This is a genomic window from Flavobacterium sp. (assembly GCF_035299005.1).
Classification (GTDB): Bacteria; Bacteroidota; Bacteroidia; order Flavobacteriales; family Flavobacteriaceae; genus Flavobacterium.
Genome location: NZ_DATGXL010000006.1, coordinates 115,343 through 173,013, shown reverse-complemented (window position 1 = coordinate 173,013; position 57,671 = coordinate 115,343). Strand labels below are relative to the sequence as shown.

Annotated in this window: 63 protein-coding genes, 1 tRNA gene and 1 CRISPR repeat array (2 of these 65 running past the window's edge); of the genes, 31 read left to right on the top strand and 33 right to left on the bottom strand. The window is 29.6% G+C overall.

The annotated features are described in order from the left end of the window. On the bottom strand, positions 1 to 65 hold the 5' end (the start) of the coding sequence (locus tag VK164_RS04025) for a Dps family protein (protein WP_324208121.1). 415 nt of this gene lie to the left of the window's left edge; 65 of the gene's 480 nt are visible here — the first part of the coding sequence; its start codon is at positions 63 to 65; its stop codon lies beyond the left edge, outside the window. A 97-nt stretch (positions 66 to 162) separates the two neighbouring features. Here VK164_RS04025 and VK164_RS04020 point away from each other — a divergent pair, with 97 nt between their 5' ends. Next, positions 163 to 1,104, top strand: coding sequence for a LysR substrate-binding domain-containing protein (locus tag VK164_RS04020; RefSeq protein ID WP_324208120.1), 942 nt, complete (start codon positions 163 to 165; stop codon positions 1,102 to 1,104). Between the two features lie 34 nt (positions 1,105 to 1,138). Here VK164_RS04020 and VK164_RS04015 read toward each other — a convergent pair whose 3' ends face one another. The 4 genes from VK164_RS04015 to VK164_RS04000 all read right to left on the bottom strand — a co-directional run bounded on the left by VK164_RS04015 (position 1,139) and on the right by VK164_RS04000 (position 3,150). Beyond that, positions 1,139 to 1,333 (bottom strand): hypothetical protein, encoded by a 195-nt coding sequence (locus VK164_RS04015; protein WP_166236192.1) that lies wholly within the window; start codon positions 1,331 to 1,333, stop codon positions 1,139 to 1,141. A gap of 132 nt (positions 1,334 to 1,465) precedes the next feature. Beyond that, positions 1,466 to 2,131, bottom strand: a complete 666-nt coding sequence (gene mnmD / locus VK164_RS04010; RefSeq protein ID WP_324208119.1) for a tRNA (5-methylaminomethyl-2-thiouridine)(34)-methyltransferase MnmD — start codon at positions 2,129 to 2,131, stop codon at positions 1,466 to 1,468. Between the two features lie 63 nt (positions 2,132 to 2,194). Beyond that, positions 2,195 to 2,659, bottom strand: coding sequence for a hypothetical protein (locus VK164_RS04005; protein ID WP_324208118.1), 465 nt, complete (start codon positions 2,657 to 2,659; stop codon positions 2,195 to 2,197). Continuing rightward, a complete protein-coding gene (locus tag VK164_RS04000) occupies positions 2,659 to 3,150 on the bottom strand; it encodes a DUF4920 domain-containing protein (protein WP_324208117.1) in 492 nt (163 codons plus the stop codon). The genes VK164_RS04005 and VK164_RS04000 overlap by 1 nt, the downstream gene beginning before the upstream one ends. A gap of 255 nt (positions 3,151 to 3,405) precedes the next feature. Between VK164_RS04000 and VK164_RS03995 the strand changes: the two genes are divergently transcribed. After that, entirely contained in the window at positions 3,406 to 4,473 is a 1,068-nt protein-coding gene (locus VK164_RS03995; protein WP_324208116.1) for a branched-chain amino acid aminotransferase, read from the top strand. Positions 4,474 to 4,528: 55 nt separating this feature from the next. Here VK164_RS03995 and VK164_RS03990 read toward each other — a convergent pair whose 3' ends face one another. After that, on the bottom strand, positions 4,529 to 4,912 hold the full coding sequence (locus VK164_RS03990) for a nucleoside triphosphate pyrophosphohydrolase family protein (RefSeq protein WP_324208115.1): 384 nt from the start codon (positions 4,910 to 4,912) through the stop codon (positions 4,529 to 4,531). Positions 4,913 to 4,986: 74 nt separating this feature from the next. Between VK164_RS03990 and VK164_RS03985 the strand changes: the two genes are divergently transcribed. The 3 genes from VK164_RS03985 to VK164_RS03975 are packed head-to-tail and all read left to right on the top strand — an operon-like array spanning position 4,987 to position 6,711. Further along, a complete protein-coding gene (locus VK164_RS03985; RefSeq protein ID WP_324208114.1) occupies positions 4,987 to 5,175 on the top strand; it encodes a hypothetical protein in 189 nt (62 codons plus the stop codon). A gap of 34 nt (positions 5,176 to 5,209) precedes the next feature. Further along, positions 5,210 to 6,235: a GyrI-like domain-containing protein gene (locus VK164_RS03980; RefSeq protein ID WP_324208113.1), complete on the top strand. Its 1,026-nt coding sequence runs from the start codon at positions 5,210 to 5,212 to the stop codon at positions 6,233 to 6,235. A gap of 23 nt (positions 6,236 to 6,258) precedes the next feature. Further along, positions 6,259 to 6,711, top strand: coding sequence for a hypothetical protein (locus tag VK164_RS03975; RefSeq protein WP_324208112.1), 453 nt, complete (start codon positions 6,259 to 6,261; stop codon positions 6,709 to 6,711). A gap of 34 nt (positions 6,712 to 6,745) precedes the next feature. Here the strand turns inward: VK164_RS03975 and VK164_RS03970 are convergent, their stop codons facing one another. The 3 genes from VK164_RS03970 to VK164_RS03960 are packed head-to-tail and all read right to left on the bottom strand — an operon-like array spanning position 6,746 to position 8,734. Beyond that, complete coding sequence (locus VK164_RS03970) at positions 6,746 to 7,471, bottom strand: tRNA threonylcarbamoyladenosine dehydratase (RefSeq protein ID WP_324208111.1); 726 nt, start codon at positions 7,469 to 7,471, stop codon at positions 6,746 to 6,748. Positions 7,472 to 7,503: 32 nt separating this feature from the next. Continuing rightward, positions 7,504 to 8,151, bottom strand: coding sequence for a TatD family hydrolase (locus tag VK164_RS03965; RefSeq protein ID WP_324208110.1), 648 nt, complete (start codon positions 8,149 to 8,151; stop codon positions 7,504 to 7,506). Then, entirely contained in the window at positions 8,144 to 8,734 is a 591-nt protein-coding gene (locus VK164_RS03960; protein ID WP_324208109.1) for a DUF1684 domain-containing protein, read from the bottom strand. Before VK164_RS03960 ends, VK164_RS03965 begins: the two co-directional genes overlap by 8 nt. 84 nt (positions 8,735 to 8,818) lie before the next feature. On the opposite strand from VK164_RS03960, the gene VK164_RS03955 reads away from it, so the two are divergent. From VK164_RS03955 to VK164_RS03940, 4 genes are all read left to right on the top strand, one after another. Further along, positions 8,819 to 10,045, top strand: a complete 1,227-nt coding sequence (locus VK164_RS03955; protein ID WP_324208108.1) for an MFS transporter — start codon at positions 8,819 to 8,821, stop codon at positions 10,043 to 10,045. Between the two features lie 84 nt (positions 10,046 to 10,129). Next, entirely contained in the window at positions 10,130 to 10,489 is a 360-nt protein-coding gene (locus VK164_RS03950; protein WP_324208107.1) for a BlaI/MecI/CopY family transcriptional regulator, read from the top strand. Position 10,490: 1 nt separating this feature from the next. Further along, positions 10,491 to 12,242 (top strand): M56 family metallopeptidase, encoded by a 1,752-nt coding sequence (locus VK164_RS03945; RefSeq protein ID WP_324208106.1) that lies wholly within the window; start codon positions 10,491 to 10,493, stop codon positions 12,240 to 12,242. Positions 12,243 to 12,302: 60 nt separating this feature from the next. Then, positions 12,303 to 12,443 (top strand): SsrA-binding protein, encoded by a 141-nt coding sequence (locus VK164_RS03940; RefSeq protein WP_324208105.1) that lies wholly within the window; start codon positions 12,303 to 12,305, stop codon positions 12,441 to 12,443. On the opposite strand, the gene VK164_RS03935 is transcribed toward VK164_RS03940, so the two are convergent. Beyond that, on the bottom strand, positions 12,440 to 12,955 hold the full coding sequence (locus VK164_RS03935) for an adenine phosphoribosyltransferase (protein WP_324208104.1): 516 nt from the start codon (positions 12,953 to 12,955) through the stop codon (positions 12,440 to 12,442). The genes VK164_RS03940 and VK164_RS03935 overlap by 4 nt on opposite strands. Before the next feature lie 72 nt (positions 12,956 to 13,027). Between VK164_RS03935 and VK164_RS03930 the strand changes: the two genes are divergently transcribed. The 5 genes from VK164_RS03930 (at position 13,028) to VK164_RS03915 (ending at position 15,120) form a co-directional block, all read left to right on the top strand. Continuing rightward, positions 13,028 to 13,101 (top strand) — tRNA-Arg (locus tag VK164_RS03930). Positions 13,102 to 13,242: 141 nt separating this feature from the next. Next, positions 13,243 to 14,202 carry a hypothetical protein gene (locus tag VK164_RS03925; protein ID WP_324208103.1) on the top strand — a complete coding sequence of 320 codons (960 nt, stop codon included), beginning with the start codon at positions 13,243 to 13,245 and terminating at the stop codon, positions 14,200 to 14,202. Between the two features lie 93 nt (positions 14,203 to 14,295). After that, entirely contained in the window at positions 14,296 to 14,487 is a 192-nt protein-coding gene (locus VK164_RS12905; protein WP_414655538.1) for an excisionase family DNA-binding protein, read from the top strand. Positions 14,488 to 14,548: 61 nt separating this feature from the next. Beyond that, positions 14,549 to 14,917: a hypothetical protein gene (locus VK164_RS03920; RefSeq protein ID WP_324208102.1), complete on the top strand. Its 369-nt coding sequence runs from the start codon at positions 14,549 to 14,551 to the stop codon at positions 14,915 to 14,917. Continuing rightward, entirely contained in the window at positions 14,914 to 15,120 is a 207-nt protein-coding gene (locus VK164_RS03915) for a hypothetical protein (RefSeq protein WP_324208101.1), read from the top strand. The genes VK164_RS03920 and VK164_RS03915 overlap by 4 nt, the downstream gene beginning before the upstream one ends. A 7-nt stretch (positions 15,121 to 15,127) precedes the next feature. Here VK164_RS03915 and VK164_RS03910 read toward each other — a convergent pair whose 3' ends face one another. From VK164_RS03910 to VK164_RS03900, 3 genes are all read right to left on the bottom strand, one after another. After that, positions 15,128 to 15,340 (bottom strand): hypothetical protein, encoded by a 213-nt coding sequence (locus tag VK164_RS03910; protein WP_324208100.1) that lies wholly within the window; start codon positions 15,338 to 15,340, stop codon positions 15,128 to 15,130. Positions 15,341 to 15,369: 29 nt separating this feature from the next. Next, positions 15,370 to 15,783 (bottom strand): hypothetical protein, encoded by a 414-nt coding sequence (locus tag VK164_RS03905; protein WP_324208099.1) that lies wholly within the window; start codon positions 15,781 to 15,783, stop codon positions 15,370 to 15,372. Positions 15,784 to 15,855: 72 nt separating this feature from the next. Further along, positions 15,856 to 16,659, bottom strand: a complete 804-nt coding sequence (locus tag VK164_RS03900) for an endonuclease/exonuclease/phosphatase family protein (protein WP_324208098.1) — start codon at positions 16,657 to 16,659, stop codon at positions 15,856 to 15,858. A gap of 94 nt (positions 16,660 to 16,753) precedes the next feature. On the opposite strand from VK164_RS03900, the gene cas1 reads away from it, so the two are divergent. Both cas1 and cas2 read left to right on the top strand, forming a co-directional pair. Beyond that, positions 16,754 to 17,638 carry a type II CRISPR-associated endonuclease Cas1 gene (gene cas1 / locus VK164_RS03895; RefSeq protein ID WP_324208097.1) on the top strand — a complete coding sequence of 295 codons (885 nt, stop codon included), beginning with the start codon at positions 16,754 to 16,756 and terminating at the stop codon, positions 17,636 to 17,638. Continuing rightward, positions 17,629 to 17,958 (top strand): CRISPR-associated endonuclease Cas2, encoded by a 330-nt coding sequence (cas2, locus tag VK164_RS03890; RefSeq protein ID WP_324208096.1) that lies wholly within the window; start codon positions 17,629 to 17,631, stop codon positions 17,956 to 17,958. The genes cas1 and cas2 overlap by 10 nt, the downstream gene beginning before the upstream one ends. Positions 17,959 to 18,063: 105 nt before the next feature. After that, a CRISPR array of direct repeats spans positions 18,064 to 19,415; the repeat unit is 36 nt; unit sequence AATATCGTGTTTTCAAATCTTTAATCAAACCACAAC. 76 nt (positions 19,416 to 19,491) lie between these two features. On the opposite strand, the gene cas9 is transcribed toward cas2, so the two are convergent. The 14 genes from cas9 to VK164_RS03820 all read right to left on the bottom strand — a co-directional run bounded on the left by cas9 (position 19,492) and on the right by VK164_RS03820 (position 34,058). Then, positions 19,492 to 22,884, bottom strand: coding sequence for a type II CRISPR RNA-guided endonuclease Cas9 (gene cas9, locus VK164_RS03885; protein ID WP_324208095.1), 3,393 nt, complete (start codon positions 22,882 to 22,884; stop codon positions 19,492 to 19,494). Positions 22,885 to 23,683: 799 nt separating this feature from the next. Next, the gene (locus VK164_RS03880; RefSeq protein WP_324208094.1) at positions 23,684 to 23,824 is read right to left on the bottom strand and encodes a hypothetical protein; all 141 of its coding nucleotides are present in this window, start codon (positions 23,822 to 23,824) and stop codon (positions 23,684 to 23,686) included. Positions 23,825 to 23,845: 21 nt separating this feature from the next. Then, positions 23,846 to 24,334, bottom strand: coding sequence for a hypothetical protein (locus VK164_RS03875; protein WP_324208093.1), 489 nt, complete (start codon positions 24,332 to 24,334; stop codon positions 23,846 to 23,848). A 1-nt stretch (position 24,335) separates the two neighbouring features. Beyond that, positions 24,336 to 26,144 (bottom strand): hypothetical protein, encoded by a 1,809-nt coding sequence (locus VK164_RS03870; protein WP_324208092.1) that lies wholly within the window; start codon positions 26,142 to 26,144, stop codon positions 24,336 to 24,338. After that, on the bottom strand, positions 26,141 to 27,508 hold the full coding sequence (locus tag VK164_RS03865; protein WP_324208091.1) for a DUF4407 domain-containing protein: 1,368 nt from the start codon (positions 27,506 to 27,508) through the stop codon (positions 26,141 to 26,143). The genes VK164_RS03870 and VK164_RS03865 overlap by 4 nt, the downstream gene beginning before the upstream one ends. Further along, positions 27,501 to 28,730 (bottom strand): DUF4407 domain-containing protein, encoded by a 1,230-nt coding sequence (locus tag VK164_RS03860; RefSeq protein ID WP_324208090.1) that lies wholly within the window; start codon positions 28,728 to 28,730, stop codon positions 27,501 to 27,503. The genes VK164_RS03865 and VK164_RS03860 overlap by 8 nt, the downstream gene beginning before the upstream one ends. Further along, the gene (locus VK164_RS03855) at positions 28,727 to 29,251 is read right to left on the bottom strand and encodes a hypothetical protein (protein WP_324208089.1); all 525 of its coding nucleotides are present in this window, start codon (positions 29,249 to 29,251) and stop codon (positions 28,727 to 28,729) included. Before VK164_RS03855 ends, VK164_RS03860 begins: the two co-directional genes overlap by 4 nt. Before the next feature lie 15 nt (positions 29,252 to 29,266). Next, entirely contained in the window at positions 29,267 to 29,461 is a 195-nt protein-coding gene (locus tag VK164_RS03850) for a DUF3606 domain-containing protein (protein WP_324208088.1), read from the bottom strand. 23 nt (positions 29,462 to 29,484) lie between these two features. Then, a complete protein-coding gene (locus VK164_RS03845) occupies positions 29,485 to 30,537 on the bottom strand; it encodes a type I restriction endonuclease (RefSeq protein ID WP_324208087.1) in 1,053 nt (350 codons plus the stop codon). 3 nt (positions 30,538 to 30,540) lie between these two features. Continuing rightward, the gene (locus VK164_RS03840) at positions 30,541 to 30,951 is read right to left on the bottom strand and encodes an FxLYD domain-containing protein (protein ID WP_324208086.1); all 411 of its coding nucleotides are present in this window, start codon (positions 30,949 to 30,951) and stop codon (positions 30,541 to 30,543) included. Between the two features lie 5 nt (positions 30,952 to 30,956). Beyond that, positions 30,957 to 31,394 carry a hypothetical protein gene (locus tag VK164_RS03835; protein ID WP_324208085.1) on the bottom strand — a complete coding sequence of 146 codons (438 nt, stop codon included), beginning with the start codon at positions 31,392 to 31,394 and terminating at the stop codon, positions 30,957 to 30,959. 95 nt (positions 31,395 to 31,489) lie between these two features. Next, a complete protein-coding gene (locus VK164_RS03830; RefSeq protein ID WP_324208084.1) occupies positions 31,490 to 32,155 on the bottom strand; it encodes a response regulator in 666 nt (221 codons plus the stop codon). Positions 32,156 to 32,161: 6 nt separating this feature from the next. Next, on the bottom strand, positions 32,162 to 33,805 hold the full coding sequence (locus VK164_RS03825; protein ID WP_324208083.1) for a tetratricopeptide repeat-containing sensor histidine kinase: 1,644 nt from the start codon (positions 33,803 to 33,805) through the stop codon (positions 32,162 to 32,164). A gap of 52 nt (positions 33,806 to 33,857) precedes the next feature. Beyond that, on the bottom strand, positions 33,858 to 34,058 hold the full coding sequence (locus VK164_RS03820) for a hypothetical protein (protein ID WP_324208082.1): 201 nt from the start codon (positions 34,056 to 34,058) through the stop codon (positions 33,858 to 33,860). A gap of 329 nt (positions 34,059 to 34,387) precedes the next feature. Here VK164_RS03820 and VK164_RS03815 point away from each other — a divergent pair, with 329 nt between their 5' ends. From VK164_RS03815 to VK164_RS03785, 7 genes are all read left to right on the top strand, one after another. Further along, complete coding sequence (locus tag VK164_RS03815; protein WP_324208081.1) at positions 34,388 to 35,251, top strand: hypothetical protein; 864 nt, start codon at positions 34,388 to 34,390, stop codon at positions 35,249 to 35,251. 73 nt (positions 35,252 to 35,324) lie between these two features. Next, a complete protein-coding gene (locus tag VK164_RS03810) occupies positions 35,325 to 35,981 on the top strand; it encodes a response regulator transcription factor (protein WP_324208080.1) in 657 nt (218 codons plus the stop codon). 295 nt (positions 35,982 to 36,276) lie between these two features. Next, positions 36,277 to 37,935, top strand: coding sequence for a T9SS type A sorting domain-containing protein (locus VK164_RS03805; protein ID WP_324208079.1), 1,659 nt, complete (start codon positions 36,277 to 36,279; stop codon positions 37,933 to 37,935). 30 nt (positions 37,936 to 37,965) lie between these two features. Beyond that, positions 37,966 to 41,265 (top strand): hypothetical protein, encoded by a 3,300-nt coding sequence (locus VK164_RS03800; RefSeq protein ID WP_324208078.1) that lies wholly within the window; start codon positions 37,966 to 37,968, stop codon positions 41,263 to 41,265. A 6-nt stretch (positions 41,266 to 41,271) separates the two neighbouring features. Further along, positions 41,272 to 44,910 (top strand): DUF6443 domain-containing protein, encoded by a 3,639-nt coding sequence (locus tag VK164_RS03795; RefSeq protein WP_324208077.1) that lies wholly within the window; start codon positions 41,272 to 41,274, stop codon positions 44,908 to 44,910. 2 nt (positions 44,911 to 44,912) lie between these two features. Further along, entirely contained in the window at positions 44,913 to 45,251 is a 339-nt protein-coding gene (locus VK164_RS03790; protein ID WP_089081161.1) for a hypothetical protein, read from the top strand. A 147-nt stretch (positions 45,252 to 45,398) separates the two neighbouring features. Beyond that, the gene (locus VK164_RS03785; RefSeq protein WP_324208076.1) at positions 45,399 to 46,097 is read left to right on the top strand and encodes an IS1 family transposase; all 699 of its coding nucleotides are present in this window, start codon (positions 45,399 to 45,401) and stop codon (positions 46,095 to 46,097) included. A gap of 2 nt (positions 46,098 to 46,099) precedes the next feature. Here the strand turns inward: VK164_RS03785 and VK164_RS03780 are convergent, their stop codons facing one another. Next, positions 46,100 to 46,642 carry a hypothetical protein gene (locus tag VK164_RS03780; protein WP_324208075.1) on the bottom strand — a complete coding sequence of 181 codons (543 nt, stop codon included), beginning with the start codon at positions 46,640 to 46,642 and terminating at the stop codon, positions 46,100 to 46,102. 207 nt (positions 46,643 to 46,849) lie between these two features. Continuing rightward, a complete protein-coding gene (locus tag VK164_RS03775) occupies positions 46,850 to 48,139 on the bottom strand; it encodes a tyrosine-type recombinase/integrase (RefSeq protein ID WP_324208074.1) in 1,290 nt (429 codons plus the stop codon). A 290-nt stretch (positions 48,140 to 48,429) separates the two neighbouring features. On the opposite strand from VK164_RS03775, the gene VK164_RS03770 reads away from it, so the two are divergent. The 3 genes from VK164_RS03770 to VK164_RS03760 are packed head-to-tail and all read left to right on the top strand — an operon-like array spanning position 48,430 to position 50,895. Further along, entirely contained in the window at positions 48,430 to 49,044 is a 615-nt protein-coding gene (locus VK164_RS03770) for a YkgJ family cysteine cluster protein (protein ID WP_324208073.1), read from the top strand. A gap of 26 nt (positions 49,045 to 49,070) precedes the next feature. Next, positions 49,071 to 50,291, top strand: a complete 1,221-nt coding sequence (locus VK164_RS03765) for a glycosyltransferase (RefSeq protein ID WP_324208072.1) — start codon at positions 49,071 to 49,073, stop codon at positions 50,289 to 50,291. Positions 50,292 to 50,340: 49 nt separating this feature from the next. Further along, complete coding sequence (locus VK164_RS03760; RefSeq protein WP_324208071.1) at positions 50,341 to 50,895, top strand: thioredoxin family protein; 555 nt, start codon at positions 50,341 to 50,343, stop codon at positions 50,893 to 50,895. 3 nt (positions 50,896 to 50,898) lie between these two features. Here the strand turns inward: VK164_RS03760 and VK164_RS03755 are convergent, their stop codons facing one another. The 3 genes from VK164_RS03755 to VK164_RS03745 form a co-directional block, all read right to left on the bottom strand. Then, complete coding sequence (locus tag VK164_RS03755) at positions 50,899 to 51,405, bottom strand: hypothetical protein (RefSeq protein ID WP_324208070.1); 507 nt, start codon at positions 51,403 to 51,405, stop codon at positions 50,899 to 50,901. 70 nt (positions 51,406 to 51,475) lie between these two features. Then, positions 51,476 to 51,760 (bottom strand): cytochrome c, encoded by a 285-nt coding sequence (locus tag VK164_RS03750; protein ID WP_324208069.1) that lies wholly within the window; start codon positions 51,758 to 51,760, stop codon positions 51,476 to 51,478. A gap of 83 nt (positions 51,761 to 51,843) precedes the next feature. Further along, complete coding sequence (locus tag VK164_RS03745; RefSeq protein ID WP_324208068.1) at positions 51,844 to 52,776, bottom strand: peptidylprolyl isomerase; 933 nt, start codon at positions 52,774 to 52,776, stop codon at positions 51,844 to 51,846. 85 nt (positions 52,777 to 52,861) lie between these two features. Between VK164_RS03745 and VK164_RS03740 the strand changes: the two genes are divergently transcribed. From VK164_RS03740 to rplS, 4 genes are all read left to right on the top strand, one after another. Continuing rightward, on the top strand, positions 52,862 to 53,308 hold the full coding sequence (locus tag VK164_RS03740; RefSeq protein ID WP_324208067.1) for a DUF1569 domain-containing protein: 447 nt from the start codon (positions 52,862 to 52,864) through the stop codon (positions 53,306 to 53,308). A gap of 9 nt (positions 53,309 to 53,317) precedes the next feature. Next, complete coding sequence (locus VK164_RS03735; protein WP_324208066.1) at positions 53,318 to 54,118, top strand: class I SAM-dependent methyltransferase; 801 nt, start codon at positions 53,318 to 53,320, stop codon at positions 54,116 to 54,118. A gap of 17 nt (positions 54,119 to 54,135) precedes the next feature. Further along, positions 54,136 to 54,813 carry a tRNA (guanosine(37)-N1)-methyltransferase TrmD gene (gene trmD, locus VK164_RS03730; RefSeq protein ID WP_324208065.1) on the top strand — a complete coding sequence of 226 codons (678 nt, stop codon included), beginning with the start codon at positions 54,136 to 54,138 and terminating at the stop codon, positions 54,811 to 54,813. Positions 54,814 to 54,951: 138 nt separating this feature from the next. After that, a complete protein-coding gene (rplS, locus tag VK164_RS03725; RefSeq protein ID WP_324208064.1) occupies positions 54,952 to 55,308 on the top strand; it encodes a 50S ribosomal protein L19 in 357 nt (118 codons plus the stop codon). 103 nt (positions 55,309 to 55,411) lie between these two features. Here the strand turns inward: rplS and glyA are convergent, their stop codons facing one another. Next, positions 55,412 to 56,686, bottom strand: a complete 1,275-nt coding sequence (gene glyA, locus VK164_RS03720) for a serine hydroxymethyltransferase (RefSeq protein WP_324208063.1) — start codon at positions 56,684 to 56,686, stop codon at positions 55,412 to 55,414. 112 nt (positions 56,687 to 56,798) lie between these two features. Here glyA and fahA point away from each other — a divergent pair, with 112 nt between their 5' ends. Then, positions 56,799 to 57,671, top strand: partial view of a fumarylacetoacetase gene (fahA, locus tag VK164_RS03715; protein ID WP_324208062.1) — the 5' portion only. It continues 414 nt past the right edge of the window; only the first 873 of its 1,287 coding nucleotides appear in the window; it begins with the start codon at positions 56,799 to 56,801; the stop codon falls past the right edge of the window.

Below are 57,671 nucleotides of genomic sequence, written 5' to 3'. Positions count from 1 at the left end.
TTATTTAATTCATTTACTAATTCTTCTGACTCTTTTATTGGTAAACCTATACTATTTATTTTCATTTTATTTTATTTTCTATTTCAAATCTACAAAATATAGAAACCAAAACATATAAATTTAATTGATAGTTTTTATATTTGCATCAAAATAATCAATACTATGACAATTACCCAATTATATTATGTTTTGGCTGTTGCAGAATATAAAAATTTTACGCTGGCTGCAGAAAAGTGCTTTGTAACCCAACCTACTTTAAGCATGCAAATTCAAAAATTAGAAGATGAATTGGATATTTTAATTTTTGACAGAAGCAAGAAACCAATTTTATTAACTGAAGTAGGTGTAAAAATTGTAAATCAAGCAAAAAACATAGTCAATGAAGCAGGTAGAATCAAAGACATTGTTGATCAACAAAAGGGATATATTGGTGGAGAATTTAACGTTGGAATTATTCCTACTGTGATGCCAACGCTATTGCCTATGTTTTTAAATAATTTTATTAAAAAATATCCAAAAGTTAATTTAATTATTGAAGAGCAAACTACAGAAGAAATTATAAAAAAACTAAAAAATGGTCATTTAGATTGTGCTATTGCAGCAACACCTTTGGAAGAAGAAAATCTAAAAGAAATTGTATTATATTACGAACCATTTGTAGCATATATTCCTGAAAATCATAGTAGTTTTAATAAAAAAGAAATAACTGTAGAAGATATTGATTTTGACACCATTTTATTACTACAAGACGGGCATTGCTTTAGAAATGGAATTTTAAATTTGTGCAAAAACAATAAATATATTGCAGACAATCATTTTCAACTAGAAAGTGGCAGTTTTGAAACTTTAATTAAATTGGCTGATGAAGGTTTAGGTACCACATTATTGCCTTATTTACATACATTAGATTTGAATGATAAAAACAAAGCTAAGTTGAAACCTTTTAAAGATCCAAAACCAGCAAGAGAAGTTAGTTTAATTTACCCTAAAAATGAATTAAAAATTCATATCATCAATGCTTTGCGAGATGTAATCTCTGGAGTAGTCAGAGGAGCTATTGCTTTTAGCGATGTAGAAATCATTAGTCCTAAAACAAAAAAATAACAAAAAAAGTCCCGCATTTAACGGGACTTTTATTTTAGTTGATATAGATTAAACATTGTCTTAATTCTGGCTTTTCTTCAGTGAATTGTAAAAGCCACTCTCTTAGCTGCTCAATTTCATAAGGAAGCAAATTTCTAACTGCTTTTTCTAATTCCTTACAAAATAATTTTGCATCAAAACTTACTCTTTCCAAAATAGATTTGGTATAAGAAAACATTGCTCGGGGCATATTAATTCTAGTTTATTGGTTAGACTAGTGATAAGAACTTAATGTAAAGATAAATAAAAATTATTTACGAAAACGATATAGTTTGTAAAAAAAATGCTAATTTTTTGCTAATTTTTTATTTAACAAGAAAAATTATGACTTTTTAATAGCTCGAAGCATTTCACGTTTTCCTGGAGCTCCAGGTAGTTTTTCGATTAAAAATCCTGCTGCTAACATTGCATTTTTTATTGGAGTTCTGCATGCATAAGTTACTAAAATGCCATTGGTTAAAAGAGCTTCATACATTTTTTTAAAAATAACTTCACTCCATAATTCGGGTTGTAGTGGAAATCCGAAGGCATCAAAATAAATTAAATCGTACTTGCTTTTATCGTCAATATCTTGAAAAAATTGTTTTCTTTTTGTTAAATTAAAATTGGGAGCTAATTGATTTTCTATTTCCCAACCACAGTTGTGAAGGGTTTCAAAAACTGTTTTAAAATTCTCCACCTGCAATTCAGAAACATAATTCATTTGACAAACTTCTTCTGCTGAAATCGGATAGGCTTCTACTCCAACATAATTGACTTTCTTTTTATTTAAAGTTTCTATAAAAGTAATAAAGGCATTTAATCCAGTTCCGAATCCAATTTCTAAAATTGCTATTTCAGCCTGATTTTGAAACAAATTCAAACCGTTCTTGATAAAAACATGTTTTGCTTCTTGAATAGCACCGTGTGTAGAATGATAATTTTCATCCCATTCAGGAATTCGGATTGTTGTAGAACCGTCGTTAGTGATTATAATTTCTCTTTTCATTGAATTTTGTAACACAAAAAAAGGTTCAAGAAAATCTCAAACCTCAATTAATGTAAATATATGTTACTTAATATATAACTTTTTAATTTTCGGTATCGGCCCACCACATTTTACTTCGTGGCATTTGATACAAGCATCGATTCCGTTATTGAAATGCTCTTTGGCGTTTTTTGGATCTTCATAAATCAATTCTTGAGCTTTGATAAATTTTGCTGCTTGTTCGTTAAAAAAAGCATCTTTATCAGTTTCATCTGTCATTACAGCTTTATGAATTTTAATAAAATGCTGTGGAAATTTTCCTATCGTATCACCTTTAACAATTCTTTCTTTTAAACGTTGATTATCAACATACATTTGTTCCATAAGAGCAGCCATTTCAGACATCTCATACATTTCAAAACCATCTTTATTTGTTTTTGAATTAGTAGTACATGCTTCTTTATCTGTTCTCTTTTCCGATTTGTTACCTTCTTTCTTATCACAAGAAAAAAGTAATAATCCGAAAACTATAATCAGTATTTTTTTCATTATTTAGCGATTAAAACACCATCAGCCATAAATGAATACGTTACTTTTGGTTCAGTAATACTATCGATAGCGGCTTGAGATTTTCCAGCGTCTTTAGCATAATGTTTCAAAACATCAACACTTTCAATACTTACAAAAGCTTTCCCATTTACAATAACCTCTTTTTCTTGTGCATTTTTAGGTACAAAAAAACCATAATCTTTAAATTTTACGAAAGCTTCTTTATCATCTGCTAAATCTAAAGTCATCCAACAACCTTTTTTCTGACAAACTTCATTAATTTCTGATTTAAATTTTACCTCAAGAGTATCACCTTCTTTCAAAGTGGCAAATTTTTTCATCATTTCATCATTAGATAAAGCTCCATCAGCCGAAATTGAATCTCCAAATTTTGCATATTCAACTTTTGCTACTTGAGGGGCAACTTCTTTTTTTTGTTCACAACTAGCAAATAATGTAGCTATTGCAACAAGAGTAAGTATTTTTTTCATTTTTTATAAGGATTTATTCCACAAAATTAACTATATTTTTTTACTTTTACATCGCATAAATTAAAAGAATTAATAGTTCTTTATAAAATTATTACTTATTTTTTAATAACACATCTTCTCGTTTATTGTTGATAATTATTTTTAATTATATAAAAATAAAACTTCTTTTTTTTATTAGATTTGCAAAGAATTCAAAAAAAATAGTATTTTTTTTGCTAATTATCTAAATTCATAACTTGTAACAGTTTAACCACAATGGAATTAAAAACTTTAAGCGAAATTGATATTATTTCGGCTTCAACTTCAAAAATTAATCAAGTAGATTTTGAAAACCTAACATTTGGAAACGTTTTTACCGACCACATGTTAGTTTGTGATTTTGAAAATGGAGCGTGGCAAAAACCTGTTATTAAACCCTATGAGCCTTTTATGATTGATCCTTCTGCAAAAGTTTTTCATTATGGACAAGCTATTTTTGAAGGCATGAAAGCATATAAAGATACACAAGATGACGTTTGGTTGTTTAGACCTGATGAAAATTTTCATCGTTTTAATAAAAGTGCTTCAAGAATGGCGATGCCAGAAGTCCCAGAAGATGTATTTATGGGTGGTTTGCACAAACTTTTAGAAATTGAAAAAGATTGGGTAAAAAAAGGCAAAGGTAATACTTTATATATCAGACCTTTCATGATTGCAACTGGTCATGGAGTTATTGCTGCGCCATCTTCTGAATATCGTTTTATGATTATTTTATCACCAGCTCGTGCATATTATTCTGGAGAAGTTAAAGTAATTATTGCCGAACATTATAGTAGAGCCGCAAATGGTGGAATTGGTGCTGCAAAAGCTGCAGGAAATTATTCAGCACAATTTTACCCAACTAAATTAGCTAACGAAAAAGGATTCCAACAAATTATTTGGACTGACGATGCAACGCATACCAAGCTAGAAGAAGCTGGAACAATGAATGTTTTCTTTCGAATTAATGACACATTATATACGGCTCCAACAAGTGAACGTATTTTAGATGGTGTAACGCGCAAAAGTGTAATAGAATTAGCTAAGAGAGAAAATATAAATGTTGAAGTTCGTTCAGTTTTAGTAGATGAATTAATTAATGCTGCAAAAGACGGTTCTCTGAAAGAAATTTTTGGCGCTGGTACTGCTGCTGTAATAAACCCAATTGTAGGTTTTTCATATAAAGATACTTATTACGAATTACCAAAAAATGAAAACTCAATGGCATTAGAAATCAAAGAAAAACTAACCAATATACAATACAAATTAGCGGAAGATACTTTTGGCTGGACAGTTAAGATATAGTGTTCAGTGTTCAAAATAAAAAAAGGCGATTTTCGAGTGGAAATCGCCTTTTTTCTTATTTCAAAATTTCTTCAAAGTTGGGTTTAAAATAATTTGGTCCCTTCATTACTTTGCCATCTTCACGATAAATAGGTTTTCCATCTTCTCCTAATTTACTCATATTGGAACGCTGAATTTCATCAAAAACATCTTCAATTTTATGTTGTAAACCGTGTTCTAGAATAGTTCCGCATAAAATATACAACATATCACCTAGCGCATCGGCAATTTCTACAATATCATTATTTTCTACAGCTTCGAGATACTCTTCATTTTCTTCCTTCATTAAATTAAAACGAAGTTCATTTTTAAGCTTGCCTAAATCGGCTTTCATTTCAGTACTTACGCCTAATCCATAGGTCTCGTGAAATAATTTTACAGCGTTTAATTGTTTTTGCATAATTATCAAATTAATTTTACGAAAAATAAAAAATTTGAAACTAATTAATCATTATTTTTGTGAAAATTTTTAATATGTTTTCAACAGGTCAAATTTATTTTGCAATATTTTTTGTGATTGCTTTTGTTACTACTATGATTATCGTTTATCGTAAAGATTTAAAAGCACTGAAGCCTTTTTATAAAGGAACCTATTGGATTTTTATTGGTTTTTTAATTTTTATAGGTTTACTCTTTTTAATCAAATTTTTAATGAAAGATTAATTTTCTTACATTTGAATTTCAAAACCTTGCCTCAATGAGAATTCTTAAATACATATTTCTTTTATTGTTGCTTTTTAGCGTAGCTTTTATTGTTTTTGTCGCAACACAACCAAGCGATTATAAAATTATTCGTTCAAAAGAAATTAAAATCTCAAAAGATATTGTATTTAATTTTGTTTCAGATAGTTCAGCTTTGGCTGATTGGAGTCCATGGGAAAAAACAGAAGCTATATTTAAAAATCATAAAGCAACGTCAAATGATTCATTAGTACAAAATATTGTAATTAATAACGAAGAAAACAAATCGCTACTTCAATTTCAAAAAACGAAAAAAGGAACATTAGTAACTTGGAATCTTAATGGAAAATTAGATTTTAAGTTAAAAATGCTTAGTGTTTTACAAGGTGGAATTGATAATGTAATAGGTGACGATTTAGAAATTGGATTAAATAATATTGATAATTATCTTGTAAAAGAATTAACAAATTATGGCATCATAGTTTCTGGCTTAGTCACTAAACATACTACAAATTATATACAACAAGTAGATACGTGTGCAACAACAGCTTTTCAAAAAGTTTCTAAGAAAATGTTGCAAAACATGATGAATTTTGTAGAGAAAAATGAAATCGTAATTACAGGTTTACCATTCATTGTTTATGAAAATCGAAAAACTACCGATGGCAAGACTATTTTTGCAATGTGTGTTCCTGTAGAAGAAGAAATTTTAACCACTGAAGGAAGTGAAATATCTGGTGGCCATTTTGATGAATTTTTAGCAGTCAAAACCGTTTTAAGAGGAGATTATTCTCATAGTAAGGAAGCATGGAATAAAGCTTTTGCCTATGTAAAAGGTAAAAAGCTAATTGAAGACCCTGATGGAAAATACATTGAGATATATAAAGTTAGCTTACCTAAAGAACGTAAACCTTCTAAATGGATAACTGAAATTTATGTCCCTGTCAAGAAAAAAATCTACCGCCCAAAAGTTCATAAACCAGAGACTTCTGAAGAAGTTAGCACACCAAGTGAAGGTGCTACAACAAATCCTGTTCAATAATTAATTTTAAATTTTATATAACAATGCGTAAATTATTTCTATCAATTATTTTTTCTATTATTGGTTCTTCATTTTTAAATGCTCAAGAAGTAGAAATTAAAGATGATCAAGTACTATTAGATGGGGTAGCAATTTTAAAATATGAAAAGATCAACGTAAGTCAGCATTCTTTTTATTCCTTAGACACAGATGAAGAAATATTGCTTTTCAAATGGCATGATAACGAAACCAATCAATACACACAAGATGATTATATTATTTTGAATTTTTTAACTTTAAAAACAAAGGTTGAAACAACAAATGTTGAACTGATTATTTCAGGCTTAGGCATGAACTCTAAAAAGAATATGCAGAAACTTGTTAAGTGGTTATTAAAAGAAAAAGTAATTGACAATAAAGGAACTTTAAATTCGGCAAAAGTTGAAATATTTTATGAAAAATACAACGAAGACATTACCGAAAGAACTTCTAGATAATTTCAAAAAAAGGACATTTTTAAATGTCCTTTTTTTATTTCTTCTCCTTACCTATTAAATGTTTTACAACTGTTTCGGCTGCATGCAAACCAAAAAGAGCTGGCATCCAACTATTTGTACCATAAAATGACTTCTTAAAATTCGTCCCATCAGTTGTTTTAATACTTGAATAATCTGGACGCTCGTATGAATATACCACTTTTACACCTTTAGAAATTCCTTCCATTTTTAAGCGTTTGCGCACATTTTTTGCTAACGGACAATATTCCGTTTTACTAATATCGCGTACTTGAACTTTTTCAGCTTCAAATTTACCGCCTGCTCCCATGTTGCTGATAACTTTTACTTTTTTGCGCTTGCAAGCCACAATCAAGTTTATTTTTGGAGTCACGCTATCAATGCAATCTAAAACGTAATCAAACTCAGGAGAAACCAATTCAAAAGCACGTTCTGGAGATAAAAATTCTTCAATACGCGTTAATTTTAGTTCTGGATTAATATCTAACAATCTGTCACCAACAATTTTTACTTTTGGCTCTCCTACTGTACTATGCAAAGCAGGCAATTGACGATTAATATTGGTAATATCAACCACATCACCATCAACAATAGTCATCGAACCAACACCAGCACGAGCTAAAAATTCGGCAGCAAAACTTCCTACACCACCTAATCCAACAACTAAAACATTAGCGTTTTCAAGTTTTTGAATTCCTTCTTCTTTGAATAATAAAGCTGCTCTTTCTTTCCATTTTGCCATAATAGTGTTGAATCGTTAAATTGATTAATTGTTTAACTGAAAATCCTTGAAAAATTAGTAAAAACAATCGTTTTAATATCTTCTATTGAAATTCCTTTTATGGAAGCTGCTTTTTCATACACTTCATAAATAGATTCTTCAATCGTATCCGTTTCTAATAAAATTTGATTTTCGGGTGCAAAGGTAAATACTTTTTCTAAATCTGGATTACGAAGTAGGTATTTTCCAAACGAAAGATAAAATCCATTATTCAAAAGCGATTTTGCAACTTGTTCATTCTTTGAAAACCCATGAATTACCATTGGATTTGAAATTTTCAACTCTTTTTTAATGGCAATTAGTTCATCAAAAGCTGCTACACAATGTAAAACAATCGGTTTATTGGTAAGCTTTACGATTTCTAATTGCTTCTTGAAAACAGATATTTGTAACTCCATTGGAATTTCAATTCGTTTGTCTAAACCACATTCACCAAGTGCTAAGCATTCCGACAATTTCAATTTTTCTTTGATAATTTTTAAATCATTTTCTAACCGATTTTCATCAATATACCAAGGATGAATTCCTATAGAATAGTTTGGAATAGATACGTCAAATTCCCACGGATATTGATTTACGACTTCTATAACATCCGATAAATTAGAAAATTTGTGTGTATGTAAATTGATGAATTTAGTCATGGAATTTTTTTACACCAGCATTAATTTCAATATCCAAATCGTTTTCTAAAGGAACAATCGGACACGAATACTCATAATTATAAGCACAATATGGATTATACGCCTGATTAAAATCGACAATTACTTTTTCCGATTTCGGGATTCGCATATCTATATATCTTCCACCAATGTAGCTATCTTTTCCACAGGTTAAATCGGAAAACGGTAGAAACAAATAATCATCATAACCAGGCTTTTTTTTCAAATCTACATTTTGATACACGTTTAATTTTAATTCTTTTCCATCAATTGAAAAATGCAACTCACCATACTTTTTATACATTGGAGTTCTACTGGTTGTTGTTTTCATCTTGAACGATTTTTCTCTTTTTGTTCGGATAAAAATAGCTTCAACAATATATTTCTCGTCAATTGGGTAAAAATCTAAACCTTTGAATTGCTTTAAATCTTCTTTCATCAGGGGGCTTTTTAGCGAATCTGCATAATTTTTGTTCAATTCGGCTTGAAATTTTTCGGCTGCAGCCACATCTTTTTGAGCATAAGTAGAAGTGAAACAAAAAAGAAAAAGAATGATATTTTTCATCAGTAGTATTTTTTACAAAAATATATAATTTCTATAACATTTTAATCGTGCTAGCTTTTGTAAATTTGCAATTCAACTTTAGATATGTTAGAACGCGCTTTTATTAAATACATCAATAATTTCAGAGGATTTTCTCGCGAAATTTGGATACTTACTCTTATCACTTTCATTAATCGTGCCGGAACAATGGTGCTTCCTTTTTTATCTAAATATTTAAAAGAGGATTTACACTTTTCATACAGCCAAGTAGGCTGGATAATGGTAAGCTTCGGATTAGGTTCAATGCTAGGTTCTTGGTTAGGAGGCAAACTTTCTGATAAAATTGGCTTTTATAAAATAATGATTTTTAGCCTATTAACCAGTGGAATTGGGTTCTTTATATTACAAAAAATCACTAGCTATCATGGTTTATTAATTGCAATTTTTATCATTATGGTGATTGCAGATATGTTTCGCCCTGCTATGTTTGTGTCCTTAGGTGCATATGCAAAACCAGAAAACCGAACTCGAGCACTAACTTTAGTAAGATTAGCTATTAATTTGGGCTTCGCAGCTGGACCAGCACTTGGTGGTTTATTAATTATGACTGTAGGCTACAAAGGATTATTTTGGGTAGATGGTGCAACATGTATTTTAGCAATTCTTATTTTTTGGTTAAAAGTCAAAGAAAAGAAAAAATCGGTATACACAGATAAAGAACATCCTGGAGAAGTATTAACTCATTCTGTTTTTAAAGATGCTCCATTTTGGATATTTCTGACTATTTGTCTGATTTCTGGTATCATGTTCTTTCAATTATTTACAACTATCCCTTTGTATCACAAAGAACAATTTAATTTAACTGAATTTCAAACAGGATTGCTATTAACTTTTAATGGCATACTCGTTTTTTTCATTGAAATGCCATTGGTTAGCTACATTGAAAGAAACAAAATCAATAAATTAAAAGCTATAAATTTTGGCGGATTGTTAATGACAATAAGTATTTTCTTATTGTTGATTAATAATTGGGTTGGTATATTAATTATAATGATGCTTTTCATGACATTTGCTGAAATGTTTGCATTTCCATTCTCAAATTCCTTTGCAATGAGTAGAGCAAGAAAAGGACATGAAGGTAGATATATGGCAATTTTTACAATGACCTATAGTTTAGCACACATACTAAGTGCTAAAACTGGAATGGAAATCATAGATAATTATGGATATCAAGCAAATTGGTTGTTTATGGGCACTTTAGGAATTATAAGTGTTTTATTAGGTATTTGGGTAATTAAATTAGTTCAAAAAGAACCACCCAAAAATTTATAAAACTAAAAATTTAGTTAAATAACTATAAAAATAGTTGTATAACTAAAAAAATAGTTTTAGTTTTGACTTATCAAATTCAAAGTCATGCAAAAACTAACCAACAAAGAAGAAGAAATCATGCATATTTTATGGAAGCTTAAAAAAGCATTTGTAAAAGATATCATGGAAGAAATTACCGACGATAAACCGCATTACAATACACTCTCAACCATTGTTCGCAATCTCGAAGAAAAAGGCTATGTTGGTTATAATGCTTATGGAAAAACGCATCAATACTTCCCGATTGTTAAGATAGAAGATTACAGAAAAACGTTTATGAATACAGCTATTGAAAACTATTTCAATAGTTCGTATAAAAATTTAGTTTCCTACTTTGCTGAAGAAGATAAAATTTCGGCAGACGAACTTCGCGAGATTTTAGCCTTAATAGAAAAAAAGAAATAGCATGGAAAATCTATTGCTCTATTTTGTAAAAGTGAATGTACTCATCATTTTATTTTATTTGATGTATGTTCTATTCCTTCGAAAAGAAACATTTTTTGTTTCAAATCGATGGTATTTTTTGACTGGATTAGTATTTTCTTTGATTTTACCTTTAATCACTTTTACTAAAACCATTTGGGTAGAACCAACACCAATGCCTGAATATTACGAAGAATCGATTCCAATTATCTACAACTCTATCGAAACTCCTATACAAGAAGCACCTTTAAATTGGTCATTGATTTTAACCTCAGCTTATGTTGTAATTTCGATTTTAATTTTATTAAAAATTGGAATAGAACTCATTTCTTTTTTCAGAAGAATACAATCACAAAATATAAAAAAAGAACCAAAATATACATTAGTAGAAACCAATACATTAGAAAACCCTTTTTCATTTTTTAATTACGTTGTAATCAATACTAATTTATTCACTGCAGAAGAATTGCAACATATTTTAACGCACGAAAGCATTCATGTCAAGCAAAAACATTCGTTTGATGTACTGTTAGGAAAAGTGTTTTGTGCTTTATTTTGGGCAAACCCAATCATTTGGTTGTACCGAAAAGCCATGTTACAAAACCTTGAATTTATTGCTGATAATGAAACTTTTCAACAAATAGAAAACAAATATTTATATCAAAGAACATTATTAAAAGTCGTGACTCATCAACACAACTTAAGTATTACTAATCAATTTTATCAATCATTAATCAAAAAACGAATCGTTATGTTACACACAAATCAATCAGACAAAAAAAATGTTTGGAAGTATGCTACAATTCTTCCGGTATTAGTAGGTTTCATGTTATTGTTTCAAATTGAAACAGTGGCGCAGGTAAAAGAAAATCAACAAAAAACTCATGTAGCAAAAGTTGAAGCCATTAGTTTTAGTTGGGATAAAAACGCTACTGATGCAGAAATGAAATCAGATGCCGAACTACTAAAAAGCAAAGGAATTGATTACAAATTTTCAAAAGTAAAACGCAACAAAAATGGAGAAATTATTGCCATAAGAATCGAATTTAATGATGGTAAAGGTAACAAAGGCGTAAAAGAAATTAAAGGTGTTGACCCAATTGACCCAATTTATTTTAGTGCAGAAGAAGGAAGAATCGGATTTTCAACCGAACCCTACGCTATAGATGAAAAACTATCAAAACAATTTGAAACTGAACTTGAAGTTAAAATGGTTAAAGTTAATGATGATACAGATTATCCGACTCCACCAACACCTCCGACTCCACCTAACCACCCTTTTGAAAATTTAATGGAAGCTCCAACTCCACCAGATTTTCCAAGTGTTCCAGATTTTCCATCTAATATAGATGATAAAAAAGCAATGGAAAAGTATGAGAAAGCAATGGCTACTTTTGAAAAAAAGATGAAAGCTATTGAACCTAAAATGAAAGAATTTGAGAAAAAAATGGAAGTTTTTGAAAAGGAAATGAAACTCAAAGAGCCTGACATGAAAAAATTTGAAGAAGAAATGAAAATTTTTGAACAAAAAATGAAAGTCTTTGAAAAAGAAATGGAGGTTTATGAGAAAGAAATTGAAAAATCATCAGCCGAATATTACATCAACGGTGAAAAAGTTTCAAAAGAAGACGTTGAAAAAATGCAAACCGATGAAATTGAATCCATTAATGTTAAAAATGAAGTTTCTCCAAATCGAATTGAGATTAAGAAAAAACAAATCAAAAAAAACAAGTAACAAAAAAACCCGATTCAATCGGGATTTTTTATTTTGTTATATTTGCCAAAAAATTAATTCATGTATAAAATAATTGCCAAACTCAACAAAGCCCTATTACCAAGTTTTACCAAACAAGGATTAGATCCTATTAAAGCTAAAAATTGGCAAAAAGCTATAATTGCATATCGTTATTGGGTAACAGTAAAATCGTTAGATTAATATGTAATTGCTGCAAAAATCTCTTTATTTCCTAATTTTTCTCTTCCGTTTAAAAACGATAATTCCATTAAGAAATTCATTTGTACGATTTCGCCACCTAACTGTTCTACCAACTCACAAACCGCTTTTGCAGTTCCTCCTGTAGCTAAAACATCATCGTGAATTAAAACCTTATCTCCTTTTTGAATGGCATCAATATGCATTTCTAAAGTATCCGTTCCATATTCTAAAGCATAAGATGCACTTATTGTTTCATAAGGTAATTTTTTAGGTTTTCTAACAGGTACAAAACCCGCATTTAATTTTTGAGCCAATAAGATTCCGAAAAAGAAACCTCTACTCTCAACTCCTACCACTTTTGTAATTTTTTTATCTTGTAATGATGTATTGATTAACAATTCTAAACATGCACTTGTTGCTTCTGGATTACTTAATAATGGCGTTATATCTTTGAAACCAATTCCTGGCTTTGGAAAATCCTGAATATCACGGATATAGTTTTCAATGTTCATTTTTTATATATTTTTTCTTAATTAGGCTTGCAATTTACACAATTATATCTATATTTGCACTCACAAAAAAACGGCCTCGTGGCGCAACTGAATAGCGCATCTGATTACGGCTCAGAAGGTTACTGGTTTGAATCCAGTCGAGGTCACTTCTTAATCCCCAATCCCTTATAAAATAAGGTTTTGGGGATTTTTATTTTCTATTTGTGCCTTTTTTGTGCCAAAACCTAATATCTTTACTAAAATAGTGTTTATTTTTTAATTTTAAATAATATTGATTTTTAAAATTCATGAAAGATTCTTTGGCTCATAGTATATTTCCTTTTTATCAATTTTATGCATTTGATAATGATAATTTACATTCTTTTGAATGCATAAAAAAAAGGATTTTTACTCCAAAAAATAGATTTTATCAGCATAAAATTAAAAACAACATTGATGACTCAATAAATAAAATTGAATTATTTACAACACAGAATAATTTATTTAAAGAAGACCTATTACAAGTTATTAATAACTTAAATTCTTCTCAGCTCTCTTTCGAAATACTTTTAAGCCGTATCCTTTTATTAATTTTTAATCCAGAAATTGATAAATTCAAATTAGAGGAAATTACTTCTAATTTTATTTCCAATAAAAAAGAATTTGTAAACTTATTAAACTATAGAATCGATTTAATTAAAATTGAAGAGCTATTAAAAGATTATGAGAATAATTTATACATTAAAATCGATCCTAAAAAAGTTTTAAACGAAATTATAATTTACACCTACAAATTCATTTTTTTAAAATTATCAGAAACTTATTATTATTCTCATTCACCTAATATACAGAAGCTCAATAAGAGAATAAACTTTAAAGAACTTTACAAAACATTTAAAGAATTTTCAATTGCTATTGAAAAAGGAAATTTTACAATGTATAATATTGATTTTATGAACGATTTTATTGTGAAATTTTTTAACTCATTCAAAACTAACGATTTAAATTTAATTGAAAAATCTATAGAAGAGTTAAATCAATTTTCTAATTTCAAATTATCTAAGAATAGATTGATTAACATTATTGACGATAATATAAAAATAGATTCTACTTTAAGCTCTACACAAAAAAACAGGTTATTATTTCCTTTTTTTAAATACATAACAATTGTACTCATACATAGAGAATATCTTGATTTAGAAGAAAGAGAATTAAAAAATAAGTTTAGAAAATTTCAAAACTCAAAAAATAATCTCTTTACAAAATAAACCAATATAAAAACGTCCCATTTTATTTTCTTAATAATAAATACGGACGTTTTTACTTTTTGATTCTTCATTATTTAGCAAAAAAACTAACGAATGAATTCACAAATTACACCAAAATATCTGTCTAGATATGAAGCAGCAAACCATCTAAAGGTTTCTGCTAAAACTATCGATCGTTTGATTCGAGATCATCGAATCAAAGCTTTTAAACTTGGTAAAAGAGTTTTAATCTATTATGACTCATTAACCGAGGAGAACATTAATTCTGTCAAGCCTAGATTCTAAGAGAATAGAATTTGCTCAGAAACATATTAAAATACTTTCAAACAATTTAAACTTTTTAATCATGACAAAACATATTGAAAAAAGAATTTGTCCGTACTCTGGAGAAGAGTTTATTCCGAGAAGAAACAACCAAGTATTTGCATCTAAAAATAATAGAATTAACTATCATAATAATAAAAACAATATATTAAGAAATGAATTAAACCTCACCAACAAACAATTATTATTAAACCACAAAATATGTATCAATTTGCTAGAAGGAAAAAAATCTATTACTATACACAGAGAATTTCTTAAAGGTAGAGGATTTAATTTTAGCTATTTTACCAATATAACTAAAAGCAAAATTAAGAATGATTTTGCCTACCAAATATTTGACATATCTTTTGAAAAAAATGACGAAAACAACTACTTAATAGCTAAATTATGATTAATCCTGATATTGAAAAAATTATTTTAATTCCAGAAACTGAATTAAATACATTAAATATTGAAACCGCTCTAAAAATAAAAAAAGAAAATACAATTTTAAAAAGTTCAATTATCATAATGATTACTATAGCCACTATTGTAGTGTTATCAAATATTATTATTACTCATAATGATAAATCAAAAGAAAACTCATTTAAGTAACTTCCGACTAATCTTCCCAACCACAAAGTGTCAATCCAAAACCTTCAGCTTCTTTTAGTGTGACTTTTTTTATTTCGTGTTTGCAACTACTAAAACCTCTACATGTTTTAGAAAAATGATACTTTTTTGCACCTTTTGCACCACATATATAAACATCGCTTTCTACTGAATTAAAAGAAGTAAGTAGTAAAATAGAAGAAAGTAAAATTAGCTTTTTCATAGTGAAATTTTGATGTTTAAATATACGAATTAATCTTCATCAACATATAATTCATATTCGTTTCCATCTTCATCAATTGCAAGCAATTTTCCTTTACCAATCCATTCTACATTTATGCCTGTTTCTTCACCGTCGGCTTTAGTTAGAATTCCATTTCCGTATTTCCCATCTACTGTTATATTACCTGTAACTTCATTTCCATCATTATCAAAACCATAAGCGTTGTAGTTATAAGTATAATTCCCCGAAGTTCCAGTGCGGTATTCATACTCTTTTGTTGTGTCTTCTTGATAAGTTACATCATCTTTTGGTGGTGTTTTTAAAAAAGGTTTGATTTGCTCTTTTTCAATGGCTTTTTTTCTTGTATTATTTTCTTTGCAATTGAAGAAAACAACAAATGATAGCAAGAATAAAATTCTACTTAAAGTGGATAGTTTTTTCATCACATAAGGTTTACTTCAAAAGTAACTTAGATAATAAATTATATTTTACGGATTTCCGTAAAGAACGGTAAATTATTTAATTGTAATTTCTGTAGTAATTGGAATATGATCAGAGATTTCTCTTGCTTCTTTTAACGATTCAAAAGATTCATAAAAATGAATTACTTTGGCATTACTGATACTGATTTTTGATGTATTATACCAAATATTATCAAATTCGGAAGCCAAACACTCGTTTTCATCACATTCTTTTTTTAACGAAGTTTTTTGCTTGGTAAACACACATGTATAGCCCATTTTCTTCAAAGGATTAAAAACAGTATGCGATTGAGGACAATTAAAATCACCTACAAAAAGCAAGTTCAATGTGGGATATTGTGCTGGTAAAAATTTAAAGTAGTTTATTTCGGTTTCGGGTTGTCTGCTTTTGGTTATGGCGTGAAAATTCGCAATAGTAAACTGCTTGCCGTTAAAATCAAAAGTACAATAGTAAGGTTCTCTGTCAATTTCTAAATGATATTTTTTCTCCAACCAAGCCTCTCCTACTTTTTTAACTTTACTCGTTTTCCATAAGAAAGCATATCGCTCCGTTTTGTATGCACTACTACTCGTTGGGTCACTTATGGTGTAATCCCATTTTGAACCTTTTCTGTTGAGTTCATCTGCTAATTTAGCTACAGCTTGCGCACCGCCATCACCAGCTACAATTTCTTGCAGCGCCACAACATCATAATCTTTGATGGTTTTTACAATGAAAGCAATTTCCTCTTCAGATTTTGAACTGCCTAAGTTTTCTACATTCCAAGAAAGTAGTTTGACTTGGGAGAATAAAATTTGGGAGAATAATAGAATTAAAATAATATATTTTTTTAGCATCGGGGATTTTTTATAAAAATATTTAAAAAATAAAATATCTCATTACGGATTCACGTAATTTTAATAAACTGAATTTAAGTAATTTAGAAATAAAATGTTAAAGAGATCGATTCTATTAGAAAATAAAGCATCAATTTCTACTAAAAATCTTCAATTAGTTATTAAAACTGAAATTAGAGAAAGCTCAATTCCTATTGAAGATATTGGTTTTATAGTAATTGATCATCCTGAAGTTTACTTGAGTATTCCTGCTATGAATTTATTGATAGAAAATAATACTTCAATAATTATTTGCAATACAAGCCATCTTCCAAACGGAATGTTTTTAAACCTCAACAGCCATCATATTCAGCAAGAAATTTTTAAGAATCAAATTAATGCAAGTGTTCCGCTTAAAAAACAACTTTGGCAACAAACCATCGTTGAAAAAATAACCAATCAAGGCGCATTATTGCAAAAAATCACATCTAAAAAAAACAATTTTGAATTTTTAGCTTCAAAAGTTTTAAGCGGAGACAGCTCAAATATGGAAGGTGTTGCCGCAAGTTTTTATTGGAAAGTATTCTTTGAACAAAAATTCAAAAGAGAACGTTTTGGAGATTATCCCAACAATTTTTTAAATTATGGATATACTATTTTAAGAGCGGCTACAGCCAGAGCGTTATCAGGAAGTGGTTTGTTAAATACTCTGGGGATTCATCATAAAAGTAAATACAATGCCTTTGCTTTGGCTGATGATATTATGGAACCTTTCCGTCCAATTGTGGATGAAAAAATTGTAGAAATTATGCAAAATTATGATGAACAAGAATTAAACACGCAAATTAAATCTGAATTGCTTCAAATTCTTACTCGAACGGTTTATTTTAAAGACGAGAAAAGTCCTTTGATGGTTGCTTTACAGAAAACGGCAAGCTCTTTACAACAATGTTATACAGGAGATCGAAAGAAAATAAAATATCCAAAATTATGGAACTAAATGGATACCGAATCATGTGGCTATTTGTATTTTTTGATTTACCAACCGAAACTAAAAAAGACAGAAGAAATGCATCTGGATTTAGAAGTAGTCTTTTAAAAGATGGATTTAGTATGATGCAATACTCGGTATATGTTAGACATTGTGCTAGTAGCGAAAGTGCCGATGTACATGAAAAAAGAATTCATAATTTATTGCCTCCATTAGGGAAAGTAAGCGTTTTGCGAATAACAGATAAACAATTTGGCAATATTTTAAACTTTTGGGGCAAAGCTGAAGTACCTAAAGCTCCACAACCTACCCAATTAGAATTGTTTTAAAATAAAAAAATGCCTCAATCTTGTCTTATCACTGCAAAAAAGAAGCACTTTTTTATACGATATTTCATTTTAATCTACTGACTATTAGAAGGTAACAAACCAACTAATATCGTGTTTTCAAATCTTTAATCAAACCACAACGGTGCTTTAGCTGTTTTGGGCGGTGTAATAATATCGTGTTTTCAAATCTTTAATCAAACCACAACAGGCACACGAACCATCAAAAGGCGTTGAAAAATATCGTGTTTTCAAATCTTTAATCAAACCACAACATTACCGAATCTGTCTAAACTTGCTCTATTAATATCGTGTTTTCAAATCTTTAATCAAACCACAACTTTGTGAAGACACAAACGACGATTTGAGCAATATCGTGTTTTCAAATCTTTAATCAAACCACAACAGTAAAAGTAGTAATAATATAAATATTTAGAATATCGTGTTTTCAAATCTTTAATCAAACCACAACTGGAATTGTGGAACTATTTTTTTTAAAAAAAATATCGTGTTTTCAAATCTTTAATCAAACCACAACATTATGAAAACAAAAGAGGAAGTTTTAATCAATATCGTGTTTTCAAATCTTTAATCAAACCACAACGGGTTCTGGTAAATGGGGAATCGTTATTCCAATATCGTGTTTTCAAATCTTTAATCAAACCACAACTGATTTTTTATTTAAAGCTAAAAACAACTTAATATCGTGTTTTCAAATCTTTAATCAAACCACAACTATGGAATGATTTAAAACCAAGTATTAAAAATATCGTGTTTTCAAATCTTTAATCAAACCACAACCAGCCAATTGTACACGTTGAAGGAAAAAACAATATCGTGTTTTCAAATCTTTAATCAAACCACAACCCTGGAAAGAACCTTGCGATTGCTCCGTGTAATATCGTGTTTTCAAATCTTTAATCAAACCACAACGGCTAAAGTGGTAGAAAGAAACTCGAATCTAATATCGTGTTTTCAAATCTTTAATCAAACCACAACAGGTCGAAGCCAATACAAATACAGATAGGAATATCGTGTTTTCAAATCTTTAATCAAACCACAACACTTTAAATATGGCAGTACTTGTAGCTAGTAATATCGTGTTTTCAAATCTTTAATCAAACCACAACAATGTTAGTATTCTTTATCTCATCTGGTGTAATATCGTGTTTTCAAATCTTTAATCAAACCACAACCTTCTTTAACTTCATCATAAAAAGGTCTTGAATATCGTGTTTTCAAATCTTTAATCAAACCACAACCAAGTGGTGTTGGTGGTTCATCTGGCGCATAATATCGTGTTTTCAAATCTTTAATCAAACCACAACAGAACGGCTGAAAGCATTGAAATAACAAGCAATATCGTGTTTTCAAATCTTTAATCAAACCACAACTCAATATTTGCTTTATGGACAAGTAGAGAAAATATCGTGTTTTCAAATCTTTAATCAAATCACAACCACCGTAGAAGATTCGTTGTGGTTTGAGCTGTTTAAGAATTTGAAATTTTATTTCAAAGAACTTTAAGTTTCAAACTTATACTTTTTCAATCTTTCCTGAAACGGATATTTTTACTTTTATCGGATTAAATGTGTCCCAGCCTGTTTTACCAGCGCCAAAACCTCTAATACTTGCATAATGAGGTAATGAATTATTTTGAAGCGAAGCTTCTAAACCTAACCTAAATTCATAAAATTTTGATGATAATTTCTGAACTCTATACAGATGTTCTTTCAAAATAATGTAATCAGGATTTTCCCAATTGATTTCATCTTCATTTAAACCTAATAAAAACATATCGTTGATATGTAATGTAGTTACAATTTCTTTTCCATCTATTGGTAATTGATAAGCAGATTGTCCTGTACGTTTACGTTCAACAACCGTCCAGAATGTAACTACTTCTTCTTTTAGATTTCCTTTTTCATCTTTGTAAATTAATACATGATGGTTATTTCTTGGATTTACCCATTGGTTTACCTTGTCTTTTAATTTTTCAGCTCCACCAATATTTTCTTTCATTCTTACTTTTAAAACTGGAACTGGCGCACCATTTTTATTGGGTAAAAAGATTTGGGGTTGTTTTTCTCCATTTTCATCTACTACAAAAAAAGTATTGGCTGGAATAATTCCTTTTACAAATCCACCTAATTCTTGGATTCTTTTTCTAATTAACAGTTTAATTGATTCGTCTACAACTTTATCCAACTGCTTTTCTGTAGTTAAAGATTCGATAGATTTTCTAACATGAAAAGCTTCTTCTCCATTAAAGGTTCGTTTCCCGTAAACGGTTTCTTTATGTAATTGTCCGCGAGCAGCAACTCCAACGTTTACATGAGTTTTTCCGTTTTTCTCACATTTATGCGTTCTAACAGTAATATCGTTTGAAACTTTTTTGTGAGAAACTAGTATTTTATCTACAGCAACTTCCGCATCTTTTCTGAAAGTTTCCCAAGGCAATGGAAAGTTTTTTAATTCAGAATTTCTGTTATAACGATTCCATTTTGATAATTCTTGAACATAAGAAACTTTAGTGCAAGCCATTACTAATGCATCAATTGCGTGATGACGATGATCTTCTCTTGTTTTTTCATTTTCATCATTCAAAATATTATTCATTCCCCATTTTTGACGTAAGTTGAATGTAGCCTGACCTGGAGAAACAATTACATTTTTACAAATTCTCGATAAATAGTTTTTTGCCTCTTTACTTATATATCTTGTATCATTTAATTGACGAGATGAAAAATCATCATCAAACTTTTGTTGAACAAAACGTTTGAACTTTTGATAAGCATTTGGATATTCTTTGGTATCAGAAAATAATTTTAAAGCTCGTTCTTTTATGGCAGACCAATTGGCTTCATCATTCCCATAGAATTCAAATGGCGTTTTATCTCCTTTTTTTCTGTTTTCATCAGCATAACACAATGTTTTATTTGAAAAACTATCATTTAACGAACGACTCCAAGGATGAATATGTTCAATTTGAACTTCACCCGAAAATAATTGCGTTACAGAAATAGGTTTTCCTGTGTAAGGACAGGTTTTTTTACATTCTTCCCACAATTTATAAAGTAAAATATTGTCATGAGTAATTCTCACATCATTTTCACGAAGTCTATCTTTTACCCTATCGTTTTCTCTTTCTAATCGTTTTTGTTCTCTTCTAATTTTGTTGCGTTGTGATTTTGAGATTTTTAAATCACGAGCCATTTCTACTTTGATTTCATCAATCTTGCCGTGTTCGTCAATTAATTCGTTGACTAATTTTCGCAATTCAAACAATGCCGTAATTACAATAGGATTTCGAATAGCTTGAATTTCTTTGTCAGCTTCTTTTCCAACAGGTAATTTTTCTAATAATTCAGTATCATCAATTGTAGCAGAATGATGGTATAATTTTCGTAATTGATTATCTGAAATATTGTAATCATTTCTAAGAATATCTTTAATAATATCAATAAATCCGCCTTTAGTTTTGGAACGAACAATTCCTTCTACATTATCAATTAAATAATTTCTTTTCTCTACTGATAATTTCTCCCATTCAGAACCAAAAGCATTTTTAATTCCACCAAGAACAACGGCAACATCGTAAGTAAACCCTAATTTTAAAAATGGCAAAATGTTTGAAATTGCTTTTCTACTCAAACTCGCAAAACCATTTTTCTTGTTCTTGTCAGCAGTATTGAATTTTGCTATTTCTATTGCATGTTCTTCAGTGAAATTCCAATTTTTAATGGCATATTCTTTTAAGTTAGATTTACTATCAAAGAAATACAATACATGCCAAATATCTTCCTGTTCTTTTTCAGAAAATTCAAACCATTTCTTACCAAAGTACTTTTTATTGGATAAATTTGAAATCGTATGAGTTCCTACAATTTTATCATCGTCTTTATAATTGAATTTGAATTCAGCACTTTCTTTACCAATAGCCTTTCTAATTTTCTTGAACTCTGGCTTTTCATTGGAATATAAAAACTCAACTATTTTTTCTTTCTCATCTTGAGAAATTTTCTTTCCATTATATTCAACTGTATTAACCCATTGCCATACTCTAAATTGTTCGAATGGAATAGCGCTAATAGGACATTTAGTTTTGGAAGGTTCAAAAGAACAATTTCCAACTAAATGTTTTTGTGAACGTAAAGGGCGTTGATGAAATAAAATTCCATCTTCTTTGTATCCATCTAATTTTCTTCCTCCAAATAAAGTTTTTAATTCTTCAGTAAGTTCTGGATGAAATTGCGCTTGTTTATTCCAAATGAATTCAAATTCATCTACATACATTTTACGAGTTGTATATCGGTTTCGAATTCGTTCCAAACCATCTTGAAATGGTTGATTCTCTTTTGGATAAATTTCAAATAAATAGGAACCTAACGTTTTATCTTGTATACTATCTTGGGTTTCAGTTATTCCAATTTTACCTTCTTTTGGATTTCCTTTGAAAATAGCACCATCATCACTTCCGCCCTTTCTACTATTACTCAAAAAACCACGTCTTTGAATCAAATGATAAAATATTCTACCTATTTCTTCAAGTGACAATTTTTCATTCAAAGCCTTTTGACGTAATTCATAAGGATTTAAAGCAAACCAATTGGCTAATTTTTCAGATGGAAATTCTTTTGTTTTCTTCCAATCTTCAAAATCATTAGCAACAATCGAACACATATTATGTTCTGAAAGAGCTTTTAATAAAATTTTCTTTCTTAGTTTTCTTCTGAAAAATTGTCGTCTTACACCTCTTGCACCTGTTCGGCTTGCATTTTTTGAAACTTCTCCATCTCCATCACCTAAGTTTTCAACTCCCATTGGAAATATTCTACTTCCTACTCCTATAATTTTATTTTGAACATCATCGATCAACGCCCATCCAATACTATTAGTTCCTAAATCTAATCCTAAAATCTTTGCCATTTTGTATTGCTTTAAAAATCAATTTATAAAAATAAGGAAAAGAAAATTAGTTTAATTACGGAAATCCGTAAACTAACTAAAAAAGTTTTTATCTATATTTGTAACAGATTAAAATTTCAAATCTTTAATCTTATCACAATAAGGCTATATGCCGTAGATAAAAATCTTTAGTCCTGCTTCGGTGGGACTTTTTTGTATAAAAAACCTCTTCCATTTCTAGAAGAGGTTGAAGTTGGAAAATAAATCCATACTTACATGTTTCCATGCCACTAACTCTAGTATTAATAAAACAAATTTTGAACACTCAGTTTTATTAAGAGCTTGTCACGCTTAAGGCTAGTTACAATATTACAAATTTTATGATGTTACGAAATTTCTAAACCACCTACTTATCAACAAACTTGTAAACAATAAATATTAGATTTCTAAAAATTAAAAAGTTGACCATTTAATTACTAATTAGATTTGAGTGCAGTATATTTGTAATCTGTCAAGTATAAACATACTTACAGTTGTGGTTTGATTATAATTGAACACTCTAGTCTTATCACAATAAGGCTATATGCCGTAGATGAAAATCTTTAGTCCTGCTTCGGTGGGGCTTTTTTGTATAAAAAAAACATTTAATTATAATTAGATTTTTAAAGTTTGGGTAAGTTTAATTTTACCAGTTTCTTTGAATCCATTTTATCAATTATTCTCGATTATCTTCGTTATTGATACTTTTATGATGTAAAAGCTTTTCAACTTTTTGGAATGTTTCTTTATTCTTTAAATTATGTTTTTCTAAAAACTTATTTCAAAAGTATACAACCTCATATTCTTCAGTTTTATCTACTTTGTCTCTATCTAAAACACCAATATATTTTGGGTTATCTCCATCATCAACCGTTGGAGAGTAATCATTGAATAGTAAATCTTTACTTGTGAAATTTGCCATATTATTTAAGTTTAAAATTAATTAATGATAAAAAGGTGTGTTGACTACTGGTGAAAACATCCTTAAAAAGTTCTCAAAGACGGAAAGGAAGGTGAAAGTAAAAGCCAAGAGTATTATTCCTTTAATGATAAAATAATTATAATTATTTCTATCTATTTCTATACTATCAGTTCTTTTACCTAATAGTATTGCAGTTATGAATTGTGTGATAAAATAGGTTACTACAAACCACATAAAAGTAAACCCAGTGAATAGAGCAACTTTTTCAATAATTTCTGTTTTGGCTATTCCTAAAATGACTTCTATTGCACCAGAAACTGCTTTTAAAGCACTACTCAAAAGAAGAGCAAAACTTGCTATTGAAAAACCAATCCAAATAGCAAAGGCTGTTTTTAGTTTACCTTCTTCTTCATGATTTATTTTTTTTGAGATGAATTGATAGGCTAAGACAAATAATGCAATAGCGATTATTCCGACTATGGTTGTGATTATTAAATTTAATGTATTCATATTATTTTGATTTTATGGATATTCTCCAGTTATTTAAATTTGAAAGTTCTTGTGATAGTATTCCTGGTCTTATATTGGGTGCTGTTGTTTCCCAAACCACATATCTTTGACCGTTGTAATTTATTGCTGTACCATTAATTGGTAAATTAATACCTAAAATAGAATGACCATATTGTTCACTACAAAGCAAGGCTACGTCATAATCATAATGAGATAAAACCGTATAGAGTAATAACGTTCTTGTGTCACAATCACCTTTTAGATTTGTCAAAAACTCTATTGGTGTGTTTATCCCAAATTTTTGATTCCCTTCACAGCGAGCATTTGGATTTGATAAATAATTTCTAGTGAATTCATCGTTGTATAAACTAGCATTACAACCATCATCTAATATTAATGTATAAGGAATGTCTTGAACAAAAGAAACTACTACTTCTGCAAATTGAACTTTATCCAGTTTATTAGTAGTATTTATGCTATCAAGAAGTTTATATAATCCGTTTAATTTGTTTTTATCATATTCCTTTAAACGATAAATCATTTCGTCATAACTTCTTCTATCAGTTTGATATAATTTTAAGTTGTTTTTATATTGATGAGCATTATTAAAATCACTCAATTTTATTTGATAAAAACCCTCATATTTATTGCCTTCATAATCTTGCCATGAACGAAATCTTGAAATAATAGTATCATTAATTGCTGGAGTTATTGAATCGTTTTTATTGATTTTACTAGAATCAATTATTGGTTTGAAATCAGGTTTAGATTCTCTTGGATTATCAACTATTAAAGGTTTTGGGTTATAGGTATGATTTCTATTATTAAAAGAAAGAACAATTGAAAACACAAAAGCTAAAAGCAATAAAATACCAAATATTCTAAATACCCACTTAAAGAAATTTTCAAAAACTGAAATTAAAAGGATTATTGCAAAAACAGGTATAATATAAATAAGTCCTGGTAGAATATCAATTAAGAATATCAAACCGAACAATAAGCCAATTCCTCCAAATATAGATGACAGACAACCTCCTGAATAAGAATTGTTGGTTTTTAATCTACTATATTGCCAACTGCCCCAAGTTGTATTAACATAATCGGTTGTATAATATTGCTTTCTAAAATAATCTCCTTTTCGTTCAATTTTTCCAGTTTCGACATTAGAAGAAATTAACTTTTTGTCAACAAACTTTTCTTCTTTAATGTCTTCAATTATTTCGGAAACATAAATAATTTCTTCTTTAAATTCAGTTTTGTAGTCTAGAATATATCCAGTTATTTCAGCACTGAAAGTCCCAAATATTTCATTACCTTCAATTTGATGTAGCTTCCTTACGGATTCAAAATTAAAAAGTTTAGGCTCTAATACATTTAAACCATACCATTTATCATTTTGAAATAAAGATACTTGCAGAATTTCAGGCAATTTATCTTTAGGAAAAGGAACTCCTTTACTCTTAAACAGGATTTTTTCTCTAAACTCTTGACAATTAACTTCTGCTTCGTAAATCTCAAAACCATAGATTGTAGAGTTATGAAGTTCTTCGTCTAATTCTATTAATTCTCCTCTATATTTCCCGCTGATATTGCCTTTAATAAATGTTTTTCGTGGTATTTGTATTTCTTTTGTTTCTTTCCAATATTCTTTTCCGTTCTCATCAATAAATATTTCCTTTTCAATAGGTTGTTTTATTTTTGAAATATTATCTTTTTGAATTATATTTATAGAAGTATCTATTGGTTTTTCTCTTTTGAAAAAAAACCAATACAATAGAAATAAAGCTATTATGATTAATATATATATCAAACTTTTTCTGGATAAATAGTTTTTAAAAAGTCTTCCTCTTTAGCAAGGTTTTTATGATCGAATTTGTTAATAGTTCTAAATGGATTGTCTGCCCAATATTCATATTTTGAGACGACTTCTTCTTTGTATTCTTCTTTAATATGCTTTTCTATTATTTTAAAATTCTTTTTATTCACGATGCTTAGCTTTGATAATAAATCTTTTAATTCATCGAGTGATTTGTAATTGTATTTGACAATATTTCTCTGTAACAATTTTGAGTAATTCATTTTGAATTTTGAATATTCATCTAAAACAATTCTTTTTTCTAAATCAATTTTTTGGTCGTAAAAACCTGTTTTATCTCTTACTTTATATTTAACATAAATGGGTAATAAAAATAGTAGACAGACTACAATAGTAGTTATCCAAGAAAAAGGGTTTTCAAAAAGAATCAATTGAATTCTTTTAATATAAAAGTTAGATTGAGATAGTAAATAATCTAGCTTATTATAGATTTCAATTTTTTTATTAATAGCATCTTTTAGATTTTTTTTGTATTTAACAAATTCTTTGAGTAAGAATTGATTTGAAATTTGAACTTTTTCAACCTCAGTTAAAAAATTTTCATCACTTGAAATTTCTTCCTCTGTTAAAACAGATAATTCATTTAATAATCTATTTTTAGAAATGTCTTCTTTGTTATTTAACCATACTTTATTATCTAATTTTGTTAACTCTGAAAGCTTTTTTTTAGATTGATTTATAAATACTTTATCACTATTTATTTTAGCTTCAATTATTGATAAATTAGTTTGAATTTTATCTATTTCATAATTATTACAACTTAATTTAACTTGATTATTGAAATCTTGAAAAAGTGTAACTTCATTTTTTATTAATAGGCTATCAGCAATTGTTATCATCTTTATTTTTTCTTCTTGAATATGTTTCTTCAAACTAGTCCCAATTGAATTATTAAAAAATAAGACATTAAGTGGCTGTGCAATTATTATTGCTAAAAGCGACATAAATGATATTCTAAAAAACATTGAAGTTGTGAAGAACTCATTTTTTTTTTCATTTCTATTATTCTTTGTTGGTAATAATGCTGGAGAAACCGTATATAGCAAAAGTAAATACATGTTTGTAACCAACATTGCCCATGTAATTCCAATAGGAATACTTATAAAAGAATTACTTTGAAACAAAGAATGAAAAAACTCATATGCACTTATAAAACAACCAATAAAAACTGCTATTACAAATACTCCTATAGAAGCAAATATAATTTGAATTGATAGTGAACACTTTTTAATAATGAAATTATCCTCACCAGAAAATGTGCAGAGAAATAATCTAAAACTGTTTGCTGTTTTATTCATTTATGTTTTTAATATAATCTTCTAAATTATCATCTATTTTTTTCAACTCTCTTTCTTTATATTTACTGACAGCATAATTTGTAAGTTCTCTTTGAATTTCAGAAATCTTTATTTTTTCAAACATCAATTTGTCAGCTTCATGATTAATAATAAGATGTCTCTCAATACCTTGCTTGTCTTTATAGTAATCATATCTGACTTCAATACCATTTTCGGCTTTTATGAGCTCGTCTCTATTCTCGGCTAAATAATCATAAGTGGTTTTAGTAAGCATTAACTTGAAGAAAATTGGAGTTAACTCAATTGCCATAAATAATAGTGTGATAAAAAGGGATATCCAAAAACCAGAAACTTCATGAGCTATTTTTATTCGTTCAAGTAAACCATCAAGCCCATTTGCTATTTTTTCATTGTTGTTTCTTTCTTTTTCTTTGGCAGTTCGTAACTCTTCTTTTCTTTTGTTTAGTTCAGCTAAATTTTTACCGTTTTTAACATCAAACTCTTTGAGTTGATTAGTTAAATCATCAAGTTTAGCTTTTAAAGCACCTGCCAGTTTACCATCGCCAGGAACTGACCCTTCAACTCTTCCGTTTAATTGATCAATATACTCTTTTTCAGAATTTTTAATTCTTTCGTTTAAATCATTTCTTTCTTTAGCAATATTTCCAAACTCCTTTTCCAATAATTTTTCCCTATCACTATATGTTTTATCCACCTTAGCTTGGTAATCTGCTTGTTGTTCTAGTTGTTTTTCTCGAAGTTTAATGTCTATTTCGGTTTTAAACATTCTAATTTCTACTGGTTTTGAGATAGTCATAGCAATAATTATTCCCATTATAATTCTTGGAAATGCACTTTTTAATTCACCAATAGTTATTGCTTCTGTACCATCTCCTTTTCCAGTACTTGTAACAATGAATCTATCAATATTGAAAATCATTAAGCCCCAGATAACTCCAAAAAACAAAGCTAAGATTACAGTTTGTGCATCAATCGGGTTTTCTATAGCTGATCCTCTAGGTTCAAAAATGGTATAAAAAGCATATCCTCCAGCCAAACCAGCCATTGCGCCTGTCGCAAATACAATTCCGCCCAAACACATATACTTTATTTGATCGGAATAAGTAGACCGCTCTAGAAGGTATCTGTCTCCTCCAGCACATTTCCAAAGAAATCGCATAATTAAAGTTGATTTTGGTAATTCATAATAATCTCGTGTCATATAAATTCGTTTTGGTTAAAAGAATTGGTTTTTGTAATTATTTGTTTGTTTGCTATTCCGGTTTTTGGTGATTTTACAATAGACTTATCCATTTCTAAATAGAAGAATGGGTGTGACAACTTAGGAATATTTTGCTCTTCGAATTTTATAATAAAATTGGATAATGAGGTTTTGAATTTTTCAGACTCTAATTTGTGTTTGGGCTCAAATTTTAGTACATATATTTTCTTTCGAAAGAAACCATAAACAGTTAATTGAAATTCGCTATCAAAGTTTTTTAGATTGAAAATCTTGATTTGTTTCTCAAATGTTTTATGATTTCCAAATTTGTAATAAATTGCATTTCTAAATCGGTAATTAATTATAATAAAACTATTATCAAAAAGATATTCTGTATTATATTCAAAAAGCAACAGCTCGATTCCTTTCCTTTTTCTAAAAAAGATTGAAAAGAATCGAGCAATTACAACTTTTAAAAAGTGTAATTTTTCAAGTATAATTAATAAATAATTTGATATCATTTAATTGATTTATACTTATTTTATAATTCCTTTTGCTTTTAAATATTCCTCTATTTTTTTAACACTTGTACTATTGGTTGCATTTATTGCCCCTAATAATTGTTGAGTAGAAATGTTCCATTTATTTTTAAAATAATCTACTTCATATTGTTCATTTTTGTTTATACGAGATTTATCTCTGTAGTCTTTTTTGTTTTTATCATCCGACATAATTTATATATTTAAGTTAATAATTACTCTTTTTCATACAGCTCAACCGTTTCCAACAACTCATTCTCAAACAAATAAATATCATCAATGGTTTCTATGGGCTGGCGTGTTTCGTTTTTATCGTTGTTAAATAGTCCAATGTATTTTTTACCTCCATTAAGATGCAAACGACATAAAGGTTTTCGGTTGTTGTCGTCTAAAAGAATTCCAAAATAAGATTGAGTATCTCTGTATACAATTCGATTAGTTGTTAGTTTTCGTCTTAAAATAGCGACAACAATTCTGTAGGCTTCTAGTTCTTCATCACTTGTTACAACTTTGCTTTGCTCAATTTCCTCGATTTGGTCTTTTTCTTGAATGATAACTTCTTTATTAAGTGCAAAATGCAATCGCTCATTGATTTTTTCACCAATAAGCTGACCAAATGCTTTTTGAACTAATTCTGTGAATTCGTCCATTACTTTTTCAGTTAATCTTCCATTATAGATTTTTGAGGCGAAAAGCCTAACAAATTCATTGGATGGGTTCTGAATTTCAACATCGATTTGTTTTCTGATTTCTTTAATAAATTTTAAAGAACTTGCATTGTCTAAAATCTTATTGACATCAAAATTTGATTTGTGAAATTTAGCAATCTCGCTTACCGCACTATCTTTTAAATTAGTAATGTCAAATTCAAAAAATGGTTTTTCATCCATTTTGTTTTTCTCGTCTAAATCAGTGAAAAACTGGTATTGGATACCATTAGTCAACATTGCAAAACGAGTTTTTGACACATGAAAATAACGAAACAACTGAGAACCATGTACTGAAAGTTTTTCTTTCCAATTCTTACATTCAATAATTAGAATTGGCTCTTCGTTTTGAATGATAGCATAATCAACTTTTTCTCCTTTTTTCAAACCTAAATCAGCCGTAAACTCTGGCACAACTTCTGTTGGATTAAAAGTGTCAAACCCCAAAATATTAATAAACGGCAATACAAAAGCATGTTTTGTTGATTCCTCTGTTTCAATTTTATCCTTTAACTGATTGATTTTATCAGCTAAAGATTTCAATTGTGTTTGTAGTTCCATGATTTAAAATGAATTATTGACTTGAACTTCATATTTTTCACAATTTTGAATATCCAATCCTATTACATCAATAGTTTTTTCCGCTCCTCCAGCAAAATTTGCTGCATTACCTAAACCTGTGCCGACAATATTTCCGTCTTTATCATAAAATGTTGCTTTAATATCTACATAATTAATTAACTTGTCGGTATTGTTCTTAACTCTACAATGTATTGTGTATGAATCCATACTTTCTTCAAAAGTTGCATCATGTTTTAATATCTCTATATCTGGAGTGTTCTCAGAACTTGTTCCAGATTCTGACAAATTTGAAGTTTTCTCAGTCTCTTTTTTATCATCATCACTACCAAATGCCATGAAAAGAAAACTTGTTAAGACAAATGCCGATAATAAATGTTGTACTCTTTTTTTCATAATTGTTAAAATTTAAGTGTTATTGATTTTTTGTTGATTATAAATGGTAGCATAAATCCGAATAAGTACATAGCTATATCAATCCAGTCAAAAGTTCCTGGTATAATTGAAATACTTTGTCCTATCTCTGATAATAAAGCAATTATGGGTAAGCCAATCAACCAAAATAGGTTGCTTGAATTGATTTCATTTTTCCATGTAATAAGTATTAAGCTTATAAATGAAAACAGCCATAGACCGTCTGGTAATGAAAATTTAACCCAGTCAGGAATTAAAAAATCATAATTCAAGGTGTAATTTCTTATTGCTATAATTACTTTAGATAAGCTAATTGAATTGAACCATGAAAACATTCTTAACGATTCTATTCTAAAGCATATATAAATTAATCCTCCTACTAATAGTGGAGAAATGGAATATAAATATTGATTTATGCTTTTCATGGTTTTAAATATTTTTCCAAACTTAAAACCAATAAAAAAGTATTCCTTACGGGAATCCGTAAAGTGATTGTTTTTTTAATTTGATAGTGAAAAAATTAGATGATGCCTAAATCTTTGGCAATAGCAATTAGGTGAATGTTGTTGCTTGCTTTGAAGTAATCTTTGAGTTTAGCCACACGCTTTTCAATAGTACTTTTGCTATTTGGGATGACATTTAATTTTTTAAATAACGATTCCATATCTTCAATTGCAACACCGTTGGCAAGATGAGTTAGTAAAGTGATGTCGTAATTGTCAATTTCTTTGCCTGTTTTATCCTGTAAAGTATGTGCTAATTCGGGTGAAATAAATGTTTTTCCATAAAGTAACGTTTCAATAGCCGTTTTGAGTTGGCTAATGCTATTTCTTCCTTTGTGTACAAATGCGTTTATCTTTTGTTTTTCAAAAAGTGTTTTTATAGTGTAAGCTTTATCTTCAACCGAGTAAACAATTACATTGAGTTCAGGTTGCAAGTTTCTAATAACTTCAATGAGTTTTTCTCCCGAAGGAATTTCTACTTTTCTATAATCTGCAACAAAAGATAAATCACAGATCAGCAAATCGAAAGGTTCGTTATCTTGTTTAGCTCTTTTAAATTTTAATAACGCATCATCGCAATATTTAGCGTATTGAATTTCTTCAATCCCAAGCGATTCGAGGGTTTGTTTTACAGCTATATTAATACTGTCGAAATCTTCTGCTATTAAAACTTTTTTAAACATATGCTATTATTTTGGAATCTCAATTTTTACTTTAAACCCTTTGTCAGGTGCAGTGTCAAAATTAATAGTTCCGTTTACAGAAAGAATGCGGTTTTCCGCATTTTGAAGCCCGTTTTTTAAATTTAATAAGTTATCTGTTCCAATCCCGTTGTCAGAATAGTTGATTTGCAAAAATTTCTTATTGGATTTAATAGAAATACTAGCTAACGAACATTGGCTGTGTTTTTTCATGTTGACCATTAATTCTTGAAGAACTCGATGGACAACAACCTTAACTTCTTTTGAAGTTTTTAAATGATTAAATGCATCCACATTTACAATTACATTTCGATCTGAGGAATTATAAGTGGCAAGCATAGCTTTCAATTTTTCAAGATATAATTCACCAGTATCAATGTCTTTATTTTCGTTTGATATATTTCTGGTTCGGTTGTAAATAGTTTCTAAGTTTTCTAATAAAGTATCTTTATTCAAACGATTCTCTAAATTTTGTGTTTCGGCAAAAGCTATAGTATTATGAACATCGTTTGCTAATTCGTCATGTAATTTTTTAGCAATTCGAGTTTCTGTTTGATATGCGGTTTCTTTTATTTTCTTGCGGTTTTTTCTAATAGTAAATCTATATATTAGAAAAAATACTAAAATTGTAAATAACAATAAAACAATGTAAACATACATTTTAGCTTTATACTCATTTCTTTTTTTAATTTCTTTTTCAGTATCAAATCTAATTTTTGCGAACTGATTTTTAGCTTTTTGTCTGCTCTTATTTAAACTATCATTAATTCTGAAAAAATCCATATAATGCTTATCTTTTAAATGTAGACTTTCAGCATTTTTATATAACAAATCTAATGCTTCTAGTCTATCGTCTGGAATTGATGCTCTTGTAGCTGATACATACGCTTTTTGCGCCCACTTATATGCTTCCTTTGGATTTGAATTTTCATAAAAAATAGCTAAACGCATATATGACGAAACAATTTGGAAATCATCATAATGTTTTTCTCTAATTTTTAATGCTCTTGTCAAATATTCTAATGCTTTTTCATTTTTAATTTTATGCAGATAATATCCTTTATTATGAAGTACTCTTGCATAATCTAAAGGATTTTCTAATAAAATTTTATTGTTTTCAATCTGTGATAAAACATCTATTGCCTCTTTGTATTTTTCCATTTTTGAATACACATAAGCGATATTATTTTTTGTTATACATTTAGTTAATCCATCTGGATTAATGCTAATGACTTGATCATAAACTTTTAAAGCTTCTTCATAATTAGAAAGTTGCGTGTAGTTTTGCCCTAGTACATTTAAAGCATTTGTTTGGTAAGAAATATCTGTGTCTTCATTAAATAAAGCAATAGCTTTTGTTACAGTTATTTCACTGTTAATATAATCTGATTCTGAATTTTCAATGTTTGCCATTTGAAGAAGACAATATGATGCTCTTTTTTTATTTTCATTCTCAAGATTAAAATTAAAAGATTTATTATAATATGCATATGCATGATTATGTTTTTTAGCATAATAGAGCGACTCCGCAATCTTTAAATTAATGTCTAACGGCAAAGCATTGGTTTCTTTTTTTTTACAAGAAACAAATGATAATAAAAATAAATAAAATAAAAATTTCGGGAAATTCATTTTAAAAAAATATTTCCCGAAATTAATTAAATAAAATTAAAAATTGATAAAACTATGGTTTTATAGGATTATTACCTGTTTCCCCTCCCGTATCTCCATCGCCTAAAGTATCCAACTCTTTCTGCATTGAAGTATAATCAAACTCTTGTACTTCTGAATTTGCTTTTGAACTTGGAAACACATCATTGTCTGTTGTACATGAAGTTGTAAAACCACCAATAGCTATAACTGCTATAAATAAATATTTTTTCATTTTTTTAAAATTTAAAAATTGGACATAAGTTTGGCTGTTCGGAACTATTCCGAAATCAGTCTTTTGGATTGTTGAACCCAACTCTTTTTGGGCGCTCTTTTGTTTTGGGAAGTGGAAGTGTGCTACAACAGAACTTTCATTTTATACTTCCCGAATAAAAATTCGGTTCTGTATAGCGACACTTTTTTAAAATCAGTTTTGTACATTTGTTTCAATAGCTAGTTAAAACGATAACTGATTCTGAAGCAAAGGAATTACGTTTTTGTGTGAGTGTTTATAAGGAATTCCTGAAATTCCTATAATTCCAAAAAATTCCTAATTGTTCCTATATGACAACAAAAACCGAAAGTTTAGAAGCCTATAAAAAAGCCATTAAAGCTCATTATGAATTTGAAAAACAAGGAAAATATTCTAGTTTTTTAATAAATCCATCAAGAGCTAAATTGAGACAATTGTGTGAAGAAAGATTAAAAGAGTCAAATGATAAGGAAGATAAATTAAGTTTTAATTTAGTCTTTGGTTTTGAGTACGAAGCAGCTAATCGAAATAAACTAAAGTCTCTAACTGATAAGTTTAGACCTATTGAAACTTTCCTTAAAGGAGAAACAGATTTGTCAGATATTGAAGCCATAAATATTACGGCACTTTTAGTCGATTTTAAACCAAGACCTTTTCGTGTTTTTAATACAAAATCTTATGGATTTCAACCTATAAATGAAGAATTTAAAATAGAAAAATTGGCAATAAATGAAGAAGAAACTAATAAACCAAGTATAAAGATTCAAACATCAGGACCAAATAAAAATTTAAAAAATAAAATTGCAATTGGATTTTTAGGATTAATTGGATTGACTTCAATTGGATATACTACAAAAAACATGATAGCTCCAGATCCGCAATGTATGCAGTGGCAAAAAAATCATTATGAAGTTGTTGATTGTACAAATGAAAACCAACAAGGGTTATTGAAACAATACGATATAATTCCATTTGATGAAAACCAAAGTAAATTAATTAAAATAGAAGTTTCAGATACCACTACATTTTTTAAAAATGGAAATTCTTTATGTTGGTATTGTAAAGTAAACGGAAAGCCTGAATTCTTTAATACTCATGGAGTTCATCCAGAAACAGGGAAAGCATTAAAACCTGTAACAGAATATATAATTAATAAGTATATAAAAAATAATTGATTTTAATGAAAAAATAGTAATATTGTTAAATAAATCCCTACCAAAATATTAATCTAAACCTAATAGTTTAAACTTGAATATTCTAATCGCCGACGATCATCAATTAACAGTAGAAGGATATAAAATAATTTTATCATTTTCCGAGCAATTTGAAGATAAAATCAACTTCATTGAAGCAAAATCTTGCAAAGAAGCTTTTTTTAAAATCAATGAAAATGCATCAAATAAAATATTTTTCGATTTCGCTATTATTGATTATTCAATGCCTACTTTTCCTGAAGAGAACATATATAACGGAGCAGATATTTGTCTACTGATTCAAAAAAAAATGCCAAAATGCAAAACTTTGATATTGACCGCTTCAATGGAAAATATTGCTCTCTTTGAAATGGTACATAATATTAATCCCGATGGTGTAGCTACTAAATCTGATGTAAATGGAGATATTTTTTTAGAAATTATAAAATTACTTTTTTCAGGAAAAAAATATCGAAGTAATTATGTTCAAGAAAGAATTGAAGAGGTGTGGCAAACTCGGGCATTTGTTAATGAACTAAATAGAAAGATACTTTACTTTCTCTCCAAAGGATATAAACTAAAAGAGATTTCTTCTGAATTATCTATTTCTGAAATTGCCGTTAAAAAAAGAATATCTAAAATAAAACAATCACTAAATCTTAATGAGAGTGATAACCTTCTCAAAGTAGCTAAAACCCGTGGTTACATATAAATATTAACATAATGTATACTAAAAGTATAACCTCTGTTAAATATTAAAATTTGTTTTGCAATTTGTTTGATTTATTAGACTTTTACTCATAAATATTTAAAAGCGAATACATTGAAAACATAAAATAACTCAAAATCAACTATCATTTTTTTGATTTTATTTTTGATTTGATAGCTGAATACAAATTCCCCTTTTTATTAAAAAAAAATTAAACAAAACCTTTCTTTGCTTGGGTTTTGCTTATTTGTTATTATCTGTTTTTGATAATATTTTATAGAATTAAATTATTGAAAAAATGACTAAAAAAACCTTTCTAATTTCTAAGGTAAAGATGCTCTCTTTGGTGTTTTTACCATCTCTTTTATTTTCCCAAGACATCCTTTGGGAACGCTCTTACGGAGGTAAACACGCAGAATTTTTATACGATGCTATTCCAACTCCCGACTATGGTTTTTTGTTGGCAGGAAGTTCTATTTCCAATAAAAACGGTAATAAATCTGAAGCCAATAAAGGTGATTTAGATTATTGGGTTTGGAAAATGGATGAAAAAGGAACTGCTGAGTGGCAAAAAAGCTTCGGAGGTAACGGAGTTGATTTGTTGCAAAGTGTTAGAATAACTACTGATGGTGGTTTCATTTTGGCAGGCACCTCTTCATCTAATCTATCAGCAGATAAAAAAGAAGCTTGTAAAGGACAAGAAGATTTTTGGATTATCAAATTAGATGCTAAAGGTGGCGAAATTTGGCAACGTACCATTGGTGGTAGTGGTCAAGAAAAATTGTTGAGTATTGCTCAAACCAAAGATGGTGGGTATATTTTAGGAGGAACTTCTAGTTCTAATACATCTGAACCTGATGAAAAAGGAATTGTAGATAAATATGGAAAATCAGAAGACAGCAGAGGTAGTTTAGATTATTGGGTAGTAAAATTAGATCCTAAAGGAGAAATAGAATGGCAAAAAACGCTAGGCGGAAAATATGTTGATGAATTAAAAAGTATTGAGCAAACCCTTGACGAAGGTTATATTCTAGGAGGCTACTCAAATTCTCCTGAATCAGGAGATAAAGCACAAGGAAATTATGGCTTGGGCGATTACTGGATTGTAAAACTAGACAAGGAAGGTAATCAGCTTTGGCAACAAACATTAGGCGGTGATAAAGACGATAATTTATTTACCCTTTCACAAACCAAAGATGGTGGTTTTATTCTTGGAGGCAATTCTAATTCTGGAGCAACTAACTCCAAATCGAAAACCAATAAAAACGGAACTGATTTTTGGGTTTTGAAATTAGATAAAATTGGTACCATCGAATGGCAAGAAACCTATAATTATGGAAAACTAGACGTACTTACCTCGATTGTAGAAAACCAAGACGATACTTACTTAATCGGTGGTTATGCACAATCTGAGGCGAAAAATAAAGGGCAAACGGTAAAAGGTATTGGAAGTAAAATTACTAAAGAAGGAAAAGATAAAGAAGGTATCAACGATTACATTGCTTTAAAAATCAAAGCAACTGGAGAGGAAATTTGGACGCAAACCGTAGGTAGTAAAGGAGATGAAGTACTTAAACGACTATTTGAAACTAGAGATGGTGGCTATATTTTAGCAGGTACATCAAAAGGACAAATATCTAGAGATAAAAACTCAAACATAGGAGGAAGCGATTTTTGGATTGTGAAACTAAAAGACAAGGATAAAAAAGAAAAAGACAAACAAAACATTGAAGCTATTCCTAATCCTGCCCTAACTTATACAAACGCAATTGTAGGCTATGATTATAAAAATGGAACAGCTACCCTATTTGATTTAAGCGGAAGAATGATAAGCACAGTTAAAATTAACGGAGAACGCACCATACCAATAGATTTAACTAGTTTACCGCAAGGTATTTACTTAATTGAAGTAAAAACCGATGTGAGTACAGATGGTGTCAAAGTAATTAAAAAGTAATTTTTTTAAAACCGAATAAACATTTTAAACATGAAATTTTATAAAACATTATTTTACTTAACTCAGATAGTCCTAATTAATCTTTTTACAAATGGATATTCACAATCTGATAATAAAGTAATACCGCCTACCCCTGAAGCCGCTAGCCTAGGAGAATTTGGATCAATTCCAATGGGCTCATATACTGGTTCGGCAAGTTATAGTATTCCTTTATATGTAGTTAAAGGAAAATTTCTAGAAGTCCCTGTTAGCTTAAATTATAATAGTAACGGAATAATGGTTGAAGAAATAGCCCCTTGGACTGGCTATGGCTGGACATTAAATGCTGGAGGAATTATAAACCGAACAGTGCTTGACCTACCTGATGAATCAAGAAATTTTGAGTCATTACCATTTATCCAATTAAATCAACTAAATCAAGAAAACTGCGAAAAAATTGAAAACTCGTATTATGACTTACAATATGATGAATTTACTTTTAATTTTATGGGGAATTCTGGAAAGTTTATAATTGTCAATCAAGAAGTAAAAATTATTGAAGCTTTAGATGATTATAAAATTGAACTTATAACAGGTGGGACTACTTCTTCAACAATCAATGAATTTGTTATAACTGATAAAAATGGAATTAAATATTATTTTGGCAAATCATATGGAAATTATGAAAACCCTAGAGAAACAGCAATTATAAATGATACTCCATCCCCTATTACTTCATGGCATTTAACAAGAATTCAACACTGGAGTGGGGAGATTGTCAATTTTGAATATGTTAAAGAATCTCAAGCAGAATATTTTAAAAATTTTGGAGAAACTGCTACAACTGTTGCTGATGGAGAAGTTCTATGTTTTACTTGTCCATCACCATTAAATCATCCCACTGTATATCAAAATTATCATACTAAATACCGCCCAATCGTCTTCCATTTATCAAAAATTAGCGCAACTAATTCATACAATTATGATTTTGTAGAGATAAATAGAAGTACAAAAACAATTACATGTAGAGATAAAAAAATTAGTTTAAACACCACTGGTAGTGGTGATAGATATTTTTTAATTGAACTCTTATTTAAATCTAATACGGACTCATTATTTAATAAATATGAGTTTGAGTATGATCATATGAATGAGTACATAAGTATTCCAAGAAACACAAAAAGTAAAGATTGGTGGGGATATTATAATGGACAAGATAATTCTGCATATAACAAAGGGTATTTAAGAGGCGATCACAATCCCCATCCTGAGTATGCTGTTTTTGGTATGTTGAAAAAAATTATTTATCCAACCGAGGGAAATACTATGATTGATTATGAAGGTCATAGCAAACAATTTCCTTCCTCTCCTTTAACAACATGTAGTAATTACAGTGAATACCAAATTGATCTTTGCCAAGGAGAAGATTCTCCTCCTTCATCAAATTCTTTAGGTGGTATTTGTGACCCTGTTTCATTTTATGTAGGACCTAACGATAAACAAGTAACTTTTACACTATATGGCCACTATTTTCCAGATGAAAATCCTGCGATAAATGGTGTAAATGTTGGCTATGCATATTTTACACTATATGGTCCAAACAATTCAGTTATAAATGATTTAGATCATTATTTCTTATCAGGTAATCAAGAGGTTACAATTATATTAACCTTACCACCTGGAACATATACCCTTGGATTATCTGTAAGAAGTTCTATTTACTTTGCTCGATTTAAAGCAAAATTTTGCAATGATATTGCAACTACAGAAACAGTTTATTTTGGAGGGGTAAGAGTTAAAGAAACTAGATCTTATGGTTTAGATGCTCCACATAATGAAATTAGAACTAGGTATAATTATAATAATTCTGGAGATTTCTTAGCGCCAAATCAGGAAACAATAATTTATAATACCACATTCTGTGATGGTGGTGGTGGAGGTTATAATTACTATACTCATTGTGATAAAAAACAAAAAAACAGCAATGGCTATTTTAATTCTACAAGAACCTTAGAAGGAACAGCTTTTTATTTTAACGTTAGCGAATCTAGAATTAATAAAGATGGTCAAAAAATTGATGAAATATCCCATTTTTACAATAGTGCACCTATTAAAACATCTTCTCAACAATTTATAACGTGCTCACGTATTCCAAATTTTAACCCTATCCGATATTATGGTAGCGCTCATGAGTATAAAACAGAATACTATAAATATGTAGGTTATAATAAGCAATTAATCAAAACAGAAACTCTAAATTTTGAAAAGAAATTTGATTTAAACGGAGGTAATCATTACTCTTATTTAAGAGAGACAATGATTTCTATTCCAGAATATGTTTTTACTTCACCCCCAGCAAATGGACAAATGTATTATCCATATGATAAACTTTTTCAAATCGGACTAAAAATGAATCTTTCAAGATATGAGATTTATTGTTTTTGGAGACAATTAAAAAGTAAAAAAATTGAAAATTTCTTCTACGACGAATTTAATAATGTCAGCTCAGTAGCAGAAAACACCGAGTATTATTACACTAACGAGTTAACAAATATTAATTCTCAATATCCAATACACCATCAAGTTACAAAAGAAGCAAACTATACATATTCCAATAAAAGAATTGCTACAAGTTATAAATATCCTGATGATTTTAATGCAAACACATATGGAGGAACTTTAGAACCTTATCAACAACAAGCATTAAATTATTTGAAAAAGAATGTGCAACACCGCATAGGGAACCCTATTCAAATTGAAACACAATTAGAAGAAGGTGCTTTTAATGGTATAAATAGTGAGTTTGTAGTGTCAAATTCAGAAAGAATTAGTACACAAAGAACTACCTATAAAGACTGGGGAAATTCAATTATTTTACCAGAATATACGAAACTTTGTAAAGGTGAAATAACAGCTACAAATCCACTTGAAACTAGGGCTAATTTTACAAAGTATAATTTATCTGCAGGTAAACTACTAGAATCAAAAAATGAAGAGGATATTTATACGTCATACATTTATGATCACAATAAAAAATATATTATAGCAATTATTGAAAATGCCACATATTCAGAAATCTCAAATGTTTTAGGAATCTCTACTTCAGATTTAGAGAATATTGCACCTATTGGAGAAGACTCAATCCCTTCAATTGAGGGATTGAGAACAAATCTTCCTAATGCTATGGTAACGACTTATACTTATAATGATGATAAAATTAGTTCGATGACCGACCCTAAAGGTTATCGTACAACTTTTCATTATAATATTTTTAATCAATTGCTATATGTAAAAGACCATGATGGCAATATCATTAAAGAATACCAATACAATTTAAAATCTCAAAACTAAAACAAGATGAAATCGAAGATATTATATATTTTATTAGTTATACCTGTTCTTGTTTTTGCACAAAGTACAAATCAGAATTATATAAAAACAACCAGTTATAAAATTCCTCACACAAGTTCCTTTGGTGAAGTTGATGAAAACGGCAATATCATAACAACAGTTTCTCCTGTTAATGAATCAGATAAGATTATTAACATAACATATTATGATGGACTAGGTAGACCTATTCAACAAATTGCTAATAAACAATCTAATACTGGTAAAGATATTATTACTCATATCGAGTATGACGAGTATAGTAGACAAAGTAAAGAATACCTTCCTTATGTAAATAGTGCCGCTTCTCTTAATTTTAGCACTACAGCTAAAGATGATGTTCTAAGTTTTTATGCTTCACCAAGTTTAGCCACAACAGGTAACCCTGCTTTTGAAGCCACCGCTAACCCCTTTAGTGAAAAACAATTGGAGAATTCTCCACTAAATAGAGTATTCAAACAAGCGGCGCCTGGCAATGCTTGGGCTATGGGACAAGGCAAAGAAATTAAGTTTGACTATCAAACCAATACAGCAACCGAAGTAAAACTGTTTAAAGCTACAGCTACATGGAACGCTTCGCTTGGAGTATATGATATTTCTGTTGTACAAAACGGAGAGTATCAAGCTAATCAACTCTACAAAACCATTACCAAAGACGAAAATTGGATTTCTGGGAATAACAACACTACCGAAGAGTTCAAAGACAAAGAAGGAAAAGTTGTATTGAAAAGAACTTATAATTCAACTCCCCCTTCGGGGGCTGGGGGGCTACACGACACCTATTACATTTATGACCAATATGGAAATCTTACTTATGTAATTCCACCCTTGGCAGAAGGAGTAGCTTCAGAAGATAATTTGAATTATTTAGGTTACCAATACAAATATGATAACCGCAATAGACTAGTTGAAAAAAAATTACCAGGCAAACAATGGGAGTTTATAGTCTATGATAAACTAGACCGTCCTGTAGCTACTGGACCTATTAACAATCCTTATGGAGCAACAAATCTTGTTGATGTAGGTTGGATGATTACCCAATATGATGTGTTTGGTAGAGTAATACAGACAGGTTGGAAAAGTGCAATAGTTACAGCTGCTACAAGAAGTACAAATCAAACAACAATTAATGGCGGTACAAATCCATTTACACTTGGTACAAATGACATATTAACCCAAAACTTTTATGACAATTATAGTTTTGCAGGAGCACCAAGTCCTTTGCCAACACCTATAGAAAATCAAACACTTGCCACCAATGTAAAAGGAATGCCAACAGGCTCATGGGTAAAAGTATTAGACAATGCCACTAGTACCACTGCCGAAGTATCTTATACTTTGTATGATAGCAAATACCGACCAATACACACCAAAACCACCAACTATTTAGGCGGTTATACACAAGTAGATACACACCTAGACTGGGCAGGGAAAACACTATATACCCTAACCAAACACAAACGCACCTCAAGCAGTACAGAGCTTTTGGTGAAAGATATGTTTGAATACACAGACCAAGATAGATTAGCATTACACAAACAACAAATTAACCAACTACCCGAACAATTAATTGCTAAAAACACTTATGATGAATTAGGGCAATTAATCAGTAAAAATGTAGGAGGCGAAGATGCTACAGGAGCAACAAGTTTACAGACAGTAGATTACAGCTACAACATTAGAGGTTGGTTAAACGCAATTAATGATGTTAGAGATATTGAAAGCGAAAATGATTTATTCGCTTTTAAAATAAATTACAACGAACTAGATTCTTTTAGTGAAAATGACAATTCTCCTACTCCTCTATTCAACGGCAACATTGCGGCTACTTATTGGAGAACCGATAGCGATAATACTATGCGAAAATACAATTATAGTTATGATAATTTAAACCGTTTATTAGAGGCAAATTATAGTAAGCCAGATAATGTTTCAACTCCTGACAACTATCTAGAGCAGCTAACCTATGACAAAAACGGAAACATACAAACTGTTTTTAGAAATGGAGATATGGACACCGATGGAGCGCAAAGTATTAATACAATTGATGAATTAGTATTTACATATGATACTACAAATAAAAATTTACTTAAAAAAGTAATTGATTTAGCTATTGCTCCTCAAGGTTTTGATGAAGGACAAGACGACAGCAACGGCATTACAGACCCAACAAATGATTATGATTATGATTTGAATGGCAATATGATTAGTGATACAAACAAAGGCATTACAAGTATACTATATAACCATTTAAATTTACCCACAAAAATTGTGTTCAATAATTCTGAAGCCACAAAAATTACTTATCTTTACAATGCTGTAGGGCAAAAAATAAAAAAAACAGTAACACAAGGCGACGTGGTTTCAACAGAATATTTAAGTGGTTTTCAATACAAGAATGCTGTATTACAGTTTTTTCCACACGCCGAAGGGTATGTTAAATACACCCCAGCAAGTGGAAAAGGTAGTGTTGCAAAATACAATTACATTTTTAACTATACCGACCATCTTGGTAATGTGCGTTTAAGCTATGCTACTGACCCAAGTGATGGCGTTCTTAAAATTATTGAAGAGAATCATTACTACCCTTTTGGGCTGAAACACAGCAATTATAATAGCGACCAATTAATTTTAGAAAAAAGTGAAGAAGAAATTCTAAAATTTGTTCCAACTAATCCGTTATTAACTTCTACGTATAATTATAAATACAATGGTAAAGAATACCAAGACGAGTTAGGGCTTAACATGTATGATTATGGAGCAAGGAATTATATGGCGGATATAGGCAGATGGGGATCAATAGACGGAAAAGCAGAAAAATATTTAAGCCTTTCACCATATCACTACGCAGGTAATAATCCTGTTCTCTATTTAGATCTTGATGGAAATGAATTTACCGAAAGTGCCTGGAAATGGGTTAATAGATTAATTGCAGATATTAATTCTAGACAAGCCTCAAATAATAAAACAATAGAAGAAGCAAAACAAACTATTGCATCTGGTAAATTTGGCTGGTTTCAAAGTGAAAAATCACTAAATAATAAAATAGCACGTCTAAATAATGAAAACGCAGGACTAGAAACTACAAGAGGAGAAACAGCAACTTTAGCGGCTTCTTCACAAGTTTATGATGTTGTTGAAAATAGTGGAAACACAGAACGAGATGCGTTAGGAAATACTACAACAGTTAATCAAACGACTTTTAACAGTGATAATAACAGGGTACAACTAACCGTTTCTTCTGGTACAGATTTAGGGCTTTTTTCTCACGAATTAAAGCATATGTATCAATTTGAAACAGGAGAAACCACATTAGGATTAACTAAAAATAATGGAGGCATAAATCTAATAGGAAACAATCTTTTATTTTATGATTTATCAGATGAAGTCCAAGCTTATCAAAGAGGAGCATTATTTGGACAAAGAGAAAATATAAATTCTACATCTGATGTTTTAACAAAAGGAATATATAGCGACAAGATCCCAACAGGTCCTATCAATGCTGTTAATCATCCAAATGCCGCAGGCATAAAGCAAAATCCTCAATCATTTGCTAACAAGTATAACGCAGCTTTTAGAATTGGAACCACAACATATAAACCACAATAAAGATGAAAAAAATAATTCTATTGATAGGATTCTTGATAATATTTACTTCTTGTAGTAAAAATATTTACGGAAAATATAATACTAGTTATTCAAGAGATAAGAGCGCATTTTTTCAAATAACTTTAAATTCTGACAATACTGTTGAAAAGACAGAAATACATACGATAAGTATTTTTGCTAAAGGGCATTATATATTAAAAGAAAAACAAGTAATTTGTTTTTTGGATTCAACAAAAAATAACTTTCCTCCAGATACCCTTACATTTAAAATAAAAGGAAACAAACTTTATTTTGTAAAAAAGGGAATTGTTAATACAAAATTTTATTTAAGGAAAGAATAAACAAAATCGGTAATGTTTCAGATTTAGTGATAAGCACTTGTTGCATATATAACAAATTGATAATCAATAAAATTTAAAAATAATTATAAAAAAGATGAGCTACATAGTTCATCTTTTTTTATGTTTAAAGCTCTTAAATCTAAGAAAATGATAAAAAATAAAACCTCGTGTATCAGATTTAGTGATAGAAAAAATTGCCCAAATTGTAATTCTAATAATGTTATCAAAAATTGTTTTACAGCAAACAAAAAACAACAATATATTTGTAAATCTTGTAAAAATAGATTTATAGAGTATTATACTTATAAAGCTTATAATCATTGGGTAAACAAAAGAATTATTCAATTTGCTAAAGAAGGACTAGGAATACGAAGCACAGCAAGAATCTTAAAAATATCAACTACCACCTTATTAAAAAGAATAATTGCAATTGCTAAAAAAATTCCCAACCAACCTATTTTTAAATACAAAACTTATGAAGTTGATGAGATTAGAACATTTATAAGAAATAAAGAAAAACCAGTTTGGATTGTGTATGCCTTAGAAAGAAAAACAAAACAAGTGGTTAATTTCAGTATTGGAAGAAGAACCAAAAGAACATTACAATATGTAACCAATACATTGTTGTTGTCAAACCCAAAAACCATCTATACTGATAAGTTAGTGCATTATAAATCATTATTAAATAAAACGATACACAATACAAAACCTTTTAACACAAATCATATCGAGAGAAAAAATCTTTCACTAAGAACCCACTTAAAACGACTTAACAGAAAAACAATATGTTTTTCACGAAGCTTTATATTGTTGCAATGTGTTTTGAAGATTTATTTTTGGGGATAAAACTAATTATTTACCCAAATCAACAAATTACTAATATCAGCTCCTTCAATTTTTTGAGAAGTTATCAAATCTATTTTTTTGTTTTTAATTCCAAATCTTAAGATAAATTCATCAACAATCAAACACGGGTTAAATCTATTAGCAATAAAAAAGTAACCTATTTTATATTTTCTATTTCTTTTGTTAATCTCGGTTTTAAGATTCTTGATTAAAGCATTTAAAGTGGAACCATAATAATTGTGCTCACAAGAAAAGTCATTACTAAAGAGGCATTCGATTTCTGATGTACTAAATAGTAGGCTCTCTATAAATTGTTTAATCAGTTGCGTTTTTTCAATATCCTCGTTTTCAATACTTTTATTAATAATACTTACTTGATGAAATACTTCGACAAATCGTTTTCTAAGTTCAAAATTAGTATGATCAAAAAGAACAGCACGTTTATAGTGAACAACAGCCCACTCAATTGATGTTATATCATTTTGGTTTAAGTATCTCTCAGCCGATTGAATATATTTTTCTGATATTTCTTTATCTGTTTTCATAGGTTAAATAGTAATTGTGTATCAAAACAAGTGCCATAAAAGAATTATTTTGTTTATTGAATTAATTAGCTAATTAATAAATACATTTTAAAATAAATTATTACGTTTTAATACACTTTAAAACGTTTTAAAATACTTGCAATAGTTAATACAAAAACTAAAAGTTTTAAACAGTTTGTTCATTTTTAAAGAAATTTTCTATTTACTTTATTTAAAAAAATCATGTTTTGCAATTCTTTTTGCATTTTCTACTTTTTGTACTTTAACATAATTCAAGAAAACTCGTTCCGATTTATGTCCACTTATTGCCATAATATCTTGAATAGGAATTCCTGATTTAAATGCATTTGTACAAAATGACCTCCTTGCAGTATGTGATGAAACAAGTTTATACTTTGGCAGATTGAACTCCTCTACCTTACCTCCTATTGTTCTTGTTAACAAATGGTTTTCTATAATTTTTGCTCTCTTACAAATTGATTTTATATGTTCGTTAATTATAGTTGAATGAAGATAATTAGGTAAATTACCATTCCTTTTATTCAATATATCATTAACAATAGAATTTAATGGGATTATAACAGAATTAGTAGTCTTTAATTGTTTTAATTGAAAGTATTTAACACCATCTTCTTCAAAAATAACTTGATTAGAACGTTTCAATAATGCCATCATATCCGAAATTCTCAAGCCTGTATAACAACTAATTAAAAAAATATCTCTTACATTATCTAAAATTGTGTCGTTTAACTGAAGTTCTTTAATTCTTTTTAACTCTTCAACTGTTAAATAAACATGATCTATTTCTTCTGTCATTTTAGAAAAATAGCTTTTCTTAAACTCATTATTACTATGAATTCCTTCTTCATAAGCAAAACCCAATATTGTTTTTAGCTTTTGTATAATTGTTCCAACATAATTTTTAGAATAATTCAACGAGGTTAAGTATAATATATAATCATTATAGAAATCTCTATTACAATCCTTAAATGAAAAATTATTTAACTTTCTATCCTCTATATATTCTTCTAATCTTGACAAACCTGTCTTATATGTTTTCAAAGTACCTTTAGCCAACTTTTTCTTTGTATATGGACTATTGTGAATTGAATAGTATTCTAAAAACCACTTGTAATATGAAATCAAATTATTTTTAACACTTTCAGTTTTTACTTTTTCTTTTTCAGCGACACTCACTTTTCCAAAAGCATTAAACACAATTTTTTGTACATCACTCTCTGAAATATTTAATTCATCAGTTACCGAAATAGATTTGTTAACCTTATATATAGCTTCTGACAATTTTGTATTAATATCGGCAGCTCCAAACACGGAAGATGGAATTTTTAATCTTTCTTTTTTATAGTCCCATTCTTTTGAATTCTGAATCATATATCCTGTAGATGTTCTATATCTAATAGAACCATTTGAACTTCTATATTCAAAATTTATTGAATACTTTTTTGTACTTTTGCGTAGATAAAATCTAATTTTCATTACTGTCTTTTTTAAAAAAATTAACATTATTGTAATATTAGATTTTGGCAAATTTTAATCAAAATATTGTGACCAAAATTGTGACCATTCTAAACCATTTGAGTCCATTTCTGTCCACTTAAACAAAAAAATGATTTAAAAAAGCCTCTAAAAAACATCAAATTGACGCGAAAATACTAAAAAAAGTGAATAAAAACCTCATGCAGTCGAGGTCACTAAAATTAATAAAGCGCTCAAATTTATGAGCGCTTTTTTTATATTTAAAGTCTTGTAAATTTTATAAAAAAAGCATGGATAATTCTATAGAAAATCGTGTAAGATTAGTAGAAACATTATTTCAGAATCTTGAAATTGAGATTGAAGAATTTCAAGAAAAAACACATTTAAATTGCATTGCAGGTTGCGGTAAATGCTGTTCTACACCTGAGATTGATGCTTCGCCACTAGAATTTTTACCATGGGCTTTTTATGTTTTTCTTAATGGTCAAGCTGAAAAAACACTTCTAGAATTAGAACAAAATACAACAGCTACTTGTTTTTTATATCGTCCAAAATCATTAGCTGAATTTACAACAGGAAATTGCAGTTCTTATCAGTATAGAGGGTTAATTTGTAGACTTTTTGGTTTTGGTGCCACAACTGACAAATATGGTAAATTACGAATTGCAACTTGCAACATCATCAAAGAAAAACAAACAAAAAATTTTGAAAATGCAACTATTGCAATAAATTCAAATCTATCTGTGCCAATTTTTACAACATATTATATGCAGTTATCGCAAATAGATTTTAAACTTGGGAATGTTTTTCTACCTGTAAACAAAGCTATGAAAGCTGCTGTAGAAGAAGTTTTGCAATATTATGCCTATCGTCCACTTCCTGATGGACACAAGGATATTGTCTAAAAGTTACATTTTGTTACTTTTGTAGAATGAAGCAATTAGTCATTATAGGAACTGTTTGGCCTGAACCAAGCTCAACAGCTGCTGGAAGTAGAATGTTACAAATCATTTCATTATTCCAAAAACATGAGTACAATATCTCTTTTTTGTGCTCAGCTTCGCCCTCCGATTTTTCCTATGATTTAACTCAATTATCCATAACAACACAAACTATTCAATTAAATGATAGTGGCTTCGATACAATCATTAAAGACTTAAATCCAGACGTTGTACTTTTTGATAGATTTATGATAGAAGAACAATATGGCTGGCGTGTAATGGAACATTGTCCTAATGCATTACGAATATTAGATACTGAAGACTTACACTTTTTAAGAAAAACTAGAGAAGCTGCATTCAAACAAAATAGGAAAATATTATTTGAAGATTATTTATCAGATGTTTTTAAACGCGAATTAGCTTCAATTTATAGATGTGATTTGACTTTGTTAATTTCGGAATATGAAATGGAATTGGCAGTTCAAACATTTAAATTGAATGCTTCATTGTTGTATTATTTACCTTTTCTATCGGAGCAAATTAATGAAAACGTTCCAAATTTTAATGAGAGAAAACACTTTATCAGTATTGGTAATTTTTTACACGAACCAAATTGGCAAACCGTTTTACAATTAAAACAACTTTGGAAATTCATAAAAAAAGAGCTTCCAGAATCGGAATTACATGTTTATGGTGCTTATGTAACTGAAAAAGCTAAGCAGTTGCATAATGAAAAAGAAGGCTTTTTAATAAAAGGGAGAGCAGAAAGCGTTACTGAAGTGTATGCAAAATCAAAAGTCCTATTAGCACCTATTCCGTACGGTGCGGGATTAAAAGGAAAATTATTCGAAGCGATGCAATTGGGATTACCATCAATAACTACAACAGTTGGTGCGGAAGGAATGAATGGAAATTTAGACTGGAACGGATTCATTACTACTACTGAAACTGATTTTATCAACAATGCTATTCTTTTATATACTGATGAAGACAGATGGAAAAAGGCACAACTAAATGGTTATCAAATTATTGAAAAACGTTTCAAAAAAGCATTATTTGATGTCGATTTTTTAACTAGAATTGAGGAATTACAGCACAACTTGAAATCACATCGCAATGAGAACTTTTTAGGACAAGTTTTACAACATCAAAGCCTACAAAGCACAAAATACATGAGCAAATGGATTGAAGCAAAAAATAATAAAGTATAATTTTTGTAACTATTTTATGTTTTTTTCGTATCATAACTAAACGCTACTCATGGCTCAAACTCCATCCAACATGCTTCCGTTAGGAACTAAAGCACCCGATTTTTATTTAAAAGATACTATCACTAATTCTTTTCTCGATTATAATGATTGTAAAGGAAAGAAAGGAACTTTAGTTTTTTTTATTTGCAATCACTGTCCGTTTGTTCACCATGTTATGGATGAAGTAATTCGAATTGCAAATGATTATAGAGTGCAAGGAATTGGTTTTGTTGCTATTTCGAGTAATGATGTGGAAAAATATCCAATGGATAGTCCAATTTTAATGTATGATTTTGCATTTAAAAATCATTTTGAGTTTCCGTATTTATATGATGAATCACAAGACGTTGCAAAAGCTTATGATGCAGCTTGCACACCCGACTTTTATTTATTTGACAACCAAAACAAATTGGTATATAGAGGTCAACTTGATGATAGTCGCCCAGGAAATAACATTCCTTTAAGCGGCTCAGATTTACGAAGTGCAATTGATGGTGTCGTTTCAAATAGAACAATCAATCCCGAACAAAAACCGAGTATTGGGTGTAATATTAAGTGGAAGTAAATTTTAGTTATTTCTCTCCATCACCACTTCAATTGGGTTGTTACTTCTTGGTCCAAAAGTTCTAGCTTGGCGTTCGTTTTCACTCGAACATAAAATATACATATTAAAAGTTTGCAATTGGAGTGTTTGCGTTTTATAAATTGCTTTTGTATCTTCTATTTTTATGTAAAATTCTTCAGCAGGAAATGTATTTGTGACGGATAATAAATAAGTATCGGCAGCATATGGAAAAAACCATTTTACAGTTTCGTTTGGTTTACTGATGATATAATTTTTAGAAAAAATTAAAGCTTGATTTCCAAATTTCCAACTATACTTGTTGTTTTCATTAATAACAACTTCTCCCTTTTCGTTTACTAAAGTAATTTTTAAGTCCGGAATATTCTCAGACTTACCTTCTTCATGTGCTTTTACAACTAAGTAGGAAGTAAAATCAAACCCACAATGTGGCACTTGACCAAATGAGAACAAAGTGAAAAGAAGAAAGAAAAAAGATAATTTAGATTTCATAGCCTTTAATTGGTCGTAAAATTACAAAAATGATACCAAAAAAAATCCGTCAATTGACGGATTCATTTTTTTATTTTGTTAAATATGCATAGATTTTTTCTCTATCTTCATCAGATATTCTTGCCTTTTTCTGCATTCTTGATAAAATTGGTGTCCAGTTTTCTGCTGTATAATCTTTAGCATCATATAATTTATGACATTTTCCACAGTTGTTTTCATACAACATTTTACCTGCAGCTAATTCGGGTGATAAGGGTGCTTCAGGTGTTTTAGGGGCTTCTGGCTGACTTACTTTTGGAGAACAAGCAAAAATAAACATACCAATAATAGCAGCTGCAAATAGTTTAGTTTTCATATTTAGTTAGTTTTTGTTTCGTAAATATAAAAAAAAATCCCAAAAACAATATTTTGGGATTCTTAATTAATATATAAAGTAAATTATTTTACATCCATTAATTCTACATCAAAAACTAAAGTTGCATCTGGTGGAATAACACCTCCAGCACCTCTAGAACCATATCCCAAATAAGATGGAATTACAAAACGTGCTTTGTCTCCTACTTTTAATAAAGCAATACCTTCGTCCCAACCTTCAATTACTTGACCAATTCCTAATGTAAAATCAATTGGTTGCTTTCTTTTGTATGAAGAGTCAAAAACTTGTCCGTTTTCTAATGCTCCTTGGTAATGAACAGATACTTTTTTGCCTTTTTCAGCTTGTTTACCACTTCCTTTTTGAATGATTTGATAACGTAAACCACTTTCAGTTTTTTGAAAACCAGCGGCTAATTTTTCTAAGGCCTCTTCTGCCATTTTTTTTTGTTCTGCAATTCTTTTCTCTCTAGATCCTTCAAATGTTCTGAAAGCTTCAATTGCATTCCATTTTTGAGCCTCTTCTCCTATTCTTAGAATTTCTAGTGAATCAATTACATCTCCTTGTGCAACGGCATCTACAACATCTTGTCCTTCAATTACATGTCCAAAAACAGTGTGTTTTCCGTCTAACCAATTTGTTGGAACGTGTGTAATAAAAAATTGTGAACCATTAGTTCCAGGCCCAGCATTAGCCATAGACAAAACGCCTGGTTTGTCGTGCTTTAAACTTGGGTGAAATTCATCGTCGAAGTTATAACCAGGTCCTCCAGTTCCTTGTCCTTGAGGACAACCACCTTGAATCATAAAATCAGGAATTACACGGTGAAATTTTAATCCATCATAATAAGCTTTTCCCATTGGTCTAGCCGAATTTTCTAATTGTCCTTCAGCTAATCCTACAAAGTTACCAACTGTTCCAGGAGTTAAATCATGTGTTAATTTTACTAAAACAGCACCTTTAGCTGTGTTAAATTTAGCATATATTCCGTTTTCCATTGTTTTGAATTTTAATTTGAAAGTGCAAAATTAATACAATAATTGGAGAATAATTGTATTTTTGGAAGTAATTAAAAACTAAACTATGAATTCTATTTACGATAAAGCATCAAATGAAGCTATAATTGCACGAATCAATCAACTAACATCCGAAACACAAGGTTTGTGGGGAAAAATGAATGTTGACCAAATGTTCAAACATTGCATTGCTGCAATCGATGTTGCTTTTGGCGAAAAAGAAGTCAAAGTTAGCCTAATGATGAAAATTTTGGGGAGAGTAGCTAAAAATAAAGTTTTGAATAATGAGTTTTTACACAATAGTCCAACAGCAAAAGAATTTGTTTTTATTGAAACTTACGATTTCGAAACCTCAAAAAAAGAATTAATCGAAAGATTTAGTCGTTTTTCAAATGAAGGCACAAGTGCTATAAAAACAATGAATCATCCATTTTGGGGTAAAATGACATACGAAGATTGGGATAAATTAATGTGGAGACATGTTGATCATCATTTAAGACAATTTGGAGTTTAAAATATAAAAATGCAAGAAAATAAAGATTATATCAGTATCAATAAGCAAACTTGGAACAATAAAGTTGATGTTCATATTGCTTCAGATTTTTATGACATGGATGGCTTTCTGAAAGGAAAATCTACCTTAAACGATATTGAATTAGAATTGCTTGGCAATGTGAAAGGGAAAAATATATTACATCTACAATGTCATTTTGGTCAAGATACTATGACTTTTTCAAGAATGGGAGCCAAAGCTACAGGAGTTGATTTGTCAGACAAAGCCATTGAACGAGCAAAGGAAATCAATGAGAAATTAAATTTAGATGTAACTTTCATATGCTGTGATATTTATGATGCACCCAATCATTTAAACGAAAAATTTGATATTGTTTTTACCAGTTATGGTACAATTGGTTGGTTTCCAAATTTAGATAAATGGGCTAAAGTGATTTCTCATTTTTTAAAACCCGGCGGAAAATTTGTTATGGCTGACTTTCACCCCGTAGTTTGGATGTTTGATAATGATTTCAAGGAGGTTTTCTATAATTATTTCAATACTGAGGAAATTATTGAGAATGAATCTGGTACTTATGCAAATAGAGATGCCGAAATTTCTGCAAAAACGATTACATGGAATCATCCTACATCGGAACTTTTAAATGCATTGATTATAAATAATTTAGAACTAAATTCTTTCAATGAATTTGATTATTCTCCATACAATTGTTTCAATCAAACCGAAGAATTTGAACCAAATAAATTCCGAATCAAACATTTAAAAAATAAGATTCCAATGGTATATTCGTTATTAGCAACTAAAAAATAATCGACTATCTTTGCACCATGCGAATTGATATTATTACAGTCTTACCCGAATTAATGCGAAGTCCGTTTGAGGCTTCCATAATGAAACGTGCCATTGAAAAAAAATTGGTTGAAGTGCATTTTCATAATTTAAGAGATTACACAACCAACAAGCAAAAAAGCGTTGACGATTACCAATTTGGTGGCGGAGCAGGTATGGTGATGATGGTACAACCAATTGACGCTTGTATATCAAAATTGAAAAGCGAAAGAACCTACGACGAAATTATTTATATGACACCTGATGGCGAAACCTTGAATCAAAAAATGGCCAACTCGATTTCGATGTATGAAAACATATTGATTTTATGTGGGCATTATAAAGGTGTGGACCAAAGAGTTCGTGATATGCACATTACTCGTGAAATTTCAATTGGAGATTATGTATTGAGTGGTGGCGAAATTGGAGCTATTGTATTTTGTGATGCCATCATCAGATTGATTCCTGGTGTGTTAAGTGACGAAACTTCAGCTTTAACAGATAGTTTTCAAGATAATTTATTATCACCACCTATTTACACTCGCCCAGCCGATTATAATGGTTGGAAAGTTCCAGAAATATTATTGAGTGGAAATTTTCCAAAAATAGAAAAATGGAGGGAAGATATGGCATATGAGCATACCAAAAAAAGAAGACCCGACTTATTAGAAGAGTAAAATTATATTTTTTATAAAAATTATTCAATCATAAATTGTTAATTATTAATTTATTTTATTAATTTTGCACCCACTTTGAATCAACCTCTGGCGATAGACGTTTATGTTGCTTTGAATCAAACTTTTATATTTTAAACTATGTCAAATTTAGTTGATTTCGTTAATAGCGAATTTGTTGCCAAAAAAGATTTCCCAGAATTTGGTGCTGGTGATACTATCACTGTGTACTATGAAATTAAAGAGGGTGAAAAAACTAGAACTCAGTTCTTCAAAGGAGTTGTAATCCAAAGAAGAGGTGCTGGAGCAACTGAAACTTTCACAATTCGTAAAATGTCAGGTTCTGTTGGTGTTGAGCGTATCTTCCCAGTAAACTTACCAGCTTTACAAAAAATTGAAGTTAACCAAAGAGGTAAAGTTCGTAGAGCTCGTATCTATTACTTTAGAGACCTTACTGGTAAAAAAGCTAAAATTAAAGAAAGAAGATACAAAAACTAATCTTACTTTCTCAAGTATAAAAAATCCCGCAATTGCGGGATTTTTTGTTTTATGAAATAAAAAAAACGGAAGTAACTTCCGTTTTTTTTATTATAATATTTATTTAAAAAACAAACATTGCTCTTTCACTCATTAAATCATTAACTTCTTCTGCAACTTGTTCTAAAACCGCTTCATCCGTATGATTCATCAATACTTTATCAATTAAGGCAACAACCGTTTCCATATCTTCTTCCACAAGACCACGGGTAGTAATAGCTGGTGTACCTACACGAATTCCCGAAGTAATAAAAGGTGATTTATCATCAAACGGCACCATGTTTTTATTAACCGTAATTTCAGCTTTAACTAAAGCATTTTCTGCTTCTTTTCCAGAAATATTTTTATTACGCAAGTCAATCAACATCATGTGATTATCCGTTCCACCAGAAATTAATTTATACCCTCTTTTATTAAAAGCTTCTGCCATTGCTTGTGCATTTTTCTTCACTTGCATTGCATAACGGAAAAACTCATCTGTTAAACATTCTCCAAAGGCCACCGCTTTAGCCGCAATAATATGCATTAATGGGCCTCCTTGATTTCCAGGAAAAACAGACATATCCAACACATGGCTCATCATTCTGATTTCTCCTTTTGGGGTAGTTAATCCCCATGGATTTTCAAAATCTTTACCCATCATAATCATTCCTCCTCTTGGTCCTCTTAATGTTTTATGAGTAGTTGTTGTTACTATATGACAATGAGGGATTGGATCATTTAATAAACCTTTAGCAATTAATCCAGCTGGATGTGAAATATCAGCTAATAATAAAGCCCCAACGCTATCAGCAATTTCTCTGAAACGTCTAAAATCCATATCACGAGAATAAGCAGAAGCACCTGCAATAATCATTTTTGGTTTGTTTGCTATAGCGATTTCTTGTATTTTATCATAGTTTAAAACACCTGTTTCTTCATCAACACCGTAAAAAACTGGATTATATAATTTTCCAGAAAAATTCACAGGAGAACCATGCGTTAAGTGTCCACCATGTGATAAATCAAATCCTAAAATAGTATCGCCTGGTTTTAAACAAGCTGCAAAAACAGCAGTATTTGCCTGAGATCCAGAATGTGGTTGTACATTCACATATTCAGCACCAAATAGTGCCTTTGCTCTATCAATCGCTATTTGCTCTACAATATCTACTACTTCACAACCACCATAGTAACGCTTACCTGGATAGCCTTCGGCATATTTATTTGTTAAACATGAACCTGCAGCTTCCATTACTTGGTCACTTACAAAGTTTTCAGAAGCAATTAATTCAATTCCGTGAATTTGTCTATCTTGTTCGTCAAGAATTAGGTCAAAAATTTGTTCGTCGCGTTGCATTGCAATAAATATTCGTTAAAATTAGGTCAAAATTACGAAAAAGGTTTGTTACATTGCTAGATAATTTTATATTTGATTCATAATTTTTCAACAACAAACTAACAACATAAATATGCCAAATATTGCCAATGACCCAAAAAGAAAATCATGGATAAATGTTCCTGAGAACAGTGACTTTCCTATCCAAAATATCCCTTTTGGTGTTTTCATCACTAAAGAAGATGTCATCACTATAGGAACCCGAATTGGAAATTGTGCCATAGATATGGGTGCTTTACAACAATTAGGTTATTTTGAAGGTATCGATTTAACAGACGATATGTTCATGCAAGACACATTAAATGATTTTATTTCTGACGGAAAAAAAACATGGCGCTTAGTACGCAATCGATTAGCTGAACTTTTTGATGAAACTAATCCGAAATTAAGAGATAATAGTTCGCATCGTGAAGTAATCATCTTTAAAGTAGAAGACATTGAAATGCTTTTACCTGTACAAATTGGAGATTACACCGATTTTTATAGTTCTAAAGAACACGCTACAAACGTAGGAAAAATGTTCCGCGACCCTGAAAATGCTTTGTTACCAAACTGGTTACATATTCCTGTAGGCTATCATGGAAGAAGTTCTACAATTGTTCCCTCTGGTATTCCTGTTCACAGACCCTATGGACAAACCTTACCAAATGGAGAAACAACACCAGTTTTTGGACCATCAAAATTAGTAGATTTTGAGTTAGAAACTGCATTTATTACTACTGATGCGAATTTAATGGGAGAACCAATTCCTGTAGAAGAAGCCGAAGAGCATATTTTTGGAATGGTTTTATTTAATGATTGGAGTGCACGTGATATTCAAAAATGGGAATATGTGCCACTTGGACCTTTCTTAGCTAAAAACTTTGCCTCTTCAATTTCACCATGGATTGTGACTATGGACGCTCTAGAACCATTTAGAGTAAAAGGTCCTGAGCAATCTCCTACT

Excerpts from the sequence above, each read along its gene's own strand:
- VK164_RS04020 (WP_324208120.1), top strand. The coding sequence starts at position 163 with ATGACAATTACCCAATTATATTATGTTTTGGCTGTTGCAGAATATAAA.
- VK164_RS04015 (WP_166236192.1), bottom strand. The coding sequence starts at position 1,333 with ATGCCCCGAGCAATGTTTTCTTATACCAAATCTATTTTGGAAAGAGTA.
- mnmD (WP_324208119.1), bottom strand. The coding sequence starts at position 2,131 with ATGAAAAGAGAAATTATAATCACTAACGACGGTTCTACAACAATCCGA.
- VK164_RS04005 (WP_324208118.1), bottom strand. The coding sequence starts at position 2,659 with ATGAAAAAAATACTGATTATAGTTTTCGGATTATTACTTTTTTCTTGT.
- VK164_RS04000 (WP_324208117.1), bottom strand. The coding sequence starts at position 3,150 with ATGAAAAAAATACTTACTCTTGTTGCAATAGCTACATTATTTGCTAGT.
- VK164_RS03995 (WP_324208116.1), top strand. The coding sequence starts at position 3,406 with ATGGAATTAAAAACTTTAAGCGAAATTGATATTATTTCGGCTTCAACT.
- VK164_RS03990 (WP_324208115.1), bottom strand. The coding sequence starts at position 4,912 with ATGCAAAAACAATTAAACGCTGTAAAATTATTTCACGAGACCTATGGA.
- VK164_RS03985 (WP_324208114.1), top strand. The coding sequence starts at position 4,987 with ATGTTTTCAACAGGTCAAATTTATTTTGCAATATTTTTTGTGATTGCT.
- VK164_RS03980 (WP_324208113.1), top strand. The coding sequence starts at position 5,210 with ATGAGAATTCTTAAATACATATTTCTTTTATTGTTGCTTTTTAGCGTA.
- VK164_RS03975 (WP_324208112.1), top strand. The coding sequence starts at position 6,259 with ATGCGTAAATTATTTCTATCAATTATTTTTTCTATTATTGGTTCTTCA.
- VK164_RS03970 (WP_324208111.1), bottom strand. The coding sequence starts at position 7,471 with ATGGCAAAATGGAAAGAAAGAGCAGCTTTATTATTCAAAGAAGAAGGA.
- VK164_RS03965 (WP_324208110.1), bottom strand. The coding sequence starts at position 8,151 with ATGACTAAATTCATCAATTTACATACACACAAATTTTCTAATTTATCG.
- VK164_RS03960 (WP_324208109.1), bottom strand. The coding sequence starts at position 8,734 with ATGAAAAATATCATTCTTTTTCTTTTTTGTTTCACTTCTACTTATGCT.
- VK164_RS03955 (WP_324208108.1), top strand. The coding sequence starts at position 8,819 with ATGTTAGAACGCGCTTTTATTAAATACATCAATAATTTCAGAGGATTT.
- VK164_RS03950 (WP_324208107.1), top strand. The coding sequence starts at position 10,130 with ATGCAAAAACTAACCAACAAAGAAGAAGAAATCATGCATATTTTATGG.
- VK164_RS03945 (WP_324208106.1), top strand. The coding sequence starts at position 10,491 with ATGGAAAATCTATTGCTCTATTTTGTAAAAGTGAATGTACTCATCATT.
- VK164_RS03940 (WP_324208105.1), top strand. The coding sequence starts at position 12,303 with ATGTATAAAATAATTGCCAAACTCAACAAAGCCCTATTACCAAGTTTT.
- VK164_RS03935 (WP_324208104.1), bottom strand. The coding sequence starts at position 12,955 with ATGAACATTGAAAACTATATCCGTGATATTCAGGATTTTCCAAAGCCA.
- VK164_RS03925 (WP_324208103.1), top strand. The coding sequence starts at position 13,243 with ATGAAAGATTCTTTGGCTCATAGTATATTTCCTTTTTATCAATTTTAT.
- VK164_RS12905 (WP_414655538.1), top strand. The coding sequence starts at position 14,296 with ATGAATTCACAAATTACACCAAAATATCTGTCTAGATATGAAGCAGCA.
- VK164_RS03920 (WP_324208102.1), top strand. The coding sequence starts at position 14,549 with ATGACAAAACATATTGAAAAAAGAATTTGTCCGTACTCTGGAGAAGAG.
- VK164_RS03915 (WP_324208101.1), top strand. The coding sequence starts at position 14,914 with ATGATTAATCCTGATATTGAAAAAATTATTTTAATTCCAGAAACTGAA.
- VK164_RS03910 (WP_324208100.1), bottom strand. The coding sequence starts at position 15,340 with ATGAAAAAGCTAATTTTACTTTCTTCTATTTTACTACTTACTTCTTTT.
- VK164_RS03905 (WP_324208099.1), bottom strand. The coding sequence starts at position 15,783 with ATGAAAAAACTATCCACTTTAAGTAGAATTTTATTCTTGCTATCATTT.
- VK164_RS03900 (WP_324208098.1), bottom strand. The coding sequence starts at position 16,659 with ATGCTAAAAAAATATATTATTTTAATTCTATTATTCTCCCAAATTTTA.
- cas1 (WP_324208097.1), top strand. The coding sequence starts at position 16,754 with ATGTTAAAGAGATCGATTCTATTAGAAAATAAAGCATCAATTTCTACT.
- cas2 (WP_324208096.1), top strand. The coding sequence starts at position 17,629 with ATGGAACTAAATGGATACCGAATCATGTGGCTATTTGTATTTTTTGAT.
- cas9 (WP_324208095.1), bottom strand. The coding sequence starts at position 22,884 with ATGGCAAAGATTTTAGGATTAGATTTAGGAACTAATAGTATTGGATGG.
- VK164_RS03880 (WP_324208094.1), bottom strand. The coding sequence starts at position 23,824 with ATGGCAAATTTCACAAGTAAAGATTTACTATTCAATGATTACTCTCCA.
- VK164_RS03875 (WP_324208093.1), bottom strand. The coding sequence starts at position 24,334 with ATGAATACATTAAATTTAATAATCACAACCATAGTCGGAATAATCGCT.
- VK164_RS03865 (WP_324208091.1), bottom strand. The coding sequence starts at position 27,508 with ATGAATAAAACAGCAAACAGTTTTAGATTATTTCTCTGCACATTTTCT.
- VK164_RS03860 (WP_324208090.1), bottom strand. The coding sequence starts at position 28,730 with ATGACACGAGATTATTATGAATTACCAAAATCAACTTTAATTATGCGA.
- VK164_RS03855 (WP_324208089.1), bottom strand. The coding sequence starts at position 29,251 with ATGATATCAAATTATTTATTAATTATACTTGAAAAATTACACTTTTTA.
- VK164_RS03850 (WP_324208088.1), bottom strand. The coding sequence starts at position 29,461 with ATGTCGGATGATAAAAACAAAAAAGACTACAGAGATAAATCTCGTATA.
- VK164_RS03845 (WP_324208087.1), bottom strand. The coding sequence starts at position 30,537 with ATGGAACTACAAACACAATTGAAATCTTTAGCTGATAAAATCAATCAG.
- VK164_RS03840 (WP_324208086.1), bottom strand. The coding sequence starts at position 30,951 with ATGAAAAAAAGAGTACAACATTTATTATCGGCATTTGTCTTAACAAGT.
- VK164_RS03835 (WP_324208085.1), bottom strand. The coding sequence starts at position 31,394 with ATGAAAAGCATAAATCAATATTTATATTCCATTTCTCCACTATTAGTA.
- VK164_RS03830 (WP_324208084.1), bottom strand. The coding sequence starts at position 32,155 with ATGTTTAAAAAAGTTTTAATAGCAGAAGATTTCGACAGTATTAATATA.
- VK164_RS03825 (WP_324208083.1), bottom strand. The coding sequence starts at position 33,805 with ATGAATTTCCCGAAATTTTTATTTTATTTATTTTTATTATCATTTGTT.
- VK164_RS03820 (WP_324208082.1), bottom strand. The coding sequence starts at position 34,058 with ATGAAAAAATATTTATTTATAGCAGTTATAGCTATTGGTGGTTTTACA.
- VK164_RS03815 (WP_324208081.1), top strand. The coding sequence starts at position 34,388 with ATGACAACAAAAACCGAAAGTTTAGAAGCCTATAAAAAAGCCATTAAA.
- VK164_RS03805 (WP_324208079.1), top strand. The coding sequence starts at position 36,277 with ATGACTAAAAAAACCTTTCTAATTTCTAAGGTAAAGATGCTCTCTTTG.
- VK164_RS03800 (WP_324208078.1), top strand. The coding sequence starts at position 37,966 with ATGAAATTTTATAAAACATTATTTTACTTAACTCAGATAGTCCTAATT.
- VK164_RS03795 (WP_324208077.1), top strand. The coding sequence starts at position 41,272 with ATGAAATCGAAGATATTATATATTTTATTAGTTATACCTGTTCTTGTT.
- VK164_RS03790 (WP_089081161.1), top strand. The coding sequence starts at position 44,913 with ATGAAAAAAATAATTCTATTGATAGGATTCTTGATAATATTTACTTCT.
- VK164_RS03785 (WP_324208076.1), top strand. The coding sequence starts at position 45,399 with ATGATAAAAAATAAAACCTCGTGTATCAGATTTAGTGATAGAAAAAAT.
- VK164_RS03780 (WP_324208075.1), bottom strand. The coding sequence starts at position 46,642 with ATGAAAACAGATAAAGAAATATCAGAAAAATATATTCAATCGGCTGAG.
- VK164_RS03775 (WP_324208074.1), bottom strand. The coding sequence starts at position 48,139 with ATGAAAATTAGATTTTATCTACGCAAAAGTACAAAAAAGTATTCAATA.
- VK164_RS03770 (WP_324208073.1), top strand. The coding sequence starts at position 48,430 with ATGGATAATTCTATAGAAAATCGTGTAAGATTAGTAGAAACATTATTT.
- VK164_RS03765 (WP_324208072.1), top strand. The coding sequence starts at position 49,071 with ATGAAGCAATTAGTCATTATAGGAACTGTTTGGCCTGAACCAAGCTCA.
- VK164_RS03760 (WP_324208071.1), top strand. The coding sequence starts at position 50,341 with ATGGCTCAAACTCCATCCAACATGCTTCCGTTAGGAACTAAAGCACCC.
- VK164_RS03755 (WP_324208070.1), bottom strand. The coding sequence starts at position 51,405 with ATGAAATCTAAATTATCTTTTTTCTTTCTTCTTTTCACTTTGTTCTCA.
- VK164_RS03750 (WP_324208069.1), bottom strand. The coding sequence starts at position 51,760 with ATGAAAACTAAACTATTTGCAGCTGCTATTATTGGTATGTTTATTTTT.
- VK164_RS03745 (WP_324208068.1), bottom strand. The coding sequence starts at position 52,776 with ATGGAAAACGGAATATATGCTAAATTTAACACAGCTAAAGGTGCTGTT.
- VK164_RS03740 (WP_324208067.1), top strand. The coding sequence starts at position 52,862 with ATGAATTCTATTTACGATAAAGCATCAAATGAAGCTATAATTGCACGA.
- VK164_RS03735 (WP_324208066.1), top strand. The coding sequence starts at position 53,318 with ATGCAAGAAAATAAAGATTATATCAGTATCAATAAGCAAACTTGGAAC.
- trmD (WP_324208065.1), top strand. The coding sequence starts at position 54,136 with ATGCGAATTGATATTATTACAGTCTTACCCGAATTAATGCGAAGTCCG.
- rplS (WP_324208064.1), top strand. The coding sequence starts at position 54,952 with ATGTCAAATTTAGTTGATTTCGTTAATAGCGAATTTGTTGCCAAAAAA.
- glyA (WP_324208063.1), bottom strand. The coding sequence starts at position 56,686 with ATGCAACGCGACGAACAAATTTTTGACCTAATTCTTGACGAACAAGAT.